We start from the raw sequence: 55723 nt of genomic DNA on the forward strand, positions 1-55723 counted from the left end.
GAGGCGAAGCACGGCGCCGTCCCCGGGACACCTTCGCTAGTCGGTTCCGGACTCCAGGACGCGCCGGGCCGCCTCGGCCTCCGCGGCCGGCGGGGACAGCTCGTCGAGGGTGTCGAGCTCGGTGTCCACCTCCAGCTCCAGTTCCCAGGCCGCCGCGAGCCGCTCCTGCTCCTCGCGGGGCCTGGCGGCCACGGCCTCCCGGTGCTCCGGGTCGAGGGCCGCGAGGAAACGTCCCACCGGGTCCGTCGGCATACCGTGCTCCTTGTTCGCCGGGAAGGGGGCAGCTCGCGCTCCAGCATGGCCAACGGGTCCCGCGCCGGACGCCCGACACGGCCCGCGACCACCCTGATGGCCCCGCCACCGGCCCGCCGCCTCCTCCCGGCCGGCACGCCGCCCGCCCCACGGCGGGCACCCCGGCCGCCGCACGTGCCGGGTACCGGACGGTGCGGGATTCTGTAAGCGTGTGTGGTGCCCCATCCGGCCGGATCCCCGCGGCCTACGCCGCCTCGGGCCGCCGAGCGGTACGCGTGACGCTGGTCGCCGCGGCAGGGTTCTTCCTCTTCCGCTACGGCCTGGGCCTCCCCGTCGCGGCGACGTACGCCCTGTTCTCCGCCGTGGCGCTGGGCGGACTGTCCAGGATCCCCGGCACCGGACGGCAGCGGGCCGCGACGGGACTGCGCGCGCTGCCGGTGTGCTGGCTGCTGGTGATCGCCGGCACCTGTCTGTCGGTGCGGACCTGGAGCGCCGTCGCCGGCATGCTGATCGTGGGCTTCGCCCTTGCCTTCACGGCCGTGGGCGGCCCCCGCCCGGCCGGCGCGGCTCCCGGCCTGCAACTGCTCTACATCCTGCCTTCCTTCCCGCCGTACGATCCCGCCTCGCTCGGTGAACGCCTGATCGGTACGACGACCGGGCTGGCCCTGCTCATCGCCGCCGAGGCGCTGCTCCTCCCCGAGCCGGCACCGCCGTCGTACCGGGAGCGGGCCGCCCTCGCCGCACGGACCGCGGCCCACTGCGCGACCCTGCTGGCCGTGCCCCCGTACGCCCTGACCGGCACGGACAGCGGTGCCGCCCGGGAGGCCGGCGCGGCCCTGCGACCCCTGACCGTGCCGGAGGCGGAACGCCCCGCCGGGCCGGGGCTGCGCGACCGTGCCCTCGCCCACACCGGTCTGGCCACCCGCACCCTGCTCAGCCGGCTGGCACAACTGACCGCCCCGCCCGGCGACGATCAGGGCCCCCGGGTGACCGTGGTGCTGCGCGCGGTGGCGGGCCTGTCGACCGGGGCCGCGAACAGCCTCGGATCGGGGCCGGCGCCTGTGGCCGCCTACGAGGAACTGGCCGCGGCCCGCGCCCATCTGTCGGCCACGTCCGCCGGCCCCGTGCCCGCCGTGGCCGCTGCCACGGGCGGCACGCCCCCGCCGGTCTTCCCGCCCGCCGTACTGCGCCGGCACGCCGCCGTACTGGAGATCGCCGACGCCGCGCTGGCCATGGCCACGGCGGCCGACCTCGCGGTTCGTGGCCGGCGGGCGTCGGCGCCGGTGCCGCCGGGCCGCTTCTGGTATGCCACGAGCCGGGCCCCGGGGCTGTGGTGGCACCGGGTGCGCGGCCACGCCGGGCGCCGGTCGGTCTTCTTCCAGAACGCGGTGCGCATCGCCCTGGCCCTGACCGCCGCCCGGCTCATCGCGGGTGTGGACACGCTGCCCCACGGATTCTGGGCGACGCTGGCCACGCTCACGCTCACCCGGACCACCATGGACGAGACCTGGAGCACCATCCGCCGGGCGCTCGGAGGCACGCTGGCCGGGGCGTTGCTGACCGCCGCGCTGCTGACCCTGGTGGGCGGCCACACCGAGATCTACGCCGTGATACTCCCGCTCTGGATGCTCCTCGCCTTCACCCTGGGCCCGGTCAAGGGTGTCGGCTGGGCACAGGGCCTGTTCACGGTGCTCGTGGCCCTGGTCTTCGCCCAGCTCGCGCCGCCGACCTGGCGGCTGGCCGAGGTCCGCCTGCTGGACGTGCTGGTCGGCAGCGCGATCGGCGCGGTGTTCGGCCTGCTCGCCTGGCCCCGCGGCGCTCACGACGAGTTGCGCCACGCGGCGGCGGAACTCCTGCGCAGGGCGGCCGAGATCGTGGTGGCGACCAGCGCCGACGTGGCGGCCGGCGGCGCGGTGGCCGCCGCGCCGCTCGCGGTGTCCGGCCACCGCTCGCTGCACCAGGCGGTCATCCTCGCGGAGTCCGCGTACGCCCAGTTCCAGAGCGAGCCGACGCTCTTCGGGGGCCGGGGGAGAGGGGCGGCGCTGCCCACGGTGGACTGGCAGGCCACCCTCATCGCCGGACACCACACGCTGTGGGGATCCGAACGGCTGCTGGAACCGCCGCCCGCCGCGCTGGGCCCGGCCGCCGCCGAGTCGGCCGCCGGACTCGGGGACCGGGTGGCCGGGCGGATGCTGCTCGTCTCGGCGGCGCTCGACCCCGGGAGCGACACCCCGGCCGCACCGGTGCCCCGCCTCGACCCCGCCCTCGCCGGGTTCACCGCGGAGCCGCCCGGCGCTCCCCGCCTGTACTACGCGACCGTCTCCTGGCTGAGCGCCCTGATGACCGATCTGGCCCGCATCCCACGCACCGGCCCCGCGCCCGAGCCCGCGGCGACGACCGCGGCGCGAACCCGCGACTGACGAAATCCGCCCGCGTTCCGTTACGGCGGCGGCCGGTCAGGAAAGAAGCGGTTGCGGGAGCCGGCCGGGCGCGTGGATGATCCATTCGAGGCCGGTCACCCACATCCGGTCGCCAAAACCGTTCCACAGGAAGGGAAACCCCCATGCCCGAGCTGGACGAACGCTTCGACGTCGTGGTCCTCGGAGCGGGACCCGGCGGCTATGTCGCCGCTGTCCGCGCCGCCCAGCTGGGCAAGCGCGTCGCCGTCGTCGAGGAGAAGTACTGGGGCGGTGTCTGCCTGAACGTGGGATGCATCCCGAGCAAGGCGCTGCTGCGCAACGCCGAACTGGCGCACATCTTCACGCGCGAGGCGAAGACCTTCGGCATCAAGGTCGACGGGCAGGTGTCGTTCGACTTCGGCGAGGCCTTCCGCCGCAGCCGCAAGGTCGCCGACGGCCGCGTCAAGGGCGTCCACTATTTGATGAAGAAGAACGGGATCACGGAGCTCGACGGCCGCGGCACCTTCGTCGACCCGCACACGCTGGAGGTGGCGGGTTACGACGGCTCGACGCGCACCATCGGCTTCGACCACTGCGTCATCGCCACCGGCGCCACCCCCAAGCTGCTCCCCGGCACCCGCCGCACCTCCCGGGTGGTGACCTACGAGGAGCAGATCCTCGCGGAGGAACTGCCGCAGTCCATCGTGATCGCGGGCGCCGGGGCGATCGGCGTGGAGTTCGCGTACGTCCTGCACAACTACGGCGTGAAGGTCACCATCGTCGAGTTCCTGGACCGCATGACCCCGCTCGAGGACGCCGAGGTGTCCGCCGAGCTCGCCCGCCAGTACCGCAAGCTGGGCATCGACGTGCTGACCTCCACCCGGGTCGACGCCATCGACGAGTCGGGTCCGCAGGTGCGGGTCACCGTCACCGCCAAAGACGGATCACAGCAGGTCCTGGAGGCCGACAAGGTCCTGCAGGCGATCGGCTTCGCCCCGAACGTCGAGGGCTACGGCCTGGACAAGATCGGCGTACGGGTCACCGAGCGCGGCGCGATCGACGTCGACGGCCGCTGCCGCACCTCCGTTCCGCACATCTTCGCCATCGGTGATGTCACCGCCAAGCTGATGCTCGCGCACGCCGCCGAGGCGATGGGCATCGTCGCCGCCGAGACCCTCGCCGACGCGGAGACCATGGAACTCGACTACGCGATGATCCCCCGCGCGACCTACTGCCAGCCCCAGGTCGCCAGCTTCGGCTACACCGAGGCCCAGGCCCGCGAGCTCGGTCACGACGTCAAGGTCGCCAAGTTCCCCTTCACCGCGAATGGCAAGTCGCACGGCCTCGGCGACGCCACGGGCTTCGTGAAGCTGATCAGCGACGCCAAGTACGGCGAGCTGCTCGGCGGCCACCTGATCGGCCCGGACGTCACCGAGCTGCTGCCCGAGCTGACCCTGGCCCAGCAGTGGGACCTGACGGTCCATGAGGTGGCGCGCAACGTGCACGCCCACCCGACGTTGGGCGAGGCCGTCAAGGAGGCCGTGCACGGCCTGGCCGGCCACATGATCAACATGTGAGAGCGGCCGTGGCCACGATCCCGCGATCGTGGCCACGGCCCCTCCAGCACCGGTCAGTCGAGCGCCGGGGGCCCGTCCTGGGCGTCCGTCCCCCAGCCGGACGGCTCGGCACCGACCGTGAACGCCAGCGACCGCATCCCGCGCAGCTCACGCGTCGTCACATAGGTGCGGCCGTGCGGAGCGCCGTCGACGCGCGCCGACTGGATGTAGCGGCTGCCGTCGGAGGTGCCGGGCGCCGTCACGGTGAGCGAACCGCGCGGGTAGTAGCGGCGGTCCAGCGTGAGGTCGACACGCTCGAAGACCGGCGTGGACAGGCCCCAGGTGTCGTAGCCGGGCTGTACCGGGAAGACACCGATCGACGACAGCACGTTCCACGCGGACATGGTGCCGAGGTCGTCGTTGCCGGTCATGCCGGTCGGGGTGTCCGTGAAGAGGGTCAGCGCGGCATGCACCACATCGGTGGTCTTCCACGGCTGACCGGTCGAGAGATAGGTGTACGGGGCGATGAGGTCGGGCTCGTTCTGCGGGTTGTACTTGTCCGCGTTGTAGTAGTCGTACGGGCCGTTCACCCACACCTCGCGGGCGGTCTTCGCGGGGTCCTCGACCAGCTTGTCGTAGGCGAAGAAGGAGTCGAGCCGCTCGTTGGCCGCCTGCTTGCCGCCGATGAGGCCGACCATGCCCGGCAGGTCCTGCGGCACGAGCCACTGGTACTGCCAGGACGTGCCCTCGTGGAACCCCTCGCTCCGCGCCGGATCGGCCGGCCCGGTGAAGGCGCCGGAGGCGTCGCGCGCGCGGAAGAAGCCGGTCGAGGAGTCGAAGATCCGGCGGTAGCTCTGGGCCCGGGCCGCGTAGCGCGCGGCGTCCGCGTCATGACCGAGGTCGCGGGCCATCTCGGCGAGCATCGCGTCCGACAGGGCGTACTCCAGCGTCGCCGAGGCGCCGTGGTCGTAGTCCGAGTCGCCCGGCTTCACGTGCGGGCGGCCCTTGACGTAGGGCGCGAAACCGTCCGCGACGTACTCCTTGTTGGCCTCGCGGCCCACCGCGGGCGAGCCGTCCGGCGGCACCCCGTCGGCGTTCTTCCGCAGGGCGCGGTAGGCCCGGTCCTCGTAGCCCTTGAGCAGGCCCTGCTGATAGGCGTTGGTGAGGAACGGGGTGACCGGGTCGCCGGTCATGATGTTCGTCTCGACCGTCCCGTAGCCCCACTTGGGCAGCCAGCCGCTCTCCTCGTCGATCCGGATCACCGATATCGCCATGTCCCGCGCCTCACGCGGCGCGAGCAGGGACAGCAACTGCGACTGGGTGCGATAGGTGTCCCACAGGGACCAGTTCTGGTAGTAGGTGAAGTCCCGCGCGCGGTGGATCCTCTGGTCCCAGCCGGTGTACCGGCCGTCGGTGTCGCTGCCGATGTTGGGGGCGAGGAAGGACCGGTACAGCGACGAGTAGAACGTGCGCCGCAGGGTCTCGCTCCCGCCCCGCACGCGCACGTCGTCGAGCCGGTCCTCCCAGGCGCGCCGGGCGGCGGCGTGCACCTGCCGGAACGAACGCCCGCCCTCGGCGCGGAGGTTGAGCGCGGCGCCGTCGGTGTCCACGTACGACAGGGCGGTCGTGGCCTCGACTGTCCGGTCCTCGCTCGTGTCGAAGCGGACGTACGCGCCGTCCCGGCCGCTCTTCGAACCGTCGCTGACCGTGGCGCCGTCCCAGGTGCCGAACGCGGTGAACGGGCGGTCGAACCGGGTGACGGTGTACACCGTGTACGGCTTGGTGTCCTGGCAGAACCCGCTGCCGGTGATCGCGGTGCGCACGGTGTGGTCGTCCAGGACCTCGACCTTGGTGGAGAGCGTCCGGTGCAGCGACTGACCGGCGTTGAGCAGCACGTTGGCCTTGTCGGTGGCGGGGAAGGTGTAGCGCTGCACACCGGTGCGCGCGGTCGCCGTCAGCTCCGCTTCGATGCCGGTCTTCAGCCCGACCTTGTAGTACCCGGGGCTCGCCTGCTCCGTGTCGTGGCTGAACTCGGCCTGGTACTCGGCGTAGTCGGTCGATGTGACGTCGCCGGTGGTCGGCAGGACGGGCAGGTCACCGCCCAGGCCGCAGCCGACGCCCGAGAGATGGACGAGCGAGAAGCCCCGGATGTGGTTCTGGGCGTAGTCGTAACCGGTGTTGTGCCCGGTGTCCGGGGACAGTTGCACCATCCCGAAGGGCACGGCCGCGCCCGGGTAGGTGTTGCCCTCGTTCTGGGTGCCGATGAACGGATTGACGAGATCGGTCGGTCGGCCGTCCGGTGCGGCGGCCGCCTGGGCCGTGGGCGCGGCGAGGGCGGCGCCGATCAGCGCGGCCGCCGCGACCACCGTGCCCGCGCCGCGTAGGCGCCGGCTCCAACTCGTGCGCGGATGAGTCCCACTCATGGGCGCGTACGCCTCCCGGGGTCAGACAACGTTGTCAGATCACACAGCGCGCCCATTCTTTGTGCTGTGCGTGTACGCGTCAAGGGTGTCGACGAAGGCCGGACGACAGCCCGCATTCCACGACCGGGGAGGAACACCGCCCGCGACGGCCGGCAAAAGGAAAGGCAAGGAGGTCATCGCGCTCCTTGCCACTCTCAACGTATAGCGCACAGGGGGCCTTGCGGCAAGGCCCCCTGTCTGCCGCAGAATTCCCGGCCGAAGGCATGAGCCGCGCGAACATGGGGGACTTGATGACCGACGTGATCATCTCGGGTGCCGGCCCGACCGGTCTGATGCTGGCCGCCGAACTACGGCTGCACGGTGTGCGGGTGCTCGTACTGGAGAAGGAGCCGGAGCCGGTCGCGTTCGTCCGCGCGCTCGGTCTGCACGTGCGCAGCATCGAGGTGATGGACCAGCGCGGCCTGCTGGAGCGGTTCCTCGCGCTCGGCAGGAAGTTCGAGACCGGCGGCTTCTTCGCCGGCCTGGGCACCTCCTGGCCCGACCGGCTGGACACCGCGCACTCCTACGTCCTGGGCATCCCGCAGACGGACACCGAACGCCTGCTGACCGCGCACGCCATCGCCGCGGGCACCGAGATCCGGCGCGGCCGCGAACTGGTCGGTCTGACCCAGGACGACGACGGGGTGACCGCCGAACTGGCCGACGGCACAAGGCTGCGCTCACGCTATCTCGTCGGCTGCGACGGCGGCCGCAGCACGGTGCGCAAGCTGCTCGGTGTCGGCTTCCCGGGCGAGCCCGCCAGGGCCGAGACCCTGCTGGGCGAGATGGAGGTGGCGGTGTCCCCGGAGACGCTGGCCGCCGTGGTGGCCGAGGTCCGCAGGACACAGACGCGGTTCGGTGCGATGCCCCTCGGAGACGGGGCGTACCGCGTCGTCGTACCCGCCGACGGGGTGGCCGAGGACCGCTCGAAACCGCCGACCCTCGAGGACTTCAGACGGCAACTGCGCGCGTTCGCCGGCACGGACTTCGGCGTGCACTCACCGCGCCGGCTCTCCCGCTTCGGCGACGCCACCCGGCTGGCCGAGCACTATCGCACCGGCCGGGTACTGCTGGCGGGCGACGCCGCGCACATCCACCCGCCGACCGGCGGGCAGGGCCTCAACCTCGGTATCCAGGACGCCTTCAACCTCGGCTGGAAGCTCGCCGCCGAGGTGAACGGCTGGGCACCGGAAGGGCTGCTGGACAGCTACCACACCGAACGGCACCCGGTGGCCGCCGAAGTACTGGACAACACCCGCGCACAGATGGAGCTGATGTCCACCGAGCCGGGTGCCCGGGCGGTGCGCCGGCTGATGTCGGAACTGATGGACCTCGAGGAGGTGAACCGCCGCCTGATCGAGAAGATCACCGCCATCGGGATCCGCTACGACTTCGGTGACGGACATCGGCTGCTCGGCCGGCGGCTGCGGGACCTGCGACTGAAGCGAGGGCGTCTGTACCCGTTGATGCACGCGGGACGCGGGCTGCTGCTCGACCAGACCGGCCGGCTGTCGGTCGCCGGGTGGGCGGACCGGGTCGACCATGTCGTCGATGTCAGCGAGGAGCTGGACGTCCCCGCGGTGCTGCTGCGCCCCGACGGTCACGTGGCCTGGGCCGGCGAGGACCAGCGGGATCTGGCCGGCCGGCTGCGCGAGTGGTTCGGCGCTCCCGTCAACTGACGCCCTGCCCCGGGGTGGTGGAGCGGTTCCGCCAGCGGTCGCGGAGCAGCGTCACCTTCCCTTCCCGCCCGCGGATGAAGGCTGTTCCCGTGCGCAGCCCCGTCGTCCGGGGCCCCGCGGGGGACAGGCGTGCCCCAGTGTTGGGCCCGCCGGGAGAACGGCAACGGCATTTCGTGAACGAGTGACGCGTCGCGGACCCGTGCGGCCTTCAGGCCCGGGAGGCGTCGCCGCCCGGGAGGGGGCCGGTGGCCTGCGCCTTGTGGAGTTCGGCGGTGAACTGCGCGCCGGCGAGCAGCGCGAGGTTGGACAGCCAGAGCCAGATGAGGAAGACGACGATGCCGGCGAGGGAGCCGTACAGCCGGCTGTAGGTGCCCAGCACATCGGCGTACAGGGCGAAGCCGGCCGAGGCGGTCAGCCACAGCGCGGCGGCCAGGGCCCCGCCGGGCAGGCTGTGGCGGCTTCGGCGGGCCGGTGCGGGACCGGTGTGGAAGACCACGACGACCAGCACGGCCACCAGACACAGCAGCAGCGGCCAGCGGGTGATGCCCCAGATGAGCTGCGCGGTGCCGTCCAGGCGCAGCAGGCGGCCGAGGAGTTCGGCGACCGGCCCGGAAAGCATCAGCACGAGGGCACTGACGACGAGCAGAGCCAGCAGGACCAGGGCGGTCGCCACGATGCGGTGCGCCTTGCGCCAGGGCGAGCGGCGGTCGGGGATGCGGTACATGCCGTGCAGGGCACGGCGGAAGACGGCCAGATAACTGCACGCCGACCACAGTGCGCTGACAGCGCCCGCCGCCATCAGCGTCCAGGTCGTGGAGTGCCGCCTGAGCACACCGGCGAGCACGCCGTGGAGCTCGGCGCCCGACTGGCCGGGCGCGTAGTGCGTGACGTGGGCGATGAACTCCGCGGCGGTGCTGGGGCTGACCAGACCGAAGGCGAGGACGGTGACCAGCAGGGACGGCAGGACCGCCAGGATCGCGTAGTAGGTCAGCGCGGCGGCGTAGTCGGTGAGGTCGTCGTTCCACATCGTCACCGGTGTCCGGCGCAGGGCCGGCCACCAGTCGCGGGCCGGCCTTCTCAGGCCGCCGCGGAGGCGGCCCGGCCGCCGGGCCGGGCGCAGGTCAGCCGACATGCGGCATCCGGTGGACACGGCGGCCGCGGCGCAGGATGACTGCTGTGCGCGAGATCAACATCTCTTCCAAGGTCCGGGTGCGCTGACCTGTCCTGCTCGGTCACGGTGGCCGAAGGCTATCAGCAGACCCGCGGTGACCTGGTCCGATGCCCGGGGGCCCGGACGGCCGCCGCGTTCTCACGGCAACGCGCGTACGGCGGACATACTCCCTTAGAGGGCGAATGTCATCCCATTGGCCGCGTATTCGGCCGGTCAAGGCGAATTCCCGCGTTTGTCGCGGCGAGGATGGGGCCGACTGGCAACGCGAACCGCGACATCGGGAGCATCCAACCTGTGAGCATCCTCAACGAACCTCCCGGAGCGGCGGCGGCCGAGGACTCGTACGAGAACGAGCTGCCGGTCAGGCGCAAGCAGCCCGGCAACGTGGTGGTCAGATGGCTGACGACCACCGACCACAAGACGATCGGCACGCTGTATCTGTCGACGTCGTTCCTGTTCTTCCTGGCCGGCGGGGTGATGGCGCTGATCATCCGGGCCGAGCTGGCCCGGCCCGGCCTGCAGATCGTCTCGAACGAGCAGTACAACCAGCTCTTCACGATGCACGGCACCGTGATGCTGCTGATGTTCGCCACCCCGCTGTTCGCCGGATTCACCAACTGGATCATGCCGCTGCAGATCGGCGCCCCGGATGTGGCGTTCCCGCGGCTGAACATGTTCGCCTACTGGCTCTACCTGTTCGGCTCGCTCATCGCGGTGGGCGGTTTCCTCACCCCGCAGGGCGCCGCCGACTTCGGCTGGTTCGCCTACAGCCCGCTGTCGGACGCGGTCCGGTCGCCGGGCCTGGGTGCGAACCTGTGGATCCTGGGTCTCGCCTTCTCCGGCTTCGGCACCATCCTGGGCGCGGTCAACTTCATCACCACGATCATCTGCATGCGCGCTCCGGGCATGACCATGTTCCGCATGCCGATCTTCACGTGGAACGTGCTGCTGACCGCCGTCCTGGTCCTGTTCGCCTTCCCCGTGCTGGCGGCCGCGCTGTTCGCCCTGGCCGCGGACCGCATCTTCGGTGCCCATGTGTACGACGCGGCCAACGGCGGCCCCATCCTGTGGCAGCACCTGTTCTGGTTCTTCGGCCATCCAGAGGTGTACATCATCGCCCTGCCGTTCTTCGGCATCGTCACCGAGATCCTCCCGGTGTTCTCCCGCAAGCCGGTCTTCGGCTACATGGGCCTGGTGGCCGCGACCATCGCGATCGCCGGCCTGTCGGTGACGGTGTGGGCGCACCACATGTTCGTCACCGGTGCGGTACTGCTGCCGTTCTTCTCCTTCATGACGTTCCTGATCGCCGTGCCGACCGGTGTGAAGTTCTTCAACTGGATCGGCACCATGTGGCAGGGCTCCCTGTCCTTCGAGACGCCGATGCTGTGGGCGGTGGGCTTTCTCGTCACCTTCCTCTTCGGCGGTCTGACCGGCGTCATCCTCGCCTCACCGCCCATGGACTTCCACGTGTCCGACTCGTACTTCGTGGTGGCCCACTTCCACTACGTGGTCTTCGGAACGGTCGTCTTCGCGATGTTCGCGGGCTTCCACTTCTGGTGGCCGAAGTTCACGGGCAAGCTGCTGGACGAGCGCCTGGGGAAGATCACCTTCTGGACCCTGTTCGTCGGCTTCCACGGCACCTTCCTGGTCCAGCACTGGCTGGGCGCCGAGGGCATGCCGCGCCGCTACGCCGACTACCTGGCGTCCGACGGCTTCACCGCTCTCAACACGATCTCGAGCATCAGCTCGTTCCTGCTGGGCCTGTCGATGCTGCCGTTCCTCTACAACGTCTGGAAGACGGCCAGGTACGGCAAGCCGGTCGGCGTGGACGACCCGTGGGGCTACGGCCGCTCGCTGGAGTGGGCGACGTCCTGCCCGCCGCCGCGGCACAACTTCTACACCCTGCCGCGGGTCCGCAGCGAGTCCCCGGCGTTCGACCTGCACCACCCCGAGGTGGCCCAGCTCGAACACGAGGCCAATGTCGGCCGGCGTGACGTGGTCGAGCCAGAGGGCGGCCAGCGGTGACATCGCCGAACCGTCCTGGCGCCCCCCGGGGCGGCCAGGACGGCTCGCTCGCCAACGAGGTCGAGGGCTACCTGCTCCTGCGCGCGGAACTGGAGCAGGCCCAGCGTGAGGCCGAGGCGCTCTGCGGCCGCCTGCCCTGGCTCACCACCGGCCAGGCCGAGGACCTCACCCAGCACTACACCGAGCAACGCCTCGGCCTGACACGCCAGGCGCTCCAGGCCACGGCCGACCGTGCCAAACGCCTGCGCGGCGAATACGAGGCCCGTTACCGCGAACTGCGCCGGACCCTGATCCGGCGCCACGCCATGGCCGCCTGCTTCGTCGTCACCTGCACCGGCACGGCGAACACCCTGGCGTGGTACGCGACCCGCTGACCTGCCCTCGCCGGGGTCAGCGGACGGTCGCAGACATGCCGAGGCGTCGTCGCGAAGCGTTCGTCACCCGCTGTCGCGGACGTCGGACACCGATCCGGAGTGTGTCTCGGGGAGCCGATGGGAACCCGGGGCCGGTGGAAGAGGCCGTGTACGGGACAGACGGGTTCGGCTCGTCGGGTGAGGACAGCCATGGACGACATGGACGATGCGGTTGACCTTCATTTCATCGGCAACGCGACGGTCGTGCTGCGATACCGCGGCCTGACACTGCTGACGGACCCGAACTTCCTGCACCGCGGCGAGCGGGCACATCTGGGGTACGGGCTGGTCAGCCGCAGGCTCACCGAGCCGGCCCTGGACGCGGCGGACCTGCCCCGCCTGGACGGCGTCGTCCTCTCCCACCTGCACGGGGACCACTGGGACCGCCGGGCCAGGAGCCACCTCGACCGGTCGGTGCCCATCGTCACCACGCCGCACGCCGCACGCCGGCTGCGCACCTTCCAGGGGTTCGGCAGGGCGGGAGGGCTGCGCACCTGGGAGAGCTGCGTCCTGGAGCGGGGCGGCGTACAGGTCCGGGTGACCTCCCTGCCCGGTCGCCACGCCCTGCGGCCCGTGCTGCGCGGTCTGCTGCCGCCCGTCATGGGCAGCATGCTGGAATTCGGCCCCGCCGGCGGCCCGGTTCGGTTGCGGCTGTACATCTCGGGCGACACCCTCCTGTACGACGGCCTGGAGGAGATCGCCCGGCGATTCCCCGCCGCCGACCTGGCCGTACTCCACCTGGGCGGCACCCAGCTCCCCGGGGGCTTCGTGGTCACCATGGACGGCGCCCAGGGGGCCGAGCTCGCCCGGCGCCTGGACTACCGGCACGTCCTGCCCGTGCATTACGACGACTACACGGTCTTCCGCTCCCCGCTGGAGGACTTCCTGGCCGAGGTGCGCGGGCTGGGGCTCGACGAGCGGCTCGTGCACTGCCCCCGTGGCCGGCACGCACGATTGGCACCCCGCGGCGACCGGCACACCGTCCGTTGAGATCTCCGGGACCGCGGGCGGGCGCCCCCCCCGGCGCGGGGTGGGGGCCGGTCATGAGGTGTGACGGGGCCGGGATTCGCTCGGCCGCTGAGCGGCGCCGGTGAGCTGGTCGAGTATCCGCCGCTCCGAGGGCTGCAGCGGGGGCTCCAGCGTCCGGGGGAGGGCCGGCCCGGTGAGGGCCGCGAGCAGGGCTCTGGGCCGCATCGCGCGGGTCGCGGGCGCGGTGAGGCTGGTGACGTCCCACAGCGCCGAGGCCGCTTCGTAGGTCCCGGTCGCGGCTCGGGTCAGCCGGTTCGTGTACCAGGCGGCGGCCCGGTCGGCGGCTTTCGGCTGGGCGCCGAGGACGCCCGGGTAGAGGACGTCCACCCCGACTGCGGTCGACCAGGCCGTGTCGACATGGCGGGCCGCACCGCGCAGGACGCGCCGGGACAGGCCGGTGCCGGTGAGGCCGTGCCGCTGGAGTTCCTGGGCCAGGACCTGGGCGCCCAGCGCCGCCACCGACATGCCCTGTCCGTAGGCCGGGTTGAAGGTCGCCAGGGCGTCACCGAGGACGATCAGCCGCTCGGGCCACTGGCCGGCCTTCTCGAAGTACCGGCGGTTGTTGTCCGTGCTGTTGCCCCGGCTGACCGCCACGTCGGTGAGGGGCTCGGCACCGGAGATGAGGTGGCCGATGATGGGGTGCGGCAGGTCGAGGGCGTAGCGCAGGAAGCCCTCGGGGTCGCGGGGCGGTTCACCGCCCCGGGTGCCGGCCGCGCTGACCATCCACCGGTTGCCCTCGATGGGCAGGACCATGGCGCTGCGGCCGGGCCGGCCGTCGTACGGGTTCGCCTGCACCAGGGTCAGCGGGAACGATTCGGCACCCGGCGGGGTCCGGTAGATCCGGGTGGCGTTGGTGAGACCGGAATCGATCTTCTTCTCGTCGACGCCGGTGATGCCGATGCCGGCCAGCCAGGCGAGGCTGCCCGAGCCGCGGCCGCTCGCGTCGACGACGATGTCCGCCGCCAGCTCGCGGCCCAGCCCGTGCTGCGCCTCCTGGCCGAGACGGACACCGCGGACCTGCCGGGCGTCACCGAGGAACCCCTCGACGGCCGCCTGATGGACGGACACGTTGGCCCGGGTCTCGAGGAGGATCTGCCGCAGGACCCAGTCGGTCAGCGCGCGGGTGCAGGTGATCATGTGCGGGCCGCTGCGCTTCCACCGGTGGAACCAGCCGCCGTCCGGAGTGAGGGCCAGCATCCCGTTGCCGAGCGCGATCTCGTGCGCCCCCGCCTTCAGCAGGCGGTCGCGCACGCTGACGGGGAACAGTGCCTCCATCGCGGACAGGCCGCCGGCCATGAGCAGATGGGCGTGCCGCCCCTGCGGGACGCCACGCCGGTTCTCGGGCCCTTGGGGCAGCTCGTCCCGGTCGAGCACATGGACCTGCAGCGTGGGTTCCGCCAGGGACAGCGCTGCTGCGGCCACCAGTCCGGCCGTACCGGCCCCGATCACGACAGCTTTGTGCGGCAACGGGCTCTCCTCGTAATGGTCGTGAAACGGCGTCACTGGGTGCCTATTCGCTCCGGCGCCGCCTTGTGGAGGCGGTGCACGGTGTTCGCCAGCTCAACCAGATCGATGGTGATGCGGAACTTCTCCGGTGGATCGGCGGGCCCGGCGCTCTTGCCCGACGCACGGCGTAACCCATCCATGATCATCGCCTCCTCCGATGCGGCACGTGCCCTGTCCTGCCGCTCGCCGCGCTGGACGGCCGCCGCGTACGCGGTGTGGCCGACCCGCTGGTCGAAGTGCGCCGTGAGCTGCAGCAGGGCGTCACGGATGTTCGCCTCGAGCAGGTAGAGGCGGTTGCTCGGCAGTTGCCACCACAACTGCCACCACGTCGGTTCCGCCCTCGGCGCCGTCGCCACGTCCTTCACCGCCGGCCACAGGGGCTTCAGCGCGCGGTAGGTGGCCAGGCTCTGCCGCTCCGCCGCGGCGGCGGACGCCAGGCGCGGCAGGACGAAGCCGGCGGAGTAGATCAGGGCACCGAGAGCGGCGGCGGGGGGCGCCACGGTGGTCGACAGCACGTCCAGGTCGTACCCGAGCCAGCGCGCGGCGACCGCGATGACCTTGGTGAGCGTGAACCCCAGGGTGTCGACCAGCAGACCCGCGAGGATCAGCCTGAGCCCGATCCGAAGCAGGCCGGTGACCTCGTCACGCGCCCACTTCAGGCACACGGCGCTCAGCACGATGGTGCTCGTCAGGTGCCCCACCAGGTAGAGAGTGATCATCTCCCTCATGTACGGGGTGTTCGCGTAGTAGGTGTCCAGGTCGGTGAGCCGCTCCGTGCGCGCGTCCGCGAGGGCGAACAGCACGACGATGGCGACGACGAGCGTCCCGTAGACCGCGACCGTCATCCTGACCATGCGCCGTATCCGCTCCTGGGGCCCGCCTCTCCAGTGGATCAGCAGGATGATCAGCGAGCAGCTGAAGGCGGAGATCGAGCCGTAGGTGAGCGGGGCGCCGACATTGGGGACGCCGGTGGCGTGGTTGACCGCCGCGAGGGTCACCGGCGCCGACCAGACGAAGCAGACGGCGGCGAGGAACGTGGTGGCCCGGGTGGCGACGGTCAGCGGTGAGCGGGGAGTCGTGCGTGGTCGGCGAAGCAGCATGGCGGCCAGGGCCAGAAGGAAAGCCGCCGTATACACGACAAGACTCATGGGGTGGGGGACTCCGTTCAGGTCCTCTTGCTGTGTGGGGGACGGGTGAGAGTGGGGGGACGGTGAGGTCGTCGTCACACGCGGGGCCGGGCCGCGCCGGCCCCGCGTGTGACGTGGGCGGCCGTCCGCGTCGTTCGCGCGGACTTCTTCAGGGCGTCGGCGATCAGGACCAGGGCCTCGGAGTCGTGGGGGTGCGACAGCCGGGTGGGCGCGCCGACGGGTTCGAGCACGGGCTGGGTACTTCGCTGAGCGGCCGCCGCTATGGTGGCGGCCCACGCCGTCGACACGGCCCTCTCCCGGTCGCCCGTCCTCGTGAGCTCCGCGTCGTGGACCTCGTCGAAGAGCCGGGTGTCGAAGAGCGTCTCGAGCGCGTGGAGACCGTTGAGGATGGTGCTCCGGCGCCAGGTGCCCCACAGGAAGGGGGAGCGGGGCCGCTCCACTCGCAGGGCACGGTCGCGGAGGACGGGGTCCAGCGCCGCGTCCAGGGACGCGAGCCGGAAGAAGTCGCGCCACGCCGACAAGTGGTAGCCGGTCATCGGCAGCAGAACCCCGGCCACCGTCAGCAGCGCCCCCAGACCGGCGCAGACGGGCGGCACGGACGTGGCGAGCACCGGCCAGTCCCGGCCCGACCACCGCGCGACGACGGCGATCAGCTTCGAGACGCTGTACCCGGCGGTGATCACCGTGCCGGTGCCGATCGTCAGCAGACTGGCCCGCAGCCAGGGCCGCTTGCGCACCTCCGCCTCGAAGGCCCAGCGAAGCGACCACAGGGCGCTGACCGTCACGGCGGTCAGGTGGGCGACCAGGTACAGGACGACCATCTCGGCGATCCAGGGCGTCGTCGCGTAGTAGGTGTCGAAGTCGGTGCGCCGTTCCCGCGGTGTCGTCCCCAGCGCGAACAGGGCGGCGATACCGGCGAGAACGGCCGCGTAGCCGTACATCCAGCGTCGCGTCGTCCGCCGCACCGCCGGGCCGCCGCGCCAGCAGGCGATCAGGATCAGCAGCGACGCGCTGTACGCGGTGACCGAGACGTAGGTGAGCGGAGCGGCCAGGTTGGGCACTCCGCTGACCCGGTTGATCACACCGACCGAAGGAGGCGCCCCGAACAGGAAGCACAGCGACGCGAAGGCCAGGACCCCGTTGATGGCGCGCTGGGAGAGTTCGCCGCGGTGCCGGACCAGATCCGGCAGCTTGGCCAGTAGGCCGATCCACAGCAGACCGCAGCTGATGTAATTTATCGCCCCGCTCATTTCCGGTTTCCCCGATAGTTGAGAGCGTCGGCGATACGGCGGGCCGTCTCGCCGGTGATGACGTCCCGCTCCATCAGCGCCCGCATCTGCTGGCCGACCCGGATCCCGAACAGCTCGGCCTCTTTCTCCGGATCGTCGTCGAAACGGGAACGCGCGGCGGCGGGCTGGGCGCCGTGCTCATGCCCTGCTTCCAGGGGGCCGCAGCCCCCGGCGGCGGACTGCTCGGCGCCGAAGCCGTCGCGCTGCCGCATGTGCCACAACTCGTGACCGAGTATCTGCGCCTGGTGCCAGACCTCGGCGCCCTGCTCGATGATGACGTCGTCCCTGTCCGTGCGCTCCAGCCACATCCCCGTCGCCTTGAACTCGCGGGGGATCGGCACACGGTGCACCTCCAGCCTGCGGTCGCCGCGCCACTGCCTGGCGGACTCGACCAGGGCCTCGAACAGGTCCTCGGGACGCAGGACCGCCCCGTCACCGGGAGGGCCTTCGCCCGCTCCGGTGGTGGCCCTGAGCCTCTCCCGGATGGGGTCGATGAGGGTCGCCGCGAGCTGACGCATCTCCCTGTCGCGCCTGCGCAGCCTGTGCCACCGGCGAAGCCGGGCCGGAGAACTCATCGGCAGTCCACGGCGATCGGCGACGGTGCCGCGCCCCGGGCCGCGGCAGGGCCGTACGGGACGGTGGGGATCAGGGGCGCGACGCCTACGTCACACGACTCGCGGCACCCACGGGCATGCTGGAGGAGCTCCGGGGCTCCGGCCGGTCGGGCGCCGGCATCGTCTGCTGCCACCGAGTCTTCTCCCGGGCGCGTAGCTTTGGATCAGGGAACGTGCCTGATGTGAGGGTATCCATATCGTCCCTCCGCTGCTCGCCGGTGCCGGCATCCACCGCGTCATCCGCCGCTCCGAATGCCCTTTCTTCCGGGCATGGTTGACGTTCCGTGACCTCGCCCGGCGAGATCACCACGCGGAGTGACCTGCCCGGCCATGCCGGACCCGGCCCCAGCTCGGCCGCTTATCGCTCAAATCCACCCGCACCGCTCCGATAGCATGATCCGGCTCAAGACGAGCGCCCCGAACGCCTGTTCCGCACCGGAAGAACATGCCATCCGGCACTAATAGCGACCTACTCACCTGAAAACCAACAAACCGGCCGAAAAGTTGATACCTATACCATCGCGGGTGTTTTCGCGAATAAGCAGCAGCGTCAAGTCCGTCCCGTGGCGCGAACCGCGGACGATCCTGTGGGTCGCGGCAGGTGTGGTGACCCTCGGGTTCCTCGTCGCGCTCGAAATCGCCGCGCGCCACTACGGACTGGCGGGGCCGGTCACCAATCAAGTGCGAGAGGTGATATTCCCGCCCAAGTCGGGCTTCCTGTTGTACGCCAGCATGGCGCTGATGATGGTCGTGCTCACCTGGCGGCAACGGATCATCGCGATGTGCACCGCGATCGGCATCGACGCCGTCCTCCTGCTGGTGCGGTGGACGGCGGGCGCCGACCTGACCGAAGGGCACCCCTTCGGCAACGGCGCGCTGTGGGTGCTCCTCGGCTGTGCGGTCATCGCCGTCACGCGCCGCACCGGCCCCGAACGTGCCCTGCTGCTGAAGGGTGTCGGGCTGGGTCTGCTGCTCGTGGCCGGCCGCAAGACGGGCGACACCTGGCTGGTCATCACGTCCAAGACCCGCCCGACGGTGCTCGATCAGTACGTGGCCACCGCCGACCACGCGCTGGGCGACCCGTCCTGGCTGGTGGGCCGGCTCGTCCGGGCCACGGGACCGGTCGGCGCCCACGCGCTCGACTACGTCTACGCCCAGCTCGCGGTCGCCGCCGTCGTCGTCACGATGTACCAGCTGCGCAACGTGGCGGCCGAGCGGCGCTTCCCGCGCCACCATCTGGTGCGCACCTTCCTGGTCATCGGCCTCCTCGGCCCCGCCATTTACATGGTCTTCCCGGTGGTCGGACCGGTCTTCGCCTACGGCGCCGACGGCGGGCACTGGGCGGTGGCCGACCTGTGGCCGGACACCGCGACGCCGATCACCGGACCGCACGACATGCCGTTCGACGGGATCACCCCGCGCAACTGCATGCCCAGCCTGCACACCGCGTGGGCCACCGCCATCTTCCTCCACTCCCGCAAGGGCCCCCGCGTGCTGCGCTTCGCGGGCACCTTCTGGCTGATCGCCACGCTGACCGCGACCCTGGGATTCGGCTACCACTACGGCGCGGATCTCGTCGCCGGCGTCGTGTTCACGCTCACCATCGAGGCGGCCCTGCGCTCCCTCGAACGCGGCTGGGACCGCGCGGGGACCCGGCTCGTCGTCCACGGCACGACGGTCTTCGCCGCGCTTCTCTTCTCCTATCGCTGGCTGCCGGTCGAAATGGCCAGGTATCCGTGGGTTTTCGGGCCGCTCCTCATTCTCGCGATGGCCTCGGTGATCCACGGTTACGTACGCACCACCAGACTCTGGGATCCCGTTCCGGTGCAGGTCCCGAAGCCGGAACCGCAGCCCGAACCGGCGTGAGCCCGCCGGGGGCGGCCCGGTCGCGAACCGCCCCCGGAAAAGTCGCAACACGCGCACATGCCCTTCATTCCCTGGAAAAAACCAGCCAATTCGTGTGCTTGCCCAGGTGAACCAAGGGCATTCGGTGGCCAGGAGGTTGATAACTATGGTTCCCCTGCTTCTGGTTCTTCTGCTGGCCCTGATTCTCTTCGGTGCGGGTTTCGCCCTGAAGGCCCTGTGGTGGATAGCGGTGATCGTGCTGGTCGTGTGGCTGCTGGGCTTCGTGGTCCGGCCCGCGGGCAGCGGCGGCCGCAAGGGACGCTGGTACCGCTGGTAGACGAGCGTCCTGACGCACAGAACACGCCACGCCTGAACCGTGGACGGGGCCCGGCCGCAACGGCCGGGCCCCACGTGTGTGTACGAGCGGGCAACTGTCCCCGGGCTGGCGGGAAATCGGTTCGGCGTCGTCGGTGGCCGTTGCTAGCCTGCGGCGCGACAAAGATCGTCGGACTCGACCGGGGAGAGAGCCGAACCGTGCGCGTACACAGCAGACAGAGACGGAACCGCCTGAGACCGGCCGCGGTGGGGGCGCTCGTAGCCGCGACGGTCCTGGCGGTACCGGGAACGTCCTGGGCGGCGACCGGCGTGCCGCCCGCGCAACCGCTCGTGAAGGACCTGCACACCAACAGCAAGGCGTGCGCCGCCGGGAAGGACGCGCGGGCCTACGTCGCGGCGGCCCCGCAACTGGGCGCGGTCCTGTACGACCCCGACGGCGGCCAGGTCAGCGGTGAGTTCGAGGTCTGGTGGACGGACCCCGGCGGCGCCGAGCAACGCCGGACCTACACGACGACGCCGAAGCTCTCGGGCAGCCCGTTCACGCTGCAACTGCCGTCCGACATCCCACCGGACACGGTCGTGTCCTGGCACGTCCGGGCCAAGGACGGCCAGACCGCGTCCCCCTGGAGCTCGGCGGGCGAGGAAGGCACCGCCTGCGAGTTCGTGTACGACGACGTGAGCCCGGAGAAGGCGACGATCACCTCACCCGACTACCCCCGGTCCTCGGATGTGTTCTGGGTGGACGGAGTCGGCGTGTACGGCCACTTCACCATGGACTCGCCCTCCGACGACGTCGTCACCTACGTCTACGACTTCATCCGCGGCCCCCACGGAACCGTCCAGGCGGATCAGCCGGGCGGCGCGGTGACCATCCCCTACCTCCCGGTCAGCCCCGGCCCCGAGACGCTGACCGTCCGTGCTGTCGACCGCGCCGGGCGCAGCAGCGGCCAGTCGACGTACGACTTCAACGTCAAGTCGGGCCACGCCCCCGTCGCCCAGTGGGAACTCGACGACGCTGCGGGCTCCAGGAGTGCCGTCGCCGCGGCCGGGACCGACGCGCGGGCCGGCGCGGGGGTCACGTTCGGCGGCGAAGCCCCGGCCGGCACCGGCCTCACCGCCACGGCCCACCTCAACGGCGGCCACCAGGCGTTCCTGACCCCTGACGCCCCGGCGGCCGACACGAGCGGGACCTTCGCGTTCGGCGCGTGGGTGAGGCCCGGACGCACGGACCAGGACATGGCGGTGCTGAGCCAGAACACGGACGGCTCCACGGGCGTGGCACTCGCTCTGCGCAGCCGGGAAGCGGGCCCCGTCTGGTCCTTCACCGTGGGGGACCGGGAGGTCTCGGGCGGTGTCCCCGAGACCGGCGAATGGGCTCACGTTCTAGGCCTGTACGACGCCGAGACCGGCCAGGCGCAGCTCTTCGTCAACGGCCGGGCGACCGGTACGAAGGTGAGGACCGCACCCGCTCAGGCGTCCGGCGCCTTCCGGATCGGCCAGGCACACGGCCTGCGGCCCTGGAAGGGCGACATCGGAGACGTCCGCGCCTACGACCGCGTCGTGGTGCCCGACGAGGCCGACCGCCTCGGCCACCGCAAGCCGACCCTGCTCGGCCACTGGTCGCTGGAGACCGCGCCGGACGCCGCCAGCCCCGAGCAGAACGGCGGACAGCCGTTGACCCTCGGTGGGGGAGCGGTGATCCACCGCGGGCCGGACGGCTCCTGCCTGCCCGAGCTGGACCCGGACTGCCCAGACGTCCCCTACGCCCTCCAGGGTGACGGCGACCTCCGGCTGGACGGCCGGACGGCCTACGCCGCCACGCGGCAGCCGGTCGTGGACACCGCGGACAGCTTCACCATCGCCGCCGTGGTACGCCTGGCGGACGCCGAGCCGGACCACCCGATGACCGTGCTCTCGCAGGCGGGCGAGCACACCGACGCCTTCAAGGTGCGCTACCAGCCGTCCCGGCACGCCTGGCAGCTGGTGATGCCCGTCAAGGACGAGACGGGGGCGGCGGAGACGGTCGTCTCCCAGTTCGAGACGGCCGACGGAGGCGAGGGCCAGGGCCACCGCCTCGCGGTGGTGTACGACGACGCGAGCGACACGATCCGGCTCTACCTGGACGGCATGGCAGGCGACGCGGAGACCGCCGGCTTCGCGAACGGCTGGCACAGCGGCGGCCCGCTCCAGGTGGGACGCGGGCTCACCGCCGACGGCTGGGGCGAGTACCTGCACGGTGCCGTCGACGAGGTGCAGGCCTACAGCGGGGCGCTGCGGGACAGAGACATCACCGGCCTGGGTCTCGGCACGGACCCGTGTCTGTGCTCATGAGCGCGGTCACCCGCTGAACCGGCCTCCGCCTCCGCTCCGGGGGCGGAGGGCGTTCGCCTCAGGCGGTGGCCGTCAGAGGGGCCGTGGCTTCCCAGACGAATCCGTCGGGGTCGCTGAACGGGCCGGCGGCGCCGGAGAGCACGAGTCGGTGCGATCCGGTGCCGCCGGCGGGCAGCCCCGCGTCCTTGGCGAGCGCACGGCGCTTGTACAGAGCCAGCTTGACGGATCCCGGTGCGGCGGCGAACTCGACGTACGTGCCGCCGAAGCTCTTGCCCACCGTGAGACCCCGCTCGGCATAGAACCGCTTACTGGCCTTCACGTCCTCGACGCCCAGCAGGAGCACGAGCTCGTCGAAGTCGCGAGTGGCCGGGCCGGTGTCCTTCTTCGCCGACGTGGCGATCTTCCAGACCGTGCCGTCCGGGTCCTGGACCACGCCGCCGTAGCCCCACAGCGACTTCGAGGCGGGCTTGAGGGTGGTGGCGCCGGCGTCGAGGGCCGCGCCGATGAGGGCGTCGACGTTGCCCGGCTGCGACACCACGAGCGACAGCGTGAAGCCGCGGAAGCCGCTCGTCGGCTCCTCGCAGGCGCGCAGGCGTACCCGCGAGGAGTCGAGCCCGAAGGCGGTGGAGCAGAAGCGGGCGGCGGCCGCGGCGTCGGCCACCTCGAGAGTGACGGAGTCGATGGAGGTCATGTCTTCGACACTAGGGAAAACCTGGTTGCCGAGGCTTCTCGAAAACTGACCGATGTGCCTCGGCGCCGTCCGCGGCGCGCCGTACCGCGGCGGAGCGCGCGTGACCGCGAGCCGGCGCGTGACCGACGCGCCGCTCTCAGGGCGGCGTGTCACCCCGCGCGCGTTCCTGCCGGCGTACCTCGGCGAGGTCGGCGAGCCGCTCCAACTGCCGCACGGGCTGTGCGATCCGCTGGTTGTGGCCGAACCGTTCCCGGTGCCGGTCCAGGAAGGCCCAGTAGCCGGCGGTGTAGGGGCAGGCGTGCTCACCGGTCCGCTCGCCCGGCCGGTAGCGGCACGGTCCGCACAGGTCGCTCATGCGGTTCACGTACGAGCCGCCCGAGGTGTAGGGCTTGGTCGTCATCCGGCCGCCGTCCGCGTACTGGGACATGCCGACGACGTTGGGCACCATGACCCAGTCGTAGCCGTCCACGAAGCACCGGTGGAACCAGTCCATGACCGCGGCGGGGTCCCAGCCCCGCTGCAGGGCATGGCTGCCGAGGATCATCAGCCGGGGGATGTGGTGGGTCCACCCCGTGTCCCGTACCTGCGCCAGGACCGTGTGCAGACAGCGTGCCCCGACCGCGTCGGCGTCCAGCTCGTTCCACCACTCCGGCAGCGGGGCGGTGTGGCGCAGGACGTTGGAATGCCGGTACTCCTCGCCGAAGTACCAGTAAAGCTGCCACACGTACTCGCGCCACCCGGCGATCTGCCGGACGAACCCCTCCACGCTGCCGAGCGGCGCCCGTCCTGCGCGCCACTCCGCCTCGGCGCGCTCGACGCATTCGGCCGGGTCGAGCAGGCCCAGGTTGAGCGAGGAGGACAGCAGACTGTGACTCATCACCGGGTCGGCGGCGAGCACGGCGTCCTCGTAGGGGCCGAAGGTGCCGAGCCGGTGGGAGAGGAAGCGTTTCAGTGCGGCGCGCGCCTCGGCACGGGTCGCGGGGAACGACCGGGGCCCGTCCCGTCCGACGAAGGACACGTCACCGTCCTTCTCCCAGCGGTCGAGGTCGTGGCGGACCTCGTCGTCGATCTCGTCCTCCCGGGGACGGTAGGGCGCCGGGACCGGAAGTGACGACGCGTCGTGAGGCGGCGGCCGCCGGTTGTCGTGATCGTAGTTCCACTGCTCGCCGGCAGGGGCGTCGCCGTCCATCAGCAGGTCGTGTCCGCGGCGCACCCACCGGTAGAAGTCCTCCTGCCGCAGACGTTTTCCGCCGTGCCCGTCCGCCCACGCCGCGAAGTCCTCCATCGCGACCAGGAAGCCCCGCGCGGGGCCCACGGTGACCTGGGGAAGCGAGCGCACCAGCCGTGCGGCGGCGAAGGACGTCGGGTGATGGACGGTGACCGGACGATCGCCCGCCACGCGCTCCAGTCCCTCCCGGTAGGTGCCGGCCCGTACGTACGTCGCCCGGTCGCCGAGCTCGGCGGCCCGGTGGCGCATGGCGGAGAGCACCAGGTGCGCCTTGGCCCGGTGGAAGCGCCGGCGCCGGAAGACCGACCGGGCTTCGATCATCAGCAGCGGTGTGTCCCGCCCGGGGCCGTCGGCGCCGGGGGCGAGGAAGTGCGGCCCGAGCTGGTCGCCGAAGAGCCAGTGCACGGCGCGTCCCCGTTCAGCCGCGGCGGCGGGCATGCCGTCCGTACCGGCCGTCGTCGTGCATGAGCGTCTCCCGTCGAAGGCATCGGGCGGTGTCGACCGGTCACGGCCGACCGTCCGTGAATCACTTTCCGGGGGCGCCGAGCGGCGGATGCACGTCATGGCGGCACACCCCTCGATCGGGGCCACCAGCCGGCCGAAGGAGCGGGTCTCTCCACCCAGGGGTGCGGTGCGGCCGGTGGAGAACGCGACCCGTACCTCCGGCCCTTCTCCCCCCGGCTCTCCACCCCTGCTCCGATCCGCCTCCTACCGCCCCGCGCCTAGCGTTGCTCCGTGGGCCGGTGCCGTCCGGCCGCGGCTCAGGACAGCCGGGCACGGCAGACGCACCGCACGGCGCGGCGGGCGAGGAGGGAAGGGCAGCCATGGCACGGACGACGACGGAACACGAACGAAGCTCAAGCACGGCCGGCCCGCCCACCGGAGACCGGCGCGCGGGCCGAAAAGGGGTGACGTGTGCTCCGCTGCTGACGCTCGCCGTCGACCTCGTCCTCCCGCTCGTCGTCTACTACGCGGCCCGGGTTCTCGGGGCCGGCCAGGGGCCGGCGCTGCTGCTGAGCGGCGCACCACCCGCACTGCACCTGCTGTCCGGCGCGGTGCGCCGGCACCGGATCGACGGCGTCGACCTGTTCTTCACGATCCTCCTGGCCACTGCCGCCGCGGCGTCCCTCATGGGTGGCGGCACCCGGCTCCTGCTGTGCAAGGACGCGGCGCTGTCCCTCGTGGTCGGCGGCTGGGTGCTCGGCAGCGGGTTCACCCGAAGACCGCTGGCCTTCCAGCTGGGACAGCGCCTGCACGGGGGAGAAGCGGCCCGGGCGCGGAGCGCGACGTGGCAGAGCCACGCCGGGTTCCGTCAGTCCCTGCGCGTTCTCACCCTGCTCTGGGGAGCCGGGCAACTGCTGGACGGCGCACTCGGCATACTCGCCGCACTCACGCTGCCCACCGACACCGTGCCACTGCTGGCCCGGCTCCAGTCCCTGCTGCTGCTCGCCCTGGCCGCCGCGGTCACCGCCGTACACGCCCGCCGGTTCCGCGGCCGCCACGGCCTGTCGCTGTTCGGCGACCCCGAGCGGATGACGCGAGCGGTCAGCCGGTGGCGGTGAGGGCGAGTGCGGTGAGGATGAGGGCGTACGCGGCCACGGTGAGCGCGGTCCGGGCCAGGCGCACCCCGCTCACCCCACGCCGCTGCGGGGGCGGGGTGAAGCTGCAGCAGGGCTTCTGAGGCCGCCAGTCGGGGGACTCCAGCCAGTAGGAACCCAGAAGGCGGGAGGTGCCGTTGGTGAAAAGGTGTTCGTCATACACGTGCGGGCAAACGGCCCTGGGGTACGGCGGGTTGCGGCGGTGGACGCGGTCGGCATCGGACCGTGATCTCGCATAGCTCAGGGGCATCTGCCAACGCGTCACAGCGTCAGACGGAACTGCCCCTGTCCTGTGCCTTATCGGGCGAACCCGGCCTCCCGGTCGGCGGCGGCGATCTGGTCGTGGAAACGCGTGTGGACCCAATGACGCCGACCGAGGATGTCCACCTGCCCCCAGCGGCCGGTGACCGGGCCGAGCCGGGTGTCGCGAGGCATGATGCCGGCGAGTCGCTGTGGGCTCGCGCCGCCGGACAGCTTGCTGCTGTCCAGTACATAGATGGCGTCCTTGGTGACGACGACGCACCGGTACGTGTTGGTCAGCATCGTCAGGCCGGTGAGGTAGGTGACGACGAAGAAGAAGTTGGGCGCGCTCTGGCAGATGAACGCCTGCCGGATCTCACTGGCGGCGGGCAGGAACGGCGCCGAGCGCCGCACGAGATCCGGCCGCGGCGCTGGGCCGCGTCGGCCCGTCTCGTCGAGGCTTTCGGCCATGGGCGGTCCCTTCCCTGTGGCTCGGATCAGCATTCCACGCGCTGCTGACGTGCCGCGAGCCTGAGAAGGCCCGCACCCGTCCGCTGCCTTCCGCACCCGGCCGGCGCGGCCGGCGCCCGCGAGTCCCGCGCCCCGGCGCACCGCGCACCACCGTTTCGGCAGATTGCTGCGTTCAGCAGGCGTGGGTGCGGGAGGACGGGGTACGCGCTGCGTCATCGGCCGCCGGCCACTCGGCGGCAGCGGTGGTGAAGACAGCAGCGGCGGTCTGGAACTCGGGAGGGGAAGCATGACGTCCACGAGCATGGTGGCGACGGGAACGCGGACGGCGGAGCTGCCGGAGGTCGCCGACCCCTCCCGGGTGGCCCCCAAGGATGCCCGCGAGCTGTCCAGGTTGTTCTTCCATCAGCTGGCGGTGCTGGAAGAGGGCACGCCCGAGTATCAGTACGCCCGTAATACGTTGATCGAGATGAACATGTCCTTGGTCCGCTTCGCGGCCGGCCGGTTCCGCAGCCGGGGCGCGGAGGAGATGGAGGACATCGTCCAGGTCGGCATGATCGGCCTGATCAAGGCGATCGACCGGTTCGAGCTCTCGCGGGAGGCGGAGTTCACCTCGTTCGCCATCCCCTACATCGTGGGCGAGATCAAACGATTCTTCCGCGACACCACCTGGGCCGTCCACGTGCCCCGGCGTCTGCAGGAGGCCCGGGTGCAGCTGGCCCGCGCCACAGAGGAACTGCAGAGCCGCCTGGGCCGCATGCCGTCGGCCAAGGAACTGGCGGAGCTGATGAGCCTGTCCGAGGAAGAGGTGCGCGAGGCCCGGCTGGCCGCGAACGGCTACAACTCCTCCTCCCTCGACGCCACGATCAACGGCAACGCGGACGGTGAGGCCGCGCTGGAGGACTTCATCGGCACCGAGGACGCGGCTCTGGAGCTGGTGGAGGACTTCCATGCCCTGGCCCCGCTGATCGCCGGGCTCGGCGAGCGGGACCGGCAGATCATCCACATGCGGTTCGTGGAGGAACTCACGCAGGCCCAGATCGGTGAACGGCTGGGAGTCTCGCAGATGCACGTCTCGCGCCTGCTCTCACGCACCCTCGCCCGGCTCCGCGAGGGCATGCTCACCAACCGCTGACATCTCGCCCCGCGCGGATCGCAGGGCCCGTCACATCCGGGACGGGCCCTGCGTCGTGCCCGTCCCTGCCGGACGGCCGCGCGCTGCGGAGAGGGCAGGATTCGAACCTGCGTGGGCCTCCGAGGAGGCCCGACCGTGAGGCGAGCTCGCTGGTCCCCGATCAACCACTCCGGGCACCTCTCCCTTGACCGGCTCGGGTGTTGTCCCGTGCCGTTCACAAGTAAGAGACTGCCGGAGACCGCTGACGGGAAGCTGACGCGGCCCTGACCTCCACCGTCGACGGTGTGCCGCCCGTGCCGGTTCATCCGGCGCCGCACCGGTTCACTCGGCGTCGGGCCGGCTCACTCGCCGTCGAGCTGATGGTCGGCCCATACGTAGCTCTCCGGGAGCAGATCCGAGACGGGAACCGCCCGGATGCCGTCACCGTTGCCGACGATGACCCGGAGCGTGGGGAAGTAGTCGAGCAGAACCTGACGGCAGCGGCCGCACGGAGGAACAACTCCTCGGCCCCGGTCGCCCACGGCCACCATGGTCTCCAGCTCATATGCGCCCTGGGCGGCCGCCGCACCGATGACGACCAGCTCGGCGCAGGGGCCCCCGGTGAAGTGGTAGGCGTTGACCGCGGTGACGATGCGGCCGTCGCGGGCCCGGGCCGCGGCTGCCATGGTGTGGTTGTCGCCCCGGCAGCGCGTCCCGGCGACATGCGCTGCGGCCTGGACGAGTTCGTGGTCCACGGGATGGGGTTGCCTGGTCATCTGCTCCGCCTTCTTCGGGTGTCGAGCGACACTGACCCGCATGACGGAATCGCGCAAGCCGATTTCGACGGGGCACGGGCGATCCGCCGCGCATGCCCCGTCGACCGGCGGCGTCAGTTCAGGTGCCGGGCGAAGAACCGCAGCGAATCGTCCAGTTCGAACGCCGGGAGATCGCCGTGCTTGCCGGGGTTGGCGTGCAGTGTCTTCTCCGCCGACGCCAGGGCGTCGAACAGTGCCAGACCCGCCGCCCGTGGCACCCGCTCGTCGTCCCACTGCAGCAAAAACTCCACCGGAACGGTGATCCGCGCGGCGACCTCCGCCGATGCCGAGGCTCCGCCCAGGCCCAGCACCGCCGCGCGGACCCGGGGTTCGGCGGCGACGAAGGGAACCCCGAGCCCGCAGCCCAGCGACACCCCCCAGTAGCCCACCGGCCCGCGGCCGACGTATGCGAGAGCCTGCACGGCGTCGAGCGCGGCCCGCCATTCCGGCACGGTCTGGTGGGCCACGAGCGCATGGAAGCCGGCGATCAGCGGGGCCAGTTCCTCGTCGGCTTCGGCGCGCGCCTGGTTCTCGGTCGCGAGCCGGTCGTACTCCGCGTGCACGGGACGGTCGCCATGGCCGGGTGCGTCGACCGCCAGCACCGCGTAACCACACTCGGCCACGAAACGGCGTGCCAGGGCCATGACGTCGGGATCCTTCTTGTGCCGCCCGCCGCCGTGCCCGATCAGGACGAGGGGACGAGTACCCGTGGCACCTTCCGGCGTCCACAGTACGCCGGGGATCTCATCGAGATGGAACAGTCGTTCGGCAACGCCGTCGGACGACGTCTCGGAAGTGAAGCGCATGGCCTTGGCCTTTCGGAATGCCTTACGCGGGCACTCCCCGGACCGTGCGAGAGAGGGAGTCCCGACCTGTCGAAGCGTTGATCGGTCTCACCTCCTCGGTTCGCAGTGGCGCACGACGGCGCCGAAGCTACCACGACGTCGTCGCCCACGTGGCGCAGACACGGGATCGGGTTCAGCCGCCCCGGTGACGGGCGGCGGACGGCGTGGAGAAAAGAACTTCGCGCGACGATGTCGAGAACCCGTGGCCGGCTACGTCCCCGAGGTGAAGGCGGCCACAATGGGTCGCACCAGTACGGAGGAGTCACACGATGGCGAAGTACTTGCTGCTCAAGCACTACCGAGGCGCTCCGGAAGCCGTCAACTGCGTGCCGATGGACCAGTGGACGCCGCAGGAGATCTCCGCGCACGTGCAGTACATGCGCGACTTCGCGGCCCGGCTCGAAGGGACCGGGGAGTTCGTGGACGGCCAGGCGCTCGCGCCCGAGGGAATGTGGGTCCGCTACGACGGCGAAGGGCGGCCGCCGGTCACCGACGGTCCGTTCGCCGAGACCAAGGACCTCATCGCCGGCTGGATGGTGATCGACGTGGACAGCCGCGAGCGCGCCGTCGAGCTGGCCGGGGAACTGTCGGCCGCCCCGGGCGCGGGCGGGAAGCCGATCCACGAGTGGCTCGAGGTGCGCCCCTTCCTGGCGGCGCCGCCCACCATCACGGAGTGACCCGACCGATGGACGAGGCGCTGCTGAGAAGCCTCACCCCGAGCGTCATCGCCGTCCTCGTCCGCCGCGGAGCCGACTTCGCGGCGGCCGAGGACGCCGTCCAGGACGCACTGGTCGAGGCGGTGCGGACGTGGCCGGCCGGCCCGCCGAGGGATGCGAAGGGCTGGCTGGTCACCGTGGCCTGGCGCCGGTTCCTCGACGCGACGCGGGCGGACTCCGCCCGCCGCCGACGTGAGGACCGGATCGACGAGGAGCCGCCGCCCGGGCCGGTGCCCGCGGCGGACGACACGCTCCAGCTCTACTTCCTGTGCGCCCACCCCTCGCTGTCACCGGCGTCGGCGGTCGCGCTCACACTGCGCGCCGTCGGCGGCCTGACCACCCGTCAGATCGCCGACGCCTACCTGGTGCCCGAGGCGACCATGGCGCAGCGCATCAGCCGGGCCAAACGCACCGTGCGAGGCGTGCGGTTCGACCGGCCCGGTGATGTCACCACCGTGCTGCGCGTCCTCTACCTGGTCTTCAACGAGGGCTACTCGGGCGACGTCGACCTCGCGGCCGAGGCCATCCGCCTCACCCGGCAGCTCGCGGCCCGGATCGACCACCCCGAGGTGGCGGGACTGCTCGCGCTCATGCTGCTCCACCACGCCCGGCGCGCCGCCCGGACCGCGCCCGACGGCAGCCTGGTCCCGCTCGCCGAGCAGGACCGCCGCCGGTGGGACACCGCCTTGATCGCCGAGGGCGTCGATGTCCTTCAGGCCGCTCTCGCCCGTGACCGGCTGGGCGAGTTCCAGGCCCAGGCCGCCATCGCGGCGCTGCACGCCGACGCGCCCACCGCCCAGGAGACCGACTGGGTGCAGATCGTCGAGTGGTACGACGAACTCGCGAGCCTGACCGACAGCCCCGTCGTGCGGCTCAACCGCGCCGTCGCCGTGGGCGAGGCCGACGGACCGCGCGCCGGGCTGGCGGTGCTCGCGGCGCTGGACGACTCGCTGCCCCGGCACACCGCGGTGGCGGCGTATCTGCACGAACGCGACGGCGACCTGGCGACGGCGGCGCGGCTGTACGCCGAGGCGGCCCGCAAGGCACCCAACCTCGCCGAGCGCGACCACCTGACGCGCCAGGCCGCCCGGCTCAACACCGGCCGCGTCCGCTGACAGGCGGTGCCCGGACTCACCGGCACGCGGCACGGCGAGGACGCCGACCGCGACGACGGTGAGCCACGAGGACGTGTCAGACCAGGGTCGTGATGCAGAACGGGTGGCCGGCCGGGTCCAGCAGCACGCGCCAGCGTTCGGGCTGCGGCTGGAAGCCCGGCTTGGTGGCGCCCAGATCGAGCAGTCGCTTCTCGGCGATGTCCAGGTCGTCGACGCCCAGTTCGATGTGGGCCTGCTTCTCCTGGGTGGGGTCCGGCCAGGTGGGCGGGCGGTAGTCGGCCAGGCGGTTGAAGGCGAGGCCGGTCGCGCCCTCCCTGCCCAGCAGGATGAAGTCGTCGCTGGAGTAGTGGACCGCCATGCCGAGCAACTCGCTGTAGAAACGGGCCATTTCGGCGGGATCGGCACAGTCGAAGGTGACGGCGGCGTAGCGGAAGGCGGGTGCGGAAGTGGTGTCCGTGCTCATGAGGGGAACGCTAGGACCTGACCCGGACAGTTCCGGTCCGGGTTGTGGCGTGGTGTGGAAAACTTCCCCGGGTGATCAGCTCCTCCGCCCGTCTGCTGCGGCTGCTGTCCCTGCTGTCCTCCCGGCCGTCATGGACCTGCGCCGAACTGGCCGAGCGCATGGAGGTCACGGACCGCACGGTGCGCCGGGACGTCGCCCGGCTGCGCGAGCTCGGCTACACCGTGGACTCCGAGGCCGGCCCCTGGGGCGGCTACCGCCTCCGCGCCGGTTCCCGGGTGCCGCCGCTGATCCTCGACGACGAGGAGGCACTTGCCGTGGCGGCCGGCCTGCGGGAGGCCGCCCAGAGTGACGCCATGGGCGGTGACCAGGCCGCACTCTCCGCCCTGCTGAAGCTGCGCCAGGTGCTGCCCCGGCGGATCGCGGAACGGCTCGGTGACCTGGACGACGCGTTCGTCAGCCTTCCCACGGCCGACGGACCGCGGATCAGGACGGGCCTGCTGCTGGAGTTGGCGGTCGCCTGCCGGCGGGGAGAGCGTGCCAGGCTGTCGTACACCGACGCGCAGGGGCGGGTGACGCTCCGCGAGGTCGACCCGTACCGTCTCGTGTGCACCGGACGCCGCTGGTACTTCGTCGCCCGGGACGTGGCGCGCGCCGAGTGGCGGACGTTCCGGGCCGACCGGGTCGGCCGGCTGCAGCCCACCGGCCGGCCGGCGGACCTCACCGACCCGCCCGACCCGGCACGTCTGGTCTCCCGCAACATCGCGAACGGCCCCTACCCGCTCTCGGCCACCATCCGTCTCCCCCTGCCGATGGACGCGGCGCTACGGCTCATCCCCGCGACGATCGGCACCCACCGCCCGGACGGCCCCGGCGCGACGCTGGTCGACATGGGCGGTCCCGACGCGGACGGCCTCGCCCGCTATCTCCTCGGCCTCGGCACACCGCTCCGGGTCCTCGCGCCGGACGCCGTGCGCCAGGCCCTGCTGCACCGCACCCGCCAACTCCTGGAGGCCCACGAGTGACGCGCCGGCCTTGTCGCCGGCGGAAGGCGACGCCGGGACCGGAGGCCGGCCGCCGCGGCCGACGCCTCAGACGTCGACGCGGGGCTGAGCGGGGCTGAGGAAGTGGACGGCGGTCCGCTCGGCGCGCGGGTCGAGGAGACCCCGCAGTTCGTCGGCCGCGGCCTTGAGGAGGTGGCCGTCGCGGGTGGCGTGGAGGGTCTCCAGGACGAAGGCGACCCGGCCGGAGCCCTCGGTGACCCGGGTCCGGTGGGCGTCGCGGTGGTTCCAGTGGCGGGTCAGGACGCCGGCGGCGTCGGCGTAGATGATCTCGCCGGGCTTGGGATTCTCGATGGTGCCCGGTTCGCCGAGGGGGGTGAACTCCTCGCGGCCGTCGGCGTGCCTGATGTCGACCTCGCCCGTGACGTGGTCGAGGTCGAAGGCGCCGGCGGGCAGGCCGTGGCGGACGGAGACGGCGTTGTAGGAGTCGACGGCGGGGTTGATGCGCGGCAGGCCGCCCTTCTTGGCGAGGCGGCGGCCGAGGGCGTCGACGCTGGGGCGGATGCGGCGGGGGTTGGTGCCGAAGGAGCGGTAGGCGGTGTGCCAGGCGTCGATGCGGGGGTCCTGCTCGTCGGCGGGCTGCCAGGTGCCGTCGGCGAGTCGCCGCTCCAGGGCCTCCAGGGCCGCGGCGGTGTCGGGCCAGTGTTCGCGGCCGCGCAGGCCGGCCGCGGTGACCACGGCGATGAGGGTGTCGGGGAAGGCGTCGGCGACGGCGGGGCTGATACGGAAGACGGTCATGAGGGGGATCCTTGTCGCGCGCGTGCTGGGGCGGGAGGTCAGGGCTTCCAGGGTCCGATGCGGTCCAGGCGGCGCAGCTGCTGCTGTGCGGTGGACGCGTCGAGGCCCTGGCCGCGCTCGGTGAGATGACCGGCGACGGCCGTGCGGTGCTCGACGGGTTTGTGGTCGTCGTACTTGAACTTGGCCCGCACCTCGACGACTTCCAGTTCCAGGCCGCGGATGCCGGGCAGCATGCGCCCGTAGGGCGGCCGGTCGGGGTCGATCGGGGCGTGATCGCCCTCGGGCTGGAAGTGCGCCATCTGGCGGCGCAGCAGCTCGGCCTTGGCCTCGGGGTCGTCGATGACGCGGGCGCGGCAGGAGAACTGCACGGCCGCGTAGTAGCTGGTGGGTACGCCGTCGGTGGGCGGGGTGCCGGTCCCGGCGCGCCAGGGCCCTGGGATGAAGGCGTAGTCGCCGAACACGGTGAAGGTGACGTTCGGGTCGTGCTCGATGGCCTCCCAGACCGGGTTGGGCCTGGCGAGGTGTATCAGCAGCCGGCCGTCTTCGGTGGTGAAGTGGGTGGGGACGACGGCGGGCGGCCGGCCGGGCAGCCCGTTGACGCTGAGCTGGCCGAAGTCGTGGCCGCCGGCGATCCAGGTCTGCCACTCGGTGTCGTCCAGGGAGGCGTCCCAGGGCTGGATGAACATGCGGTTCTCCTTGCGAGGGGGAGGGGGCGGCGGATCAGGTGAGGGCGAGGAGGCCGACGGCGACGGCGGCGGTGCCCAGACCGACGAGCTGGCCGCGGTGGATGCGTTCGGCGAGCACACCACGGGCGAGCAGGACCGTGCCGGCCGGGTACAGGGCGGTCGTCACGGCGACGACGGTGAGGTCTCCGCCGCGGACGGCGAGCAGGAACAGCAGATTCGCCAGCGAGTCCAGCACGCCCGCGGCCGCGGACATCGCGTACGCGGGCCGCTCCGCGCCCAGTCTGCGGCGCAGCATCCCGGCCGCGCCCAGGGTGACGGCCGAGGACACCGCCCGGCCCACGATCAGCGGGGCCACGCCACTGTCCGCGGGCGCCTGGTGCAGGAAGACCAGCTGGAGCGCGATGGCGGCGCCCGCCCCGAAGGCCGGCAGCAGTGCCGTCCGGGAGATCCGCGCGGAGCGGGCACCGTGCCCGGCGCTCACGAGAACGACGGCGACGAGCGCGAGCGGCAGGCCGGCCAGCCCGGCCGGCGTCAGGTGCTCGCCCTGGAGCAGCCCCACCGTGACCGGCAACGCGGCGGACACCAGCGCGGTCACCGGCGACAGCACGCTCATCGGGCCGATCGCCAGCGTCCGGTACAGCAGCGCGAACGCGGCGGCCGAGGCGACCCCGGAGGCGGCCCCCCAGGCGAGGGCACCGGCGCCGAACGAGGCACCGAGGACGGGCCACAGCAGCAGCTCCACCGCGAGAGAGGCGGGAGCGGCGACCATGACGGTGCGCAGGACGTGGGCCTTTCGGGCGCCGAGGCCGCCGAGGAAGTCGGCGCAGCCGTAGGCGAGGGAGCTGCCCAGGGCAAGCAGCAGAGCGATCACGGTGCATCCCTTACTATCAATGGAACGACTGAACCGTACAACGAACCGACCGGCTAGTGTCAACCAAACGACCGGACGGTGCATTCCAGTGGTCCACTGGCAAGGATGGTGAACGGATGGCGGAGACCGAGGCGGCCCTGCGGACGCTCGCGCACAACGTCCGGGCGGCCCGCGCCCGCGCGGGACTCTCGCTCGACCAACTCGGCCGGCGCGCCCAGGTGAGCAAGGGTGCCCTCGTCGCCCTGGAGAAGGCACAGGGCAACCCGAACTTCGCCACCCTCGTGCGGCTGGCCGACACTCTCGGCGTCTCCGTCTCCGCCCTGATGGAGGGCCGGACCGAGGGACGCGTGCGCGTCGTGTCCGAAGGCGCTCTCACCCCCTTGTGGACCGGCCCGCGGGGCAGCGAGGCCCGGCTGATGCTGACCACCGCGGGCCCTGCCCCGGTCGAGGTCTGGCGCTGGAACCTGGAGCCGGGCGAGGAGTACCCCAGCCACCCGCACCAGGCCGGCGTCGTGGAGACCGTCAGTGTCACCGCCGGCCGGATGACCCTGATCGTCGACGGCACCGAGCACCCCGTCGAAGCCGGACAGACCGCCACCTTCGACGGGGACACCGCCCACACCTACCGCGGCTCGGGCACCGGGACCTGCCGTCTGATCATGACCGTCCACATCCCGGCCGGCCCCGGCTCCCCGGCCTGACCCGTGCCGTCGCGCGGCCCGCGCCGCGCGGTCACCCGGTGCCGATGTTGGAGCCGCCGTTGGTGGTGCGCAGTCCCGACCGGCTGCCGTGCCAGTCCAGCACCAGAGTGGTGGCGTCGTCCGCCAGCGTCCCCCCGCACGCGTCGATGGCCGCCGTGGTCAGGCACCGGACCACCTCGCGGGGGTGTTCGTCGGCGGTGTCCCTGATGAGGGCGGGCAGATCGATCGCGGCGGCCCCGCGGTCCTGCATGCCGTCGGTGACCAGCACCAGACGATCACCCGGCTCGAGGCGGCACCGCTGCACCTCGTAGACGACCCGAGCGGGCACCCCGAACGGCAGGTTGACCTTGAGGCGCAGTTCCTCGACCCGGCCGCCGCGCAGCCGCAGCGGCCAGGGGTGGCCCGCGTTCACCAGCTCACAGGCGCCGGATTCCAGCTCGACGCGGAGCAACTGGCCGGTGGTCATGCCGCGGGTGTTCGCGGCGATCGCATGGTGCGCCGCATACGCCTGGTCCAGGAGGCCGCGGCCTGCGCGGCGCGCCCCGCGCAGGGCATTGACGGTCAGCGTGGCCAGCAGCGCCGAGGCCGTGTCGTGACCCATCGCGTCCGTGATCGACACATGGAGAACGTCCTGGTCCAGCGCGTAGTCGTAGGTGTCGCCACCGATGTCGTCGGCCGGAGCCAGACCGCCCGCCAGGGTGAAGTGGGCCGCCTCGCAGCAGGGCGCGGACGGCAGCAGCTGGTGCTGGATCTCCGCCGCCAGGCTCATGGTGGTGGTGCGCCGCCCCGAGTGATAGAGGTCGGTGAAGCGCCGGTCGGTCACCACGATGTACGCGAGCGCGTGCGCCGCCCGCGTCACCGCGTCGCGCACCGTGTCGTCCGCCTGCGGCACCACCGTCTCCAGCACGCCGACGCAGTCGCCGCGGTTCGTCACCGGCGCCACCAACCGGCAGCCGGCCATGCCGTCGTCCTCCTGGTGCAGCCGCTGGGAGCGCAGCACCCGGTCGTAGACGCTGCCCGCCAGCTCCATCCTCTCCGGCTCGCCGCGCGTCTCGGCCGCCGTACCGGCTCTGGGCAGCCGCACGGCTTCCCGGCCGAGCATGTCGACGAGCAGCAAGGACACCTGTGCCGCCGAGAACCGCTTCTCCAGGTTCCGGGCCACCACGTCCACCGACTCGCCCGGGGCGGCATCCTCCGCCGCCCGCAACACCTCGTCCAGGCCCAAGCCGTCATCGCCCACCACGCGCACCTCCCCGTTTCCTTCACTCGGGTGCCCCGTGACCCGGCCTGCGATGCCTGGGCGCCCAGGGCACACCGGCCCGTGCCCCCGGCACCCGGGCCGGCCGGTGTCAGGACCGCTGGTCCGGCAGCGCGGAGAGCGCGGCGGCGAGCCGCTCGGCCACCTCCGGCGGGGTGGAGGCGTGCGGCGAGAGCCGGAGCGAGTCCTCCCGGCAGGTCAGCGCGATGCCCTCGGCGTGCAGCGCCTTCGCGACGTGCGACGGATCGTGGCCCGGCACGGTGAAGGAGAGGACGCCCGCGCGCCGGGCGGGGTCGGCGGGGGACAGGACGCGGCCCCGGTGGCGGTGGATCACCTCGGTGAGTTCGGTGATCCGCGATGCGATGGCCGCCTCGATCGCGGTGACGGTGTGCCGCTCGACGAGGTCCAGGGCGGCGGCGAACGCGGCGGCCGTCACGGGACTGAGATTCGTGATGGACCATCGCTGCGCGGAGAGGGCGGGCGCATGCTCCGCGCCGTCGAACACGCCCGCGTCCCGCACGCCCGTCCAGCCCGTCAGGACCGGCTCCAGCATGTCCAGGGCCCGGTCGGACAGGGTCGCGAAGCCCGTGGCCCAGCCGGCGCGCAGCCACTTCTGGCCGCCGGCGACCACCACGTCCGCCGCCTCCCAGGCCATCTCGGTCACACCGAACGCCTGGATGGCGTCCACGATGAGCAGCCGGCCGGGCCCGATCGCCTCGCGCAGCGCCGCCAGATCGGCACGGAAACCGGTGCGGAAGTCGACGGCGCTTACGGACACCGCGACCACGTCGTCGGTGAGGGCGGCGCGGACCAGGTCGGCGGTGACCCCTTCGCCGGGCTCCGGGTCCAGCCAGCGGGGCGTGGCCCGGCCCAGTTCGGCGGTACGCCGCCACGGGTAGTGGTTCGCCGGGAAGTCGGTCCGCGGCACGAGGACCACGCCGTCCCGCACGCCGAGAGCGGCGTGGAACAGACCGGTGGACGCGTTCGGCAGCAGCACGGTGCGCTCGGCGTCGCTCCCCGCCAGGCGGGCGGCGGCCCGGCGTGCCGTCTCCTCCGCGCGCATCAGATCGTCCACGGTGGTGTGGTCCGCCTGCGCGGCCTCGTCCATCGCGCGTGCGGTGGCGGCCACGGCATCGCGCGAGGGCGGGCCGAACCGTGCGAAGTCCAGGTACCCGGCAGGGGTGTCGAAGTGGGCGGCGTAGGAGGTGAGCACGAGGTCCTTTCACGGCGGGGCCGTTGGGAGCGGCGTGGCGGGCGACGGGTGCCCCGGTCGGGACGGCACCGCGAACCGGCTGGTGACCTGGCGTCCTTCCCCGCCCGTGCGCGCGTCCCCGCCCGCTCGCACGGTACGCGCCGCGCGCCGAGCGGGCGGTCTTGGGGTGTGCCTCCGCGTGCCGGGGCCGCGGGGGCCGCGCCTACGCGTTGTCCGGGTGGGGGCCCGGCGGTGTGCGCAGGGCGAGGAGGGCGACGTCGTCGAGGCCGGGCGGCCGCACGCGCTGCAGAAGCTGATCGGTGAAGGAGGTCAGCGGTCGGTGGGCCAGGGCGGCGGCGTGCTGGCGCAGCGCGTTCATGCCCTCGTCGAGGGTGCGGCCGGGTGCTTCGATGAGGCCGTCGGTGTAGAGCAGCAGGGTGCTGTCCGGAGGCAGCGTGATCGTGGCGTCGGGCCGGCCGGCGCCGGTACCGGTGCCGAGCAGAATGCCGTGCCCGGCGGTGAGGTACTCGGTCAGGCCGTCGTGGGTGATGAGCAGGGGCGGGGGGTGACCGGCGTTCGTCCAGGACAGCTCCCAGTGGCCGTCGCCGGTCCGGGTCAGCCGGGCGAAGATGAGCGTCGCCATCGCGACGTCGGTGATGGGCATGATCGCCTCGTCGAGCCGGTCGACGATCCTGCTGGGCGGCTTCTGCTGGGACCAGGCGTAGGCGCGGAGCATGTTGCGCAGCTGGGCCATCCCGGCGGCGGCCTCCAGATCGTGGCCCACGACATCGCCGATGGCCAGAGCCGTGGCACCGTCGGAGAGGGCGAACGCGTCGTACCAGTCACCGCCGACCTGCGAGGCGTCGGGGGCGGGCAGGTAGCGCACCGTCATCTGCAGGTCGGGCACGCTAGGCATCTGGGGGAGCAGATGGTTCTGCATGGTCTCGGCGATCGCGCGCTGCCGCTGGTAGAGGCGCGCGTTGTCCAGGGCGAGGCCGGTACGCCGGGCGATGTCCTCCAGCAGCGTGAGGTCGGTGACGGTGAAGTCGTCCGGCTGCCCGGCGCGGCCCAGCGTCAGTGCGCCCAGGACGTCCCGGGTGCTGCGGATGGGCGCGATGGCGGCAGAGCGGATGCCGGTGGCGTCGAACAGATGGCGCTGTTCGACCGCGATGCCGGAGTCCGGGTCGCCGCGATAGGTCTCCGGGCCGGCGAGCGTCGAGGCGACACCCCGCAGGGCCCGGGACAGGGGCATGGGGGACGTCTCCGGTACCGGCGGCATCGGCCCCTGCAGCTCCTCGTGATGGATCAGTGCGCCGCCGTCGGCCTGCACCACGACGGCACGCCGCACCTCGTCACGCTCGGTGATCAGGTCGATGACGGCCCAGTCCGCCAGCCGGGGCAGGACCAGGTCCACCAGCCGGCGCAGCGCCTCGTCGACGTCGAGGGTGGAGGTCAGCTGGGTGGTGGTCTCGGCGAGGAGAGCCAGTCGCTCCAGGTCGGTGAGTGTCTGGGCTGCCCCGTCGTCGGGGTGCGCGCCGGCCGGGTGCGGTCGGTCGAGTATGTGGAACACCACGAGGGTGCCGCTCGCTTCGCTCCCGATGTCGTACGGCGTGATCGACCAGGAGATGGGCAGCACGGAGCCGTCGGCGTGGACGAAGTAGTCGATGAGGCCGTGTGCCGGGTGCCCGGAGTGGAACGCCTCCCGCATGCTGCACTGTGCGGCGGGCAGTCGCTGTCCCTGTGGCCCGCGGTGCAGCAGGTCGTGGGCGTCCTGACCGACCAGATCCCGGGCACTGCGGCCGAGGAGGTGCCCGGCGCGGGCGTTGACGGCGACGATACGGCCCTGTTCGTCGACGGCGTAGGCGCCGGCGCCGATGGCCTCCAGCGCGCGGACCAGCCGGGAGGAAGAGGCCGTCCGCAACCGCTCATGGCGGGTTTCCGTGCTCTCCGGCCGCCCCATGTCCTCGCCTCCAGCTCGTCGGGTTGTGAGCCTACGTGCCGTTTCCTGGACGCGCGTGCGAGGCCCCTGTGTGTCTCTTGTACCCCCTGTCCGCCGCTGATGATGAAAAACCAGCCGTGGATATCGGCCCTGGCCCCGGCCCCCGGTGACCGCGCGCAGCGGACCGGCGCACGGAGTGGTCGGCCCGGGCCCGTCAGGGGCGTTCGCGGAGCTGGAGGAGGCCGGCGATCGAGAAGCACAGGGCGCCGGTGAGCGTGCCCCAGTTGGCGATGCCGGCGTTGACGAGGCCGCCGGTGGCCGGGCGGGTGAAGGCGGCGAGCGCCGAGACCATGAACAGGATCGAGCCGAGCTGGTTCACGGCGACGATCCACCAGCCGAGATCGCGTGGGTGGGCGCAGGGGCGGCCGCGGTGGCAGATCTCGGTGAAACCCAGATGTCCGGAGACCAGGAAGAGCACACAGCCGATCACGTCGGGCACCCAGATCAACCGGTTGATCTGCTGAACGCTCAGGCCCCGCAGGAAGGAGTCGATCAGGTTGACGGCGAACACGAGCGTGCCGGCGAACAGGACGAACGCGCTCAGCCAGTCCACCCGCATCGGCTCGTAGCTCCACCACCGCCAGCGGCGCGTGGTCAGCCGGCCCTCGGTGTGGACCGGCGCGTTGATCACCTGGAGCAGCGACACGTAGCCGCCGGTGTTGAAGAACAGACCACCGGCGAAGTAGACCGAGGCGCACTCGAGGGCGTCACCGGAGCCGAACTGGGCGACGCCCGCGCCCACCGAGAAGAGGGCTCCGCCGATGACGAAGGCGGTCGCCGCGATGGCGTTGAGCCTGCGCAGCCGGCCGACGGACACGGCGTCCGCGGGGGCCCGGCGGCTCAGTGCGGCACCGGGCGGCCGGACGGCGACGGTTCCGCGCCGCCGTGCGGCCCGCGACTCCCACACCACGGTCTCGCCGCCGGGACGGTGCCACGTCCGCCTGGTGACGAACGGTCCCGCGCCCTCTGCGTGCTGCTCCGGCTGCCCCACGCGCCGAGGTTAGACGCGGACGGCCGTGGACGGCGTGCGCAACGCCGTCCCACCGGACCGGCGGGTGCGCGAGCCGCGGGGCGATGGGCCATCAGGCAGAGGGGCGCGGAGGGGGTGCGTGAGGCTCGGCGCAGGCGGATGGCGTGGCCGCGGTGGAGCTGATCCCGGACACCGGCGTGGACGTCGAGGAAGCGGCCCTACTGGCACATGATCCGCGCGCACGGCTGCTGGAACTCGCCGTCGGATCCGGGCGGTTCGGACGGGAGGAGGGCCAGGCCCCCGAAGGCGCGGAGCCGGCCGGTGCGGTCGTCGGCGCGGGAGGCCCGGCGGGCCGGGGGGCCGTCGTGCGTGTCCGGGCGGCCGGCGCGACCTCGTCGTGTCCGTGGTCCGCGCGGGGACCGGCTGAGCGTCACAGGGCCCCGGCGAGGTCGTTGGGGCTGAAGGCGCGCCGGTATGCGGCGGGGGAGACGCCGAACGTGGTGCGCATGTGGGCGCGCAGGGAGTTCGCGGAGCCGAAGCCGGCCCGGTGCGCGACCAGGTCGATGGACAGATCGGTGGTCTCCAGCAACTGCTTGGCCAGTTCCAGTCGTTGGGCGGTGAGCCATTGCACCGGGGTCATGCCGACCTCGTCGCGGAACCGCCGGGTGAAGGTGCGCAGACTCATCCGGGCGTGTCCGGCGAGCTGGAGGAGGGTCAGCGGCTCGTCGAGGTGCTCCAGAGCCCAGGCGCGGGTGGCGGTCGTACTGGCCAGGGTGGGTTCGGGGACCGGCCGGTCGATGTACTGGGCCTGTCCGCCGTCCCGCCACGGCGGAACGACGCACATGCGGGCGGCGCGGTTGGCGAGGGCCGCGCCATGGTCGCAACGGATCATGTGCAGGCACAGGTCGACGCCCGCGGCCACGCCCGCCGAGGTCAGCACGTCGCCGTCGTCGACGAACAGCACGTCCTCGTCCACCCTGACCTTCGGGTAGGCGCGGCGGAACTCCGGCGCCAGGTTCCAGTGGGTGGTGGCCGGCCGGCCGTCGAGCAGCCCGGCCGCGGCCAGCACGTAGGAGCCGGTGCAGATCGACACCAGGCGAGTGCCGGGCCGGATCCCGGCGATGGCCGCCGTCACCTCCGGAGGCAGCGGGCCGCCGCGGCCCAGCTCGGGCATGGCGTGCGTGGGCGGGACGATCACGGTGTCCGCGGCGGCCAGGGCCTCGGGCCCGGCCGCGGGCTGCACGGTGAAGCCCGCGTCACTGAGCACCGGCGCACCGTCGGCCGTGCAGACGGTGACGTCGTAGATCGGGCGGCCCTCGGCGTCCGCCACGCTGCCGAACACACGGGAGGGGATGCCCAGTTCGAAGGGCGGAACCCCGGGCAGGGCGAGCACCGCGATCCGGTGCCGGCGAGGCGGCGCGTCCACCGCCCGGTCCGGTGTCCCCGTCGTCCTCGATGCTCGCATTTCACCCATGGCCAGATCCTGTCACACAGTGGCCGGACGGCCAACACCGTGGCGAGCCCGTCTCCCGGATCGTGGACCGCGTAGCGCCGGGGGAGCCCCGGTGACGTGTGTTCGAGACGGAAGACGAGGCGGACGGCATGCGAGCGGTGGTTGTGGAGCGATGGGGCGGACCCGAGAACCTGGTCCAGCGTGAGGTCGAGCGCCCCGAGCCGGGACTGAACGAGGTCCTGGTGCGGGTGCACGCGGCCGGAGTGAACCCGGTGGACTGGAAGACCCGCGCCGGCGGAGCCCTCATCGACTGGGGCGCCGTTCCCGCCGTCGGCTGGGACGTGTCCGGCGTCGTCGAGGCCGTCGGCCCGGGCGTGGGGATGTGGCGTCCCGGGGACGAGGTCTTCGGAATGCCGCTCTTCCCGCGCCAGGCGGGAGCCTATGCCGACCACGTGGTGGCACCGGCCCGGCATTTCGCCCCCAAGCCGGACAACCTCACGCACGTGGAGGCGGCCGCCCTGCCGCTGGCCGCGCTGACCGCCTGGCAGGCCCTGGTGGACACGGCGAACGTGCGCCCGGGCGAGCGGGTGCTGGTGCACGCGGCGGGCGGCGGCGTCGGCCACTTCGCGGTGCAGATCGCCAAGGCCCGCGGCGCGCATGTCGTCGGCACCGCCGGCGCGGACAAGCACGACCTGGTCCGGGCGCTGGGCGCGGACGAGGTGATCGACTACCGCGCGGTGCGGTTCGAGGACGTCGTGGGCGATGTCGACGTGGTGCTCGACGGACTGGGCGGGGAGACCGCCGAGCGCTCGGTGAAGGTGCTCCGGCCGGGCGGCCGGCTGATCACCCTGCCCGGCCCCGACGACGTACCCGCGGCCCAGGACGGGGTCCGGGCGGTGTGGATGCTGGTGGAACCGGACCACCTGGGTCTGCGCGAGATCGCCGCCCTGGTGGAGCGGGGCGCGCTGAAGCCTGTGGTGGAGACGGTCCTGCCGCTGGCGGACGCCGCGAAGGCGCACGAGATCGGCGAGCGGGGCCGGACCGCGGGCAAGATCGTCCTCGCGGTCGTCTGATCCCCGGCCGACCCCCGCACCGGGCGAGCCGGGGTGGTGGCCCCTGCGGCGGAGAGGGCAGGATTTGAACCTGCGTGGACCCCCGTGGGGGCCCGACCATGAGCGTGCTCGCTGGTCCCCGATCAACCACTCCGGGCACCTCTCCTCGTTCCCGGTCCGTTGTTCCTCCCGGCCCGTTCACGAGAAGAAGACTGGCAGGACCCCCTGACGTGCCGCTGATCCGCCCCTGACGCGGACGCGGGCGCGCCCCCGGACCGCAGGCGCGCCTCACCCGGCCGTGTCCCGATGCCCCTCCGGCCCGTGCCCGCACCGTCCCCCCCGGCTGACCGGCGCCCGCACGCGGCCAGTGGCTGCCCTGGGCGCGAATCCGAAACCTGGTGGCGGACCTGGGCCCTCGGTCAGCACCATGCAACCCATGAGCGATCAACCCGCACGATGGACCCAGGCGACCGTCTACCCCGACATGTGGACCGACCCGGACGACGACCCCCGCGACAACGGCAACAGTCCGGACGGCGAACTCGCCACACTGCAGGACTTCTTGACGAACTACCGCATGACCCTGCGGATGAAGTGCGAGGGCCTGGACGCGGAACAACTGGCCCGCAGGTCGGTCCCGCCGTCGACGATGTCGCTGCTCGGCCTGCTCCGCCACCTCGCCGAGGTGGAACGGGACTGGCGCAACTGGCTCGGCGACGACGAACCGCTGCCGAAGCTGTACGGCGCGAGGGACGCGGACTTCCTCGGAGCCGTCGCCGAACAGGCCGTGGTCGACGCCGCCCACGCCGACCTCGAGCGCGAGCAGGCCGCGACCGATGCCGCGCTGGCCGAGCACGCGGATCTGGGCGAGCGCGTCGGGAAGGACGGGATCGCCATCCGGGAACTGCTGGTGCACAGGATCGACGAGTACGCCCGCCACTGCGGACACGCCGACCTGCTGCGCGAGTGCGTCGACGGACGAGTCGGCCAGTGACCCGGTGACGCCGGGCGGAGCGTGGTCAGAGCCCCGGGACACGCTGGGCCGCCGGCGGCCCGCATGTGGGGGAGGGGTGCCGTGCGCTTCCCGGCGCGGAGCCGCAGGCGGCAGCCTTCCGCCACCCGGATCCGCGATCCGTTCCGGCGTGAGGGCGGCGTCGTCGTGGGTCTCACATGGCCGGGTACGGAGCCCCGATCCGCGTGGAAAGGAACCCCGATCCGCGCGAAAACGGGTGATGCGGACCATAGGAGCCATGTCACGTCCTACGCGGGATCGTAGAGGCGGTCAGGAGCGAACGCGGGCCTTGAGCGGCGAGAAGTCCGATATGTGAAATGTCTACGCCCTTGGGTAGTAGGTCACACTCTTGCATGGTTTCGACGGGGCGCTAAACATGTTGGTCGTTGCCCGGCGAGCCGCGGGGCGACCGGGTGATCACCGCCGGGCCCGCCCGCTGCGTAGTGCAGTACGGGCCCTGGCACCGAAGCCCGCATCGTGACCGGCACCCGGCCGGCGCCACTCAGACGTCTCCCAGGAGTTCCTTTCACATGACCGCGATCACCGCCAACCGCCGCCTTGCCCGCCTGCGCACCCTCGCTCTGACCGGCATGGCCACGACCGGCGCCGCGACCGTGGCCCTCACGCTGATGCCGGCCTCCGCGCAGGCCGCCGAGGCGCCGAAGACCGCCCACAGCGTCTCGGCTGCCTCGAGCGACAGCCACGCCGACGCCAAGCGTTCCACCGGCAGCGCCGGGAACCTCGACGGCTGGATCAAGCAGTCGCTGACCATCATGAAGGAGAAGGGCATCCCGGGCAGCTACGAGGGCCTGCACCGCAACATCATGCGCGAGTCCAGCGGCAACCCCAACGCCCAGAACAACTGGGACGTCAACGCCCAGAACGGGATCCCGTCCAAGGGCCTGCTCCAGGTGATCGACCCCACCTTCAAGGCCTACCACGTCGAAGGCACCGCCAACAGCGTCACCGACCCGGTCGCGAACATCACCGCTGCCGCCAACTACGCCGCGCACCGCTACGGTTCCATCGACAACGTCAACTCCGCGTACTGAGCACCGCTGATCGACCCAGCCGTCGACACCGCGGCCGCGGCCAGGTGCTCCACCTACACTGACGGGCATGGCATGCCGCATCAGTGAGCTGGTCCTCGACGCCGCGGACCCCGAGCGTCTCGCCGCGTTCTGGAGCGAGGTCCTCGGCTACGTCGAACTCGGCCGGGAGGACGACGGAAGCATCGCGATCGGGCCGCCCGACACCGGTTTCGGGGGCCCGCAGCCCATCCTCGTCGTCAGCCCCAGCGACGACCCGCGGACCGAAAAGCTGCCACTGCACATCGACGTGAGCGCCACCGACCGTGACCAGGACGCCGAGCTGGAGCGGCTGCTCGCTCTCGGAGCCGAGCCCGCCGACGTCGGTCAGACCGGTACCGAGAGCTGGCACGTCCTGGCCGACCCGGAAGGCAACGAATTCTGCCTCCTGCGCACACGGATCCAGCCCCTCTGACCCCGTGAGTCCTGGCGGGTGCGTGCCGTAGGTGTCCCGGCGCCGGCCGCTACTGCCTCGGACCGTCGGGGGAGGGGAGCGGTTCAGGGCGCGGTGAACAGTGTGGGGAAGCGGGGGCCGAGCCAGGGCCGGCGGCCCCAGGCGAGGACCTGTCCCCGGGCGATGGCACGCCACGGACTGAGCCGGCCGAGCGCGATGAGCAGGAAGGCGACGGGGTCGAGCAGAATGGTGCAGTCCACACGCTGCGGCGACGGGTTCCGCGTCACCCGTACGGCACCATCGGCCAGCGACACGCCGAACGCCTCACCTCCACGCAACCGGATCCGGTAGCGGGCCTCGAACCCGGCCGTGGCCTCGGGGTCGGCGACACGCGGCATCACCGAGAGCATGAACGGCATGCACAGGCTCACCCGCGCCGGGTCGACCATGTGCGGGCGCCCCACGGCGCGAGCCAGGTCGTACCCGTGGCCGAGCATGTGCGTGAGCAGGTACGACGCGAGAACGGACCGGCTCATCAGGCCCAAGGGCGTGGCCGGTGCCTCGCCGTCGGCCACGGAGCACGACAAGGCGTCCAGGAACCTCTCGCACTGGTCCGTGATCATCCGCGCGAGCGGTTCCGCCCGGCGCTCCGGGAAGACGGCCAGGGACTCGGCGTTGGCGGCGGCGAGACTCTGAGGCGTTCCGTCACCGTAGGGGCGCTCCCGCCCGGCCGCCAGATCGGCCATCAGCTCGTTGGCCACGGCCAGGTGCGCGGCGACCTCACCGACGGTCCACTCCGATCCCGGCACGGCAAGCGCCGTATCGCCCGCGCTCCGCACCAGCGCTGCTATCTCTCCGGCAGTGCCCCGGATCGCCTGCCCCAGCCCCTCGGGCAAGGTCCACGACCCGTCCTGCCGTTCCGTCCTCTGCACGTAGCTCGCTCCACTCCACATCCGCCGGCACGCCCGACGTGCCGGCGGAAGTGGAACCCAACCAGACCCGACGGCGCACGACAAGTCCCCGCACGCCCCCGTCGTCCGGCGGACCGGCCGCCGACCGGGACGACCGCGGTCAATGGTTTGCCGTCGGCCGGGCCGGGCGGACAGGAAGCTCGCATGCTCAGGAGCGACAAGGTCGGGCTCAGGGCCCGGCACGAGGAGGACATCCCGGTCCTGCGGGCCGAGCTCTACGACGACGTGGTGAACGCCTCGCGGGCCGAAGGCGGGCCGTGGCGGCCGATCACGCCCGGCTCGAAGGACCCGCGGCTCGTGGTGGACGACACGCAACAGGGAAGCGTGCCGTTCTCCGTGGTGGAGCTGGAGGGCGGCACACTGGTCGGCACCGCCACGCTGTGGGGCATCGACAACCACAACCGGTCCGCTCACATCGGTCTGGGACTGCTGCCGTCCTCCCGCGGCAAGGGCTACGGCAGAGACGTGGTCGCGGTGCTGTGCCACTACGGATTCATCGTGCGCGGGCTGCACCGGCTGCAGGTCGAGACGCTGTCGGACAACACCGCGATGCTGCGCTCCGCCGAGCGCAACGGCTTCGTCCGCGAGGGCGTGCTGCGCTCCTCGGCCTGGGTGATGGGCGAGTTCCTGGACGAGGTGCTGCTCGGACTCCTCGCCCAGGACTGGAAGCCGAACCCCGAGGGCCGGGCCGCGCTCTGACGATCAGGGGTGCGGGTCGCGGGCGTGACTGACGGCGCGCACCGAAGGCTCGTCGAGGCGGTCCGGTACAGGGGTGAGCCGGATCGAGTGTCAGAGCATCAGCAGAAGGCGTGTGTTCGGGACGAGCTTGCGGTTCACGCTGGTGCTCTGCACGAAGATCGTGTAGTCGTCGTTGTGGTCCGGCTTGACGCGTATCTCCACGTCAGGCAGGCCGAGCAGGGCGCGGGCCTCGGGCCCGGTGTAGACCCGGTCCGTCTTCTTCTCCAGCACCGCGATCTGCTTCCGCGCCTGGATCTTCTCCGACTTGCTCAGCTGGTAGAAGGCGCCACCGGTACGGTAGTCGTGCCCGCACTCGATGACCCACTCCCGGATGCCCGCGTGGCGGGCCACCGGGATCAGCTGGTACTCCGACGGCTCGACCGGCGTGAGGCCGGCCGCCTTGATCGTCTTCTTGTTGACCGTCTGGGCGCCCGTGGAGAACACCGACCGCGATCCCCGGATGCCCTGCGAGCGGCCCACCATGAAGTTCTCGGTGGCCTGCCTGATGACCTGCCCGGCCTCCTCGAGGCCCTGGGTGCTCGTCGCGTCCCAGATGGCTATGTTGTCCTTCGGGAAACCGCACTGCATGGCCTCTCGCTTGCCCATCTGGTCGGGCACGAGGACGGCCAGCGTCCAGTTGTCCTGCTGTGTCCGCATCATCTCGGCCACGGCCTGGACCAGTTCACGCGGATCCCTGGAGGCGGCGTCGGCGTCCGGACAGCGATGACTCGCGTTCTCCTGCCCGTCGGTGAGGACGAACGTCAGGAAGCTGTGGTCGCCGTACAGTTGCGCCGTCTGGGCCAGCTCCCGCTGTGACTTCAGCGCGGCCGCCAGCAGCGCCGTCATCCCGCCGACCCGGTACAGCTGCTTGAGCGACGGCATCCGCAGCACGTCCTTGTCGTAGATGACGCACTCCACCTTGTCCGCGAAGACGTACACCGTGACGCGCGTTTCCTGGTCCAGCTCCCTGGACCGGCGGGCGAGGTACGCGATCTGCTGATCGGCGACTTCGACGACCTTGCGGCTCAGGTGCGACATGGACGAACTGGCATCCAGTACAAGGGCCACGTGGTTGATGTAGTTCTGGTTGCCGGACATGGCAGCTCCCCCTCTTTCCGACTCGATGCACCTACCGTCTCACCCGCCACTGACAATCGGACTCGGCTCTCATACCGGACGAACCGCAGCCGGGGCGCGGCGCCGGCCACACAACTCCGGTGCGCGCGGGCGCCACTTGCCTGTCACTGACGTGTTTGCCGAGGCCGCTCTTGGCAGGTGAACGAGTTGCTGGGAAGGTTCGGCACGCGGCCCGGCAGGCACAGCCGGGCCGTCACCGGAGACCGCGCCGCCGAGGTGTTCCGGCTCAGCTCCCGCCCGGCCCCCGGCCGGCGGGGAGGGAGCAGGCCGGCGTGCTGCCGGGCAGTCGATGACGGTTGTGGGCGATGGCGCGGTAGACGCCGTGGGCGAGCCATCGTGCCGGCGCCAGCCGCAGTACCGCCCCCACGACGGGCCAGCCGCCGCGTGCGCTGGACAGCAGTTTGGCGACCGCCTGCGCGCCGCCGTACACCGTTCCGTCCGGGGTGACCCACAGGGCCTCGTACTCGGCCCGCTCCTGGGCCACGCCCAGCGCCTCCAGGTCGGCCCACTGGCGGGCCGTGATGTCGCAGCGCGGGCCGATCCATCTCCGTGCGAGGGTCACGGAGGCCGTGCAGAAGCCGCAGTCACCGTCGTAGACCAGTACAGGTCGCGTTCGCATGACCTCCATGATGCGCGCTTTCGGCCCCGTCCGACGGACGGGCGGCTCAGGCGGCCAGCGACTGGGTCGTCCTCGTCCCCGCACGGCGGTCCGCCCGCCACCGTTCCAGAAGAGCGTCGGCGGCGGTGAGGGCCTCGTCCACCGACCGGGTGCCGGTGAGGAGGCAGAGCATGCCGGAAGTGTCTTCCAGCTCTCGGCTCGAGTGGCCGGTGGGCTGCAGGTCATGGCGGAAGCGCGCGTCGGCGAAGCGAGCCAGCACCGCTCGCAGTTCCTTCTCCGCAGGCAACAGCACAGCGACCACCTCTCTCGACGGACGGGCCGTCGCCCGGGGCCCGTGACATCCGTACGCGCGCACCCGACGGGCGGCGCCACGACGGGAAGGAAGCCGATCCTTCCCCGGGGACTCGTGTGCCCCCGAAGGATCACCGTATGCACCACTCCTGGCACACCCTGTCGATGACGCGCCCCCGACCGGGCCGAGCGGTCCCGTGCCATGAGCCGCCCGGTGCCGCAAGGGCGTTGTGCCACGAGTTTTGGAACACGCTTTACGCGATACACGCAACTGCGGCCCGCGTCCTCACTGTCTGACAGGGCGTTGGGCCTGACAGGGCCGAATGACGAGAGAGTGGGGCAGGTCGTGGGACGGGGCAAGAGCGGCATAGGGATCGCGGTCGTCGCGGGCGCGATGCTGGTGGGCGTGAGCGCCTGTGGCGGAACCGGCGGTGACAAGGCCGGCGGGGACGACGCGAAGGCGCCCGGCAAGCACGGTGCGAGCGCCTCTCCGTCACCGGCGAAGCCCAAGGGGCCCCCGATGCTGCTGGAGACGATCACTCCGCAGACGGGGGCCACGGTCGGCGTGGCCATGCCGATCTCGGTGGTCTTCACGAACCCGGTCGCGGAGAAGGCTCGGGCCGCGGTGGAGAAGCACATGAAGGTGAGTGCCTCGCAGCCGGTGGCCGGCGCCTGGCACTGGTTCGGCGACAAGCGCGCCGACTGGCGGCCGAAGACGTACTGGCCGTCCGGCACGAAGGTGAAGATCGACGCCGACATGCAGGGCGTCAGCAACGGCAACGGCCGCTACGGCGTACACGGCTACACGCACACGTTCACGGTCGGCGACGACGTACGCGCGGATGTGTCGGTGACCGGTCACACCATGAAGGTGACCAGGAACGGCAAGCCGGTACGCACTCTCTCGATCAACGCGGGCAGCGCTCAGTATCCGACGTGGAACGGCACCATGGCCGTCATCGACAAGCAGGAGAAGGTCCACATGACCTCCTGCAGCGTCGGCATCAGCTGCGACAAGGGCAGCGCCAACTACTACGACCTGACGCTGCCGTGGGACGTCCACCTCACCCAGTCGGGCACGTACGTGCACTACTCGACCGGCGACCCCAATCCGGGCAGCGGCAGCGCGCGCGGCTCGCACGGCTGTGTCCACCTGTCGATGTCGGACGCCAAGTGGTTCTACGGCCAGGTCAAGCAGGGCGACCCGGTCACCATCACCGGCTCGGCCCGTGCCAAGGCCCCGGCCGACAACGGGTACGCCGCCTTCAACCTGGGATGGGACCAGTGGCTCGCGGCCAGCGCCTCCGGCGAGGGGACGACAGCGACCCTGTGACGCGCCGCGGGCGAAGGTGACTTCCCGCCCACGGCCGCGACACGCCATCCCCTCGAGGGGCGACACAAAAAGCGATCGGCTCCCTCCCGTCATGGGAGGGAGCCGATCCGCTGTGTCCGGCTGTGCGGTGTCACGCGTGCCGGTGCGAGCGCCGGTTGCCGGTGACGAGGCGGTACAGAACGAGCAGGATGAGGGAGCCGACGATCGCCGCGATCCAGGTGGAGAGGTCGAAGAACCCGTCGATGGAGTCGACTCCGAAGATGACCTTGCCGAGCCAGCCGCCGAGCAGACCGCCGACGATGCCGATGAGCATGGTGACGATGATGCCGCCGGGGTCCTTACCCGGCATCAGGGCCTTGGCGATGGCGCCGGCGAGCAGCCCGATGATGATCCACGCGATGATGCCCATGTACGTCTCCGCTTCGTCTCATAAAGAACTTGTTAGTTCATCGTGTGTTCCGTATGTGCCCGAACAAACGTCCCGGATTGCTGCGGGGCATCACACGGTGCGCGGCCGAGCGAGGTCGGAGCCCGGGTGTGCCGGGGTGTCTCCCGGAGCGGGCGCGGATGTGACACTCTTCAAGGAGAGCCAGCCTGGTCTGGTGGGAGACCCCGCGCCGCCGTGTGGTGATGAGATCCGGTGGCCGGTGGAAGGTGCGGGTGGTCTCGCTCGGCTGTGAGCGGCACATGCCGCGCGCTTGACGGCCTACTTCCCGCAGTGGGAGCCGACCGTGATGGGCTTTGATCCCGAACGGTGGTTCCACCATGCCGTCCTTCGACGTACACGTCAGCAGTCATCACAACCGCGTCATGCTCACCGTGGCGGGCGAACTGGACTTCGATACCTGCCCGCGGATCACGCAGGTCACCGACACGGTGAGCATCCGCGACCGCATCCTCTGCCTGGACCTGGCCGGTGTGTCGTTCATGGACGCCAGCGGCCTGAGTCTGCTGCAAGGCCTGCACCGGCACACCGAAGCGGAAGGCGGAACACTGGAACTGTCCGGCCTGCAGGAGCAGCCGCGGCGCATCCTGGAACTCACCGCCGCCGACGCCCGAGGCCACGTGGTGCCGGGCCCGGCACCACGGTGAAGTCGCCCGCTCCCACCTCGCGTTGTGGCGACGAGGGCGTCCGGTCGTCGTAGCGCGCCGGCCGGTGACCCCGCGGTCGGGCCTGGGCGTGGCGCCGCGGCGCTACTCCGCGGCCGCTTCCAGCTCCCGCCTGAGGTTCCGCAGCGTCACATCGATGTTGCGGGCCTGAAAGGTCGCGAAGGTGCTGCCCGCTGTGACGACCCGGTCGAAGGCGTTGGCCGCGAAGGCGGGCCAGGCGCGCCGGTCGTCGGTCCAGGTCTCCGTGACGCGCGTACCTTCGCTGATCGGCTCGAAGCGGTACTCCCAACTGGCGATCGGCCCGCGCAGACGCGGTTGTCCGAGGCCGATGGCGTGGACTCGGAACGCGAAGCGACGGCCGGGTTCTCGGGGCTCCAGCGGCCCATGTCGGAGGGGCGGCTCACGGCCTGGTAGGCGACCTCGGGCGGGACCCTGACGAGGATGCTCTCGCTTACCGTGAATATGCGGGCCACTGCGGTACCTCTTCCTGCGCGACAGAAGTTACTCCCCGGTAGTGGCATGGTAAGTGCCGGGACGGCACGTGGTGACCCGGGAAGTGACGCCCGGTATCAGTCCTCCGAGTCCTCGTCCTCTCCGGCCGTGTCCCCGATGGCCACCCGCAGATCGTGCATGCCCTGCATCGTGTCGATGAGCGCTTCCTCCGCCCCGCTCAGGGCCCGCCTGGTTCCCTCGACGTCACCGCGGTCGGCGTGCAACTGGGCGCTGAGGGTGTACAGGGCCGTCATCGCGGCCGCGAAGGACGCCTCCTGGCCCGGAGGCGTCTCCTCCGCCTCGGATTCCGAGACCTGGATGGCGGTGCGCTGCAGTCTGTTCGTCAGGATGTTGACGGCGACGCCGGGATCATGGCCCAGATGCTCCGCCCAGCCGAGCATCGTGTCGAGGACGTCCTCGATCTCCCCCTCCTCGGACAGCCGCGTCGCGGCGGTGATCTCCCACTCCGCCTTGGCCAGCAGATGGCCCAGCAGTCGCAGGCGATCGGGTTCCCGCGGCTCATCGCGCCGCGCTTCTGGATCCGCCGTCGGTTCGGCTCCCAGAGCGCTCAACGCCGCACTGATCTGTTCGGCACTCACCGGACGCTCGCTCTTGATGCTCACGCTCTCAGCTTCACCCCTCGAAGGCGTCGTCGCCCGTCCACACACCCGGTGGGAGCACTGCCGGCCCGGCCCGGTGGGATGCGGCCCGCCCCCGATGGCCATGCTCCTGTCTCAGGTGCCGTTCGTGCTGTCGAGCGCGTCGGTGTACTGCTCGTCGGTGACGGGTTCGAGCCAGGTCGTGCCGTCTCCGTCGGCATCGCCGACGACCATCGCGATGTGCGCCATGAGGGTGGTGTCGGTGGCGCCGTGCCAGTGCTCCTCGCCCGCGGGGCACTTGAGGGTGTGGCCGGCGCTGACGCGTACCACGTTGCCGTGGCGGGTGCCGACCAGGCCGACGCCGTCGGTGACGTAGAGGGTCTGGCCGTTGGCGTGGGAGTGCCAGTTGGTGCGGGCGCCGGGAGTGAAGCGGACCAGGGCCGAGGCGAGGCGGGCAGGTGGGGTGGGGGCCTCGATCATGTTCAGGTAGACGTCGCCGGTGAACCGCTCGGCCGGTGCCTTGGCCGTCGGGGTGGAGGTGATGTGCTTCATGTTCGTCGTCCTTGTCGGGTGAGGGTGCTGGGCAGTGCGGAGTCAGGCCGAGGCGGTGCCGCGTTCGTCGGCGATCTTCTTCAGTCTGGTGACAGCGGTCATGGCGTTGGGCCAGCCGGCGTAGAAGGCGAGATGGGTGATGGCCTCGGACAGCTCTTCGACGCTGAGCCCGTTGTCCAGGGCGACGCCGAGGTGGTGGTCGAGCTGCTCGCCGCGGTAGAGCGCGGCCAGTGTGGTCACGGTGACCAGGCTCCGGTCACGAGGGGACAGGCCGGGACGGTCCCAGATGTCGCCGAAGAGGACATCGTCGGTGACCTCGACGAGCTTGGGGGCGATCGTCCTGAGCTCTTCGGGCGCGGACTGCTCGGGCATGGCTCTTCTCCTTGATCCGGGTGGGTGGTACGCGTCCTATCGGGCGGTGTAGCCGCCGTCGACGGGAAGGGCGACGCCGACGACGAAGCTCGCGCCGTCGCTGCACAGCCACAGGACGGCCTGGGCCATCTCGTCGGCGGTGCCGAGCCGGCCCAGGGGCTGGGCGGCCTCGGCCTCGGCGCGGTCGAGTTCTCCCTCGGCGATCATGTCGCGGACCATCGGGGTGTCGATGGTGCCGGGGCAGATGGCGTTGATGCGATGCCGCGTGGGGCGTACTCGAGCGCGGCACTCGTCGTCAGGCCGATCACGCCGTGCTTGGTCGAGTGGTACGAAGCGCGGCCGGGGATGCCGACGAGGCCGCCGAGGGAGGAGCAGTTGACGATGGCGCCGCTGCCCTGAGCGCGCATGTGGCGCAGTTCGTGCTTCATGGCGGCCCAGACACCGCGCAGATTGATGGCGTGGACCTTCTCGAACTGGTCGATGCCCTCGTCGGCGGCGTCGGTGGGCGGGATCTGGATGCCGGCGTTGTTGTAGGCCATGTCGAGGCGGCCGAAGGTGTCCACCGTGGCGTCGACGGCGGCGGCGACCTGGTCCTCGTCGGTGACGTCGCAGACCAGAGCGAGGACCCGGTGGCCTGCGTCGGTCAGGCTCTTCGCCGCCCGGTGCACCGCGGCCTCGTCGATGTCGGCGAGGGCGACGGCAGCGCCGGAGGCGGCGAAGGCGCGGGCGGCGGCCAGGCCCATCCCGGAGCCGGCGCCGGTGACGAAGGCGACCTGTCCGGTGAAGTCGTAGCCGGGGTTCTTGGGATTCATACGGTGAGGAACCACTCCTTGAGGGTGGGTCAGGAGACGGGCTGGATGTGGCCGCGGTCGGCGTCGGCCGGGCGGTCGATGTCGCCCCGGTCGGTCGAGTCACCGGCCCGGTCGGGGTGCGGGCGGACAGTGCTGCCGCCGTCGACGAACAGCGGCGTGCCGCGCCCCAGCACCCGCGTCCCGGGCAGAACAGCTCTGCTCGGACCGGTGGGTTCCCCCTGTCAGGGCTTCAGGAGCGCCTTGATGGCACGGCGCTCGTCCATCGCCCGGTACCCCTCGGCGACCTGGTCCAGCGGCAGGGCGAGGTCGAAGACCTTGCCCGGGTCGATCGCGCCGGTCTGGACGCGGTCGATGAGGTCGGGCAGGTAGCGGCGGACGGGCGCGGGGCCGCCGCGCAGGCCGACGTGGGAGAAGAACAGCTCCTGGCCGTCGACGGCGACGTCGTGGGGGACGCCGACGAAGCCGACGTTGCCGCCGGGCCGGGCGGAGCGCAGAGCCTGCCGCATGGCCTCGCCGGTGCCGACGCACTCCAGCACACTGTCGGCGCCGATCCCGCCGGTCAGCTCCTTGATCCGCTCGACGCCTTCCGCGCCGCGCTCGGCGACGACATCGGTGGCACCGAACTCGCGGGCCAGCCGCTGCCGTTTCTCGTGACGGGACATGGCGATGATGCGCTCCGCGCCCATTTCCTTGGCGGCGATCACCGCGCACAGGCCGACGGCACCGTCACCGACCACCACGGCGGTCGAGCCGGGCTTCACCTCGGCGGCATCCGCGGCCCACCAGCCGGTGCCCATCACGTCGGAGACCGCCAGCAGCCCGGCCCACAGTTCCTCGTCCGGGGTGCCGTCGGTGGCGACCAGGGTGCCCTGGGCGT

Annotated in this window: 53 protein-coding genes and 5 pseudogenes (1 of these 58 cut by a window edge); 22 read left to right on the plus strand and 36 right to left on the minus strand. The window is 71.7% G+C overall.

What is annotated here, in order from left to right; genetic code table 11:
• Nucleotides 1-36: 36 nt before the first annotated feature.
• A complete protein-coding gene (locus ABZ478_RS20530) occupies nucleotides 37-252 on the minus strand; it encodes a hypothetical protein (RefSeq protein WP_359551389.1) in 216 nt (71 codons plus the stop codon).
• A gap of 209 nt (nucleotides 253-461) precedes the next feature.
• Between ABZ478_RS20530 and ABZ478_RS20535 the strand changes: the two genes are divergently transcribed.
• Both ABZ478_RS20535 and lpdA read left to right on the plus strand, forming a co-directional pair.
• Nucleotides 462-2672, plus strand: a complete 2211-nt coding sequence (locus ABZ478_RS20535) for an FUSC family protein (protein ID WP_359551391.1) — start codon at nucleotides 462-464, stop codon at nucleotides 2670-2672.
• 143 nt (nucleotides 2673-2815) lie between these two features.
• Nucleotides 2816-4228, plus strand: coding sequence for a dihydrolipoyl dehydrogenase (gene lpdA / locus ABZ478_RS20540; protein WP_359551393.1), 1413 nt, complete (start codon nucleotides 2816-2818; stop codon nucleotides 4226-4228).
• Between the two features lie 53 nt (nucleotides 4229-4281).
• Here lpdA and ABZ478_RS20545 read toward each other — a convergent pair whose 3' ends face one another.
• Entirely contained in the window at nucleotides 4282-6630 is a 2349-nt protein-coding gene (locus ABZ478_RS20545) for a GH92 family glycosyl hydrolase (protein ID WP_359551396.1), read from the minus strand.
• 290 nt (nucleotides 6631-6920) lie between these two features.
• On the opposite strand from ABZ478_RS20545, the gene rox reads away from it, so the two are divergent.
• The gene (gene rox / locus ABZ478_RS20550; RefSeq protein WP_359551399.1) at nucleotides 6921-8348 is read left to right on the plus strand and encodes a rifampin monooxygenase; all 1428 of its coding nucleotides are present in this window, start codon (nucleotides 6921-6923) and stop codon (nucleotides 8346-8348) included.
• 208 nt (nucleotides 8349-8556) lie between these two features.
• Here rox and ABZ478_RS20555 read toward each other — a convergent pair whose 3' ends face one another.
• Entirely contained in the window at nucleotides 8557-9480 is a 924-nt protein-coding gene (locus ABZ478_RS20555; protein ID WP_359551402.1) for a YihY/virulence factor BrkB family protein, read from the minus strand.
• A gap of 333 nt (nucleotides 9481-9813) precedes the next feature.
• On the opposite strand from ABZ478_RS20555, the gene ctaD reads away from it, so the two are divergent.
• The 3 genes from ctaD to ABZ478_RS20570 all read left to right on the plus strand — a co-directional run bounded on the left by ctaD (nucleotide 9814) and on the right by ABZ478_RS20570 (nucleotide 12947).
• On the plus strand, nucleotides 9814-11544 hold the full coding sequence (ctaD, locus tag ABZ478_RS20560) for a cytochrome c oxidase subunit I (protein WP_359551405.1): 1731 nt from the start codon (nucleotides 9814-9816) through the stop codon (nucleotides 11542-11544).
• Nucleotides 11541-11918 (plus strand): hypothetical protein, encoded by a 378-nt coding sequence (locus tag ABZ478_RS20565; protein WP_359551406.1) that lies wholly within the window; start codon nucleotides 11541-11543, stop codon nucleotides 11916-11918. The genes ctaD and ABZ478_RS20565 overlap by 4 nt, the downstream gene beginning before the upstream one ends.
• Nucleotides 11919-12107: 189 nt before the next feature.
• Nucleotides 12108-12947, plus strand: coding sequence for an MBL fold metallo-hydrolase (locus tag ABZ478_RS20570; protein ID WP_359551409.1), 840 nt, complete (start codon nucleotides 12108-12110; stop codon nucleotides 12945-12947).
• Nucleotides 12948-12998: 51 nt separating this feature from the next.
• Here the strand turns inward: ABZ478_RS20570 and ABZ478_RS20575 are convergent, their stop codons facing one another.
• From ABZ478_RS20575 to ABZ478_RS20590, 4 genes are all read right to left on the minus strand, one after another.
• Entirely contained in the window at nucleotides 12999-14453 is a 1455-nt protein-coding gene (locus ABZ478_RS20575) for an FAD-dependent monooxygenase (RefSeq protein WP_359551411.1), read from the minus strand.
• Between the two features lie 32 nt (nucleotides 14454-14485).
• A complete protein-coding gene (locus ABZ478_RS20580) occupies nucleotides 14486-15640 on the minus strand; it encodes an MAB_1171c family putative transporter (RefSeq protein ID WP_359551414.1) in 1155 nt (384 codons plus the stop codon).
• Nucleotides 15641-15714: 74 nt separating this feature from the next.
• Nucleotides 15715-16890, minus strand: coding sequence for a hypothetical protein (locus tag ABZ478_RS20585; RefSeq protein ID WP_359551417.1), 1176 nt, complete (start codon nucleotides 16888-16890; stop codon nucleotides 15715-15717).
• On the minus strand, nucleotides 16887-17447 hold the full coding sequence (locus ABZ478_RS20590; RefSeq protein ID WP_359551419.1) for a toxin: 561 nt from the start codon (nucleotides 17445-17447) through the stop codon (nucleotides 16887-16889). Before ABZ478_RS20590 ends, ABZ478_RS20585 begins: the two co-directional genes overlap by 4 nt.
• 678 nt (nucleotides 17448-18125) lie before the next feature.
• Here ABZ478_RS20590 and ABZ478_RS20595 point away from each other — a divergent pair.
• The 3 genes from ABZ478_RS20595 to ABZ478_RS20605 all read left to right on the plus strand — a co-directional run bounded on the left by ABZ478_RS20595 (nucleotide 18126) and on the right by ABZ478_RS20605 (nucleotide 22055).
• Entirely contained in the window at nucleotides 18126-19409 is a 1284-nt protein-coding gene (locus tag ABZ478_RS20595; protein ID WP_359551670.1) for a phosphatase PAP2 family protein, read from the plus strand.
• A 145-nt stretch (nucleotides 19410-19554) separates the two neighbouring features.
• Nucleotides 19555-19725, plus strand: coding sequence for a hydrophobic protein (locus ABZ478_RS20600; protein WP_199209256.1), 171 nt, complete (start codon nucleotides 19555-19557; stop codon nucleotides 19723-19725).
• A gap of 245 nt (nucleotides 19726-19970) precedes the next feature.
• The gene (locus tag ABZ478_RS20605) at nucleotides 19971-22055 is read left to right on the plus strand and encodes a LamG domain-containing protein (protein ID WP_359551421.1); all 2085 of its coding nucleotides are present in this window, start codon (nucleotides 19971-19973) and stop codon (nucleotides 22053-22055) included.
• Nucleotides 22056-22113: 58 nt separating this feature from the next.
• On the opposite strand, the gene ABZ478_RS20610 is transcribed toward ABZ478_RS20605, so the two are convergent.
• Nucleotides 22114-22746: a glyoxalase gene (locus tag ABZ478_RS20610; protein ID WP_359551423.1), complete on the minus strand. Its 633-nt coding sequence runs from the start codon at nucleotides 22744-22746 to the stop codon at nucleotides 22114-22116.
• 136 nt (nucleotides 22747-22882) lie between these two features.
• A complete protein-coding gene (locus tag ABZ478_RS20615; protein ID WP_359551425.1) occupies nucleotides 22883-24379 on the minus strand; it encodes a cryptochrome/photolyase family protein in 1497 nt (498 codons plus the stop codon).
• Nucleotides 24380-24882: 503 nt separating this feature from the next.
• Here ABZ478_RS20615 and ABZ478_RS20620 point away from each other — a divergent pair.
• Complete coding sequence (locus ABZ478_RS20620) at nucleotides 24883-25536, plus strand: VC0807 family protein (protein ID WP_359551427.1); 654 nt, start codon at nucleotides 24883-24885, stop codon at nucleotides 25534-25536.
• Here the strand turns inward: ABZ478_RS20620 and ABZ478_RS20625 are convergent.
• Together ABZ478_RS20625 and ABZ478_RS20630 are read right to left on the minus strand one after the other, a co-directional pair.
• Complete coding sequence (locus ABZ478_RS20625; RefSeq protein WP_358933734.1) at nucleotides 25520-25735, minus strand: hypothetical protein; 216 nt, start codon at nucleotides 25733-25735, stop codon at nucleotides 25520-25522. The genes ABZ478_RS20620 and ABZ478_RS20625 overlap by 17 nt on opposite strands.
• Nucleotides 25736-25869: 134 nt before the next feature.
• Nucleotides 25870-26283: a hypothetical protein gene (locus tag ABZ478_RS20630; RefSeq protein WP_359551429.1), complete on the minus strand. Its 414-nt coding sequence runs from the start codon at nucleotides 26281-26283 to the stop codon at nucleotides 25870-25872.
• Nucleotides 26284-26569: 286 nt separating this feature from the next.
• Between ABZ478_RS20630 and ABZ478_RS20635 the strand changes: the two genes are divergently transcribed.
• Nucleotides 26570-27415, plus strand: coding sequence for an RNA polymerase sigma factor SigF (locus tag ABZ478_RS20635; RefSeq protein WP_359551432.1), 846 nt, complete (start codon nucleotides 26570-26572; stop codon nucleotides 27413-27415).
• Between the two features lie 86 nt (nucleotides 27416-27501).
• On the opposite strand, the pseudogene ABZ478_RS20640 reads toward ABZ478_RS20635, so the two are convergent.
• The 3 genes and pseudogenes from ABZ478_RS20640 to ABZ478_RS20650 all read right to left on the minus strand — a co-directional run bounded on the left by ABZ478_RS20640 (nucleotide 27502) and on the right by ABZ478_RS20650 (nucleotide 29015).
• A pseudogene (locus ABZ478_RS20640) lies at nucleotides 27502-27598 on the minus strand.
• Nucleotides 27599-27756: 158 nt separating this feature from the next.
• The gene (locus tag ABZ478_RS20645; RefSeq protein ID WP_359551435.1) at nucleotides 27757-28170 is read right to left on the minus strand and encodes a cytidine deaminase; all 414 of its coding nucleotides are present in this window, start codon (nucleotides 28168-28170) and stop codon (nucleotides 27757-27759) included.
• Between the two features lie 113 nt (nucleotides 28171-28283).
• Nucleotides 28284-29015 carry a dienelactone hydrolase family protein gene (locus ABZ478_RS20650; protein ID WP_359551437.1) on the minus strand — a complete coding sequence of 244 codons (732 nt, stop codon included), beginning with the start codon at nucleotides 29013-29015 and terminating at the stop codon, nucleotides 28284-28286.
• A 308-nt stretch (nucleotides 29016-29323) separates the two neighbouring features.
• Between ABZ478_RS20650 and ABZ478_RS20655 the strand changes: the two genes are divergently transcribed.
• Together ABZ478_RS20655 and ABZ478_RS20660 are read left to right on the plus strand one after the other, a co-directional pair.
• Nucleotides 29324-29731: a YciI family protein gene (locus tag ABZ478_RS20655; protein ID WP_358933744.1), complete on the plus strand. Its 408-nt coding sequence runs from the start codon at nucleotides 29324-29326 to the stop codon at nucleotides 29729-29731.
• A gap of 8 nt (nucleotides 29732-29739) precedes the next feature.
• Nucleotides 29740-30885 carry a DUF6596 domain-containing protein gene (locus ABZ478_RS20660; RefSeq protein WP_359551672.1) on the plus strand — a complete coding sequence of 382 codons (1146 nt, stop codon included), beginning with the start codon at nucleotides 29740-29742 and terminating at the stop codon, nucleotides 30883-30885.
• 76 nt (nucleotides 30886-30961) lie between these two features.
• On the opposite strand, the gene ABZ478_RS20665 is transcribed toward ABZ478_RS20660, so the two are convergent.
• A complete protein-coding gene (locus tag ABZ478_RS20665) occupies nucleotides 30962-31348 on the minus strand; it encodes a VOC family protein (RefSeq protein ID WP_359551439.1) in 387 nt (128 codons plus the stop codon).
• Nucleotides 31349-31419: 71 nt separating this feature from the next.
• Here ABZ478_RS20665 and ABZ478_RS20670 point away from each other — a divergent pair, with 71 nt between their 5' ends.
• Nucleotides 31420-32370 carry a YafY family protein gene (locus ABZ478_RS20670; protein WP_359551441.1) on the plus strand — a complete coding sequence of 317 codons (951 nt, stop codon included), beginning with the start codon at nucleotides 31420-31422 and terminating at the stop codon, nucleotides 32368-32370.
• A gap of 66 nt (nucleotides 32371-32436) precedes the next feature.
• Here ABZ478_RS20670 and ABZ478_RS20675 read toward each other — a convergent pair whose 3' ends face one another.
• The 3 genes from ABZ478_RS20675 to ABZ478_RS20685 are packed head-to-tail and all read right to left on the minus strand — an operon-like array spanning nucleotide 32437 to nucleotide 34701.
• Complete coding sequence (locus ABZ478_RS20675) at nucleotides 32437-33144, minus strand: phenylalanine--tRNA ligase beta subunit-related protein (RefSeq protein WP_359551443.1); 708 nt, start codon at nucleotides 33142-33144, stop codon at nucleotides 32437-32439.
• Nucleotides 33145-33182: 38 nt separating this feature from the next.
• A complete protein-coding gene (locus ABZ478_RS20680; RefSeq protein ID WP_359551445.1) occupies nucleotides 33183-33830 on the minus strand; it encodes an FMN-binding negative transcriptional regulator in 648 nt (215 codons plus the stop codon).
• A 34-nt stretch (nucleotides 33831-33864) separates the two neighbouring features.
• Entirely contained in the window at nucleotides 33865-34701 is an 837-nt protein-coding gene (locus ABZ478_RS20685) for an EamA family transporter (protein WP_359551447.1), read from the minus strand.
• A 116-nt stretch (nucleotides 34702-34817) separates the two neighbouring features.
• Between ABZ478_RS20685 and ABZ478_RS20690 the strand changes: the two genes are divergently transcribed.
• A complete protein-coding gene (locus tag ABZ478_RS20690; RefSeq protein ID WP_359551449.1) occupies nucleotides 34818-35402 on the plus strand; it encodes an XRE family transcriptional regulator in 585 nt (194 codons plus the stop codon).
• A 31-nt stretch (nucleotides 35403-35433) separates the two neighbouring features.
• Here ABZ478_RS20690 and ABZ478_RS20695 read toward each other — a convergent pair whose 3' ends face one another.
• The 5 genes from ABZ478_RS20695 to ABZ478_RS20715 all read right to left on the minus strand — a co-directional run bounded on the left by ABZ478_RS20695 (nucleotide 35434) and on the right by ABZ478_RS20715 (nucleotide 42286).
• A complete protein-coding gene (locus ABZ478_RS20695) occupies nucleotides 35434-36645 on the minus strand; it encodes a PP2C family protein-serine/threonine phosphatase (protein ID WP_359551451.1) in 1212 nt (403 codons plus the stop codon).
• 106 nt (nucleotides 36646-36751) lie between these two features.
• Nucleotides 36752-37873 (minus strand): aminotransferase class V-fold PLP-dependent enzyme, encoded by a 1122-nt coding sequence (locus ABZ478_RS20700; protein WP_359551454.1) that lies wholly within the window; start codon nucleotides 37871-37873, stop codon nucleotides 36752-36754.
• A 202-nt stretch (nucleotides 37874-38075) separates the two neighbouring features.
• Nucleotides 38076-39812, minus strand: coding sequence for a SpoIIE family protein phosphatase (locus ABZ478_RS20705; RefSeq protein ID WP_359551456.1), 1737 nt, complete (start codon nucleotides 39810-39812; stop codon nucleotides 38076-38078).
• A gap of 193 nt (nucleotides 39813-40005) precedes the next feature.
• Nucleotides 40006-40842 (minus strand): hypothetical protein, encoded by an 837-nt coding sequence (locus tag ABZ478_RS20710; RefSeq protein WP_359551458.1) that lies wholly within the window; start codon nucleotides 40840-40842, stop codon nucleotides 40006-40008.
• Nucleotides 40843-41251: 409 nt separating this feature from the next.
• Nucleotides 41252-42286 (minus strand): helix-turn-helix domain-containing protein, encoded by a 1035-nt coding sequence (locus ABZ478_RS20715; protein ID WP_359551674.1) that lies wholly within the window; start codon nucleotides 42284-42286, stop codon nucleotides 41252-41254.
• A 137-nt stretch (nucleotides 42287-42423) separates the two neighbouring features.
• On the opposite strand from ABZ478_RS20715, the gene ABZ478_RS20720 reads away from it, so the two are divergent.
• Nucleotides 42424-43347, plus strand: coding sequence for an NADP-dependent oxidoreductase (locus ABZ478_RS20720; RefSeq protein WP_359551676.1), 924 nt, complete (start codon nucleotides 42424-42426; stop codon nucleotides 43345-43347).
• A gap of 49 nt (nucleotides 43348-43396) precedes the next feature.
• Here ABZ478_RS20720 and ABZ478_RS20725 read toward each other — a convergent pair.
• Nucleotides 43397-43492 (minus strand): annotated as a pseudogene (locus ABZ478_RS20725).
• Nucleotides 43493-43753: 261 nt separating this feature from the next.
• On the opposite strand from ABZ478_RS20725, the gene ABZ478_RS20730 reads away from it, so the two are divergent.
• The 3 genes from ABZ478_RS20730 (at nucleotide 43754) to ABZ478_RS20740 (ending at nucleotide 45841) form a co-directional block, all read left to right on the plus strand.
• Nucleotides 43754-44320 carry a DinB family protein gene (locus tag ABZ478_RS20730; RefSeq protein ID WP_359551460.1) on the plus strand — a complete coding sequence of 189 codons (567 nt, stop codon included), beginning with the start codon at nucleotides 43754-43756 and terminating at the stop codon, nucleotides 44318-44320.
• Between the two features lie 548 nt (nucleotides 44321-44868).
• Entirely contained in the window at nucleotides 44869-45390 is a 522-nt protein-coding gene (locus tag ABZ478_RS20735; RefSeq protein ID WP_359551462.1) for a transglycosylase SLT domain-containing protein, read from the plus strand.
• Between the two features lie 67 nt (nucleotides 45391-45457).
• On the plus strand, nucleotides 45458-45841 hold the full coding sequence (locus tag ABZ478_RS20740; protein WP_359551464.1) for a VOC family protein: 384 nt from the start codon (nucleotides 45458-45460) through the stop codon (nucleotides 45839-45841).
• Between the two features lie 83 nt (nucleotides 45842-45924).
• On the opposite strand, the gene ABZ478_RS20745 is transcribed toward ABZ478_RS20740, so the two are convergent.
• Nucleotides 45925-46773, minus strand: coding sequence for a maleylpyruvate isomerase family mycothiol-dependent enzyme (locus ABZ478_RS20745; RefSeq protein ID WP_359551466.1), 849 nt, complete (start codon nucleotides 46771-46773; stop codon nucleotides 45925-45927).
• A 162-nt stretch (nucleotides 46774-46935) separates the two neighbouring features.
• On the opposite strand from ABZ478_RS20745, the gene ABZ478_RS20750 reads away from it, so the two are divergent.
• Nucleotides 46936-47490 carry a GNAT family protein gene (locus tag ABZ478_RS20750; RefSeq protein WP_359551468.1) on the plus strand — a complete coding sequence of 185 codons (555 nt, stop codon included), beginning with the start codon at nucleotides 46936-46938 and terminating at the stop codon, nucleotides 47488-47490.
• A 90-nt stretch (nucleotides 47491-47580) separates the two neighbouring features.
• On the opposite strand, the gene ABZ478_RS20755 is transcribed toward ABZ478_RS20750, so the two are convergent.
• From ABZ478_RS20755 to ABZ478_RS20765, 3 genes are all read right to left on the minus strand, one after another.
• Entirely contained in the window at nucleotides 47581-48627 is a 1047-nt protein-coding gene (locus ABZ478_RS20755; protein ID WP_359551470.1) for a vWA domain-containing protein, read from the minus strand.
• A 265-nt stretch (nucleotides 48628-48892) separates the two neighbouring features.
• Nucleotides 48893-49285 carry a DUF393 domain-containing protein gene (locus ABZ478_RS20760; RefSeq protein WP_359551473.1) on the minus strand — a complete coding sequence of 131 codons (393 nt, stop codon included), beginning with the start codon at nucleotides 49283-49285 and terminating at the stop codon, nucleotides 48893-48895.
• Nucleotides 49286-49331: 46 nt separating this feature from the next.
• A complete protein-coding gene (locus tag ABZ478_RS20765) occupies nucleotides 49332-49577 on the minus strand; it encodes a DUF5133 domain-containing protein (protein WP_358933785.1) in 246 nt (81 codons plus the stop codon).
• Nucleotides 49578-49970: 393 nt separating this feature from the next.
• On the opposite strand from ABZ478_RS20765, the gene ABZ478_RS20770 reads away from it, so the two are divergent.
• On the plus strand, nucleotides 49971-50909 hold the full coding sequence (locus ABZ478_RS20770) for a L,D-transpeptidase (protein WP_359551678.1): 939 nt from the start codon (nucleotides 49971-49973) through the stop codon (nucleotides 50907-50909).
• Between the two features lie 130 nt (nucleotides 50910-51039).
• Here the strand turns inward: ABZ478_RS20770 and ABZ478_RS20775 are convergent, their stop codons facing one another.
• Nucleotides 51040-51318: a GlsB/YeaQ/YmgE family stress response membrane protein gene (locus tag ABZ478_RS20775; RefSeq protein WP_351663322.1), complete on the minus strand. Its 279-nt coding sequence runs from the start codon at nucleotides 51316-51318 to the stop codon at nucleotides 51040-51042.
• A 356-nt stretch (nucleotides 51319-51674) separates the two neighbouring features.
• Between ABZ478_RS20775 and ABZ478_RS20780 the strand changes: the two genes are divergently transcribed.
• Nucleotides 51675-52001: an STAS domain-containing protein gene (locus ABZ478_RS20780; protein WP_359551475.1), complete on the plus strand. Its 327-nt coding sequence runs from the start codon at nucleotides 51675-51677 to the stop codon at nucleotides 51999-52001.
• Between the two features lie 102 nt (nucleotides 52002-52103).
• On the opposite strand, the pseudogene ABZ478_RS20785 reads toward ABZ478_RS20780, so the two are convergent.
• The 7 genes and pseudogenes from ABZ478_RS20785 to ABZ478_RS20815 form a co-directional block, all read right to left on the minus strand.
• Nucleotides 52104-52492: pseudogene (locus ABZ478_RS20785) on the minus strand (SRPBCC family protein).
• A gap of 96 nt (nucleotides 52493-52588) precedes the next feature.
• Entirely contained in the window at nucleotides 52589-53134 is a 546-nt protein-coding gene (locus ABZ478_RS20790; RefSeq protein WP_359551478.1) for a hypothetical protein, read from the minus strand.
• A gap of 111 nt (nucleotides 53135-53245) precedes the next feature.
• Nucleotides 53246-53662 (minus strand): cupin domain-containing protein, encoded by a 417-nt coding sequence (locus ABZ478_RS20795; protein ID WP_359551481.1) that lies wholly within the window; start codon nucleotides 53660-53662, stop codon nucleotides 53246-53248.
• Between the two features lie 42 nt (nucleotides 53663-53704).
• Entirely contained in the window at nucleotides 53705-54034 is a 330-nt protein-coding gene (locus ABZ478_RS20800; protein ID WP_359551484.1) for a carboxymuconolactone decarboxylase family protein, read from the minus strand.
• A gap of 36 nt (nucleotides 54035-54070) precedes the next feature.
• Nucleotides 54071-54846, minus strand: a pseudogene (locus ABZ478_RS20805) (glucose 1-dehydrogenase).
• 95 nt (nucleotides 54847-54941) lie between these two features.
• Nucleotides 54942-55043: pseudogene (locus ABZ478_RS20810) on the minus strand (dehydrogenase); the annotation flags it as partial.
• Nucleotides 55044-55067: 24 nt separating this feature from the next.
• Nucleotides 55068-55723 carry the 3' portion of a zinc-dependent alcohol dehydrogenase family protein gene (locus ABZ478_RS20815; protein WP_359551486.1) on the minus strand. The gene runs 361 nt beyond the window's last position, so only the last 656 of its 1017 coding nucleotides appear in the window; its start codon lies beyond the right edge, outside the window; the stop codon is at nucleotides 55068-55070.

The sequence above is a fragment of the Streptomyces sp. NPDC005706 genome (assembly GCF_040631045.1).
Lineage (GTDB): Bacteria > Actinomycetota > Actinomycetes > Streptomycetales > Streptomycetaceae > Streptomyces.

Coding starts and splice junctions, on each gene's coding strand:
- ABZ478_RS20530 (WP_359551389.1), bottom strand. CDS start 252: ATGCCGACGGACCCGGTGGGACGTTTCCTCGCGGCCCTCGACCCGGAG.
- lpdA (WP_359551393.1), top strand. CDS start 2,816: ATGCCCGAGCTGGACGAACGCTTCGACGTCGTGGTCCTCGGAGCGGGA.
- ABZ478_RS20545 (WP_359551396.1), bottom strand. CDS start 6,630: ATGAGTGGGACTCATCCGCGCACGAGTTGGAGCCGGCGCCTACGCGGC.
- rox (WP_359551399.1), top strand. CDS start 6,921: ATGACCGACGTGATCATCTCGGGTGCCGGCCCGACCGGTCTGATGCTG.
- ABZ478_RS20555 (WP_359551402.1), bottom strand. CDS start 9,480: ATGTCGGCTGACCTGCGCCCGGCCCGGCGGCCGGGCCGCCTCCGCGGC.
- ABZ478_RS20570 (WP_359551409.1), top strand. CDS start 12,108: ATGGACGACATGGACGATGCGGTTGACCTTCATTTCATCGGCAACGCG.
- ABZ478_RS20580 (WP_359551414.1), bottom strand. CDS start 15,640: ATGAGTCTTGTCGTGTATACGGCGGCTTTCCTTCTGGCCCTGGCCGCC.
- ABZ478_RS20585 (WP_359551417.1), bottom strand. CDS start 16,890: ATGAGCGGGGCGATAAATTACATCAGCTGCGGTCTGCTGTGGATCGGC.
- ABZ478_RS20590 (WP_359551419.1), bottom strand. CDS start 17,447: ATGCGTCAGCTCGCGGCGACCCTCATCGACCCCATCCGGGAGAGGCTC.
- ABZ478_RS20600 (WP_199209256.1), top strand. CDS start 19,555: ATGGTTCCCCTGCTTCTGGTTCTTCTGCTGGCCCTGATTCTCTTCGGT.
- ABZ478_RS20610 (WP_359551423.1), bottom strand. CDS start 22,746: ATGACCTCCATCGACTCCGTCACTCTCGAGGTGGCCGACGCCGCGGCC.
- ABZ478_RS20630 (WP_359551429.1), bottom strand. CDS start 26,283: ATGGCCGAAAGCCTCGACGAGACGGGCCGACGCGGCCCAGCGCCGCGG.
- ABZ478_RS20635 (WP_359551432.1), top strand. CDS start 26,570: ATGACGTCCACGAGCATGGTGGCGACGGGAACGCGGACGGCGGAGCTG.
- ABZ478_RS20645 (WP_359551435.1), bottom strand. CDS start 28,170: ATGACCAGGCAACCCCATCCCGTGGACCACGAACTCGTCCAGGCCGCA.
- ABZ478_RS20650 (WP_359551437.1), bottom strand. CDS start 29,015: ATGCGCTTCACTTCCGAGACGTCGTCCGACGGCGTTGCCGAACGACTG.
- ABZ478_RS20655 (WP_358933744.1), top strand. CDS start 29,324: ATGGCGAAGTACTTGCTGCTCAAGCACTACCGAGGCGCTCCGGAAGCC.
- ABZ478_RS20660 (WP_359551672.1), top strand. CDS start 29,740: ATGGACGAGGCGCTGCTGAGAAGCCTCACCCCGAGCGTCATCGCCGTC.
- ABZ478_RS20665 (WP_359551439.1), bottom strand. CDS start 31,348: ATGAGCACGGACACCACTTCCGCACCCGCCTTCCGCTACGCCGCCGTC.
- ABZ478_RS20675 (WP_359551443.1), bottom strand. CDS start 33,144: ATGACCGTCTTCCGTATCAGCCCCGCCGTCGCCGACGCCTTCCCCGAC.
- ABZ478_RS20680 (WP_359551445.1), bottom strand. CDS start 33,830: ATGTTCATCCAGCCCTGGGACGCCTCCCTGGACGACACCGAGTGGCAG.
- ABZ478_RS20690 (WP_359551449.1), top strand. CDS start 34,818: ATGGCGGAGACCGAGGCGGCCCTGCGGACGCTCGCGCACAACGTCCGG.
- ABZ478_RS20705 (WP_359551456.1), bottom strand. CDS start 39,812: ATGGGGCGGCCGGAGAGCACGGAAACCCGCCATGAGCGGTTGCGGACG.
- ABZ478_RS20715 (WP_359551674.1), bottom strand. CDS start 42,286: ATGCGAGCATCGAGGACGACGGGGACACCGGACCGGGCGGTGGACGCG.
- ABZ478_RS20720 (WP_359551676.1), top strand. CDS start 42,424: ATGCGAGCGGTGGTTGTGGAGCGATGGGGCGGACCCGAGAACCTGGTC.
- ABZ478_RS20730 (WP_359551460.1), top strand. CDS start 43,754: ATGCAACCCATGAGCGATCAACCCGCACGATGGACCCAGGCGACCGTC.
- ABZ478_RS20735 (WP_359551462.1), top strand. CDS start 44,869: ATGACCGCGATCACCGCCAACCGCCGCCTTGCCCGCCTGCGCACCCTC.
- ABZ478_RS20740 (WP_359551464.1), top strand. CDS start 45,458: ATGGCATGCCGCATCAGTGAGCTGGTCCTCGACGCCGCGGACCCCGAG.
- ABZ478_RS20745 (WP_359551466.1), bottom strand. CDS start 46,773: ATGTGGAGTGGAGCGAGCTACGTGCAGAGGACGGAACGGCAGGACGGG.
- ABZ478_RS20750 (WP_359551468.1), top strand. CDS start 46,936: ATGCTCAGGAGCGACAAGGTCGGGCTCAGGGCCCGGCACGAGGAGGAC.
- ABZ478_RS20755 (WP_359551470.1), bottom strand. CDS start 48,627: ATGTCCGGCAACCAGAACTACATCAACCACGTGGCCCTTGTACTGGAT.
- ABZ478_RS20760 (WP_359551473.1), bottom strand. CDS start 49,285: ATGCGAACGCGACCTGTACTGGTCTACGACGGTGACTGCGGCTTCTGC.
- ABZ478_RS20770 (WP_359551678.1), top strand. CDS start 49,971: ATGCTGGTGGGCGTGAGCGCCTGTGGCGGAACCGGCGGTGACAAGGCC.
- ABZ478_RS20775 (WP_351663322.1), bottom strand. CDS start 51,318: ATGGGCATCATCGCGTGGATCATCATCGGGCTGCTCGCCGGCGCCATC.
- ABZ478_RS20780 (WP_359551475.1), top strand. CDS start 51,675: ATGCCGTCCTTCGACGTACACGTCAGCAGTCATCACAACCGCGTCATG.
- ABZ478_RS20795 (WP_359551481.1), bottom strand. CDS start 53,662: ATGAAGCACATCACCTCCACCCCGACGGCCAAGGCACCGGCCGAGCGG.
- ABZ478_RS20800 (WP_359551484.1), bottom strand. CDS start 54,034: ATGCCCGAGCAGTCCGCGCCCGAAGAGCTCAGGACGATCGCCCCCAAG.